Source organism: Rhizobium sp. CF142 (assembly GCF_000281145.1).
Classification (GTDB): domain Bacteria; phylum Pseudomonadota; class Alphaproteobacteria; order Rhizobiales; family Rhizobiaceae; genus Rhizobium.
Window position 1 is genome coordinate 1 of sequence record NZ_AJWE01000008.1, and the last position, 57671, is coordinate 57671.

Consider the following 57671-nt stretch of genomic DNA (forward strand, 5'->3'; position numbering starts at 1 on the left):
ACACCCGCCGTTTCGGCTCGTCTAGTGTCGGGCTGGCCTCGGTCTTCTCACCATCCAAGATAGCCGGTTCGGCATCCACCGTCGTACTCTCGCTCGCCCCGACCGCCTCGACAACGTCTGCCGTTTTCGAAGAGATGGACGGTGGCGGATTTTCCCTGTCACGCTCAAGCGCTTCCGCGATGCGATCCAGCTTATTGTCGATGCTGGTCAAGGGCTTCAATGCATCGTCCACCTTGGCGGACTGCGAGCGTGTTTCCGCGATCCCCTCCTCCATCCGCCGGAGATGGGCATCGGTCATATCCTTGATCGCGTCGATTGTGGGGGTCAGCTCGAACCGGATGACATCCTCGGGCGGCCTGATTTCTCCAAGACGGGTACCGACGCCCTCCACGGCGACACCGAACTTGTCGATGATCGTCGAGAGCTTATCCGTCGTCTCACTCAGTTTCCGGGTCGCTTCCGCTGCCTGATCGGTCACCGACCTATTGTGGTCCTCGATGATCGATGAAAGCTTGGTCGCGGCCTCCTGGATCGGGATGATGGCCTCCTTGGAGATCGCCTCGATGACCTTGCGAATTTCCTCGCCGTTCTTTTCCGCTTGGCGACCGATCTCCTCAAAGCCCTCCGTCAGCATCTGATTGCTGACCCGGCGGTAGTTCGAGAACTCGCGAGCGGACGTGTCGAGCTCGGTTCGGACCCGTCGCGTCATCTCCGCAAGCTCGTGGCGGGCACTGCGTTCGATGTCGATCGGATCGCGGCGCATCTGGTTGAAGAGGATGCGTAGCGTCACGCCCGCGATTGTCGATGTCACCGCGATACCGAAGTTCCGGACGATCGTCTCGATCGAAGTCTCCCCGGCGAACAGGTAGAGGGATACACCAAGGCTCGAAAGCGTAAACAGGAACCCCATGTAATAGAGGTTGTCGCCCGCCTGCTCATTGTGCAGCCGGAAACCAGCCAGCGCTATCGACGCCAGGAAGTAGATCGCCATTAGCACCAGAGGCACTGCCGTCACGACAAATGTCGACCCGGCGGCGAGTTTCGCCGACCAGATGAAGATCATTCCCCCGATCGTCACCGCTGCGAACAGCACGATAGGAGCCCAGTCCCGAAACGCAGTTCTTCCCGTGTCGTTTGATGCCATCACTCCAGTCCCTCCAGACGGGTGAAACCAGCGAACTCGCCGTTATTCTTCTCTACCCAGGATTTCCAGAACGCAGCCAAGTCCTCCATCTTGAACTTCTGGCCCGGCCGCTGGAAAGCGAGGACTTTGACCTGCACCCCATCCAAAGACGTCCGGAATTTCTCTCGTGCAGGACTGCTTTCGAATTTGGCGATCGAAACGCCGTCGCGATAACTGGAAAACGCCGCAGTATGTTCGACCATATCCGAGGCAACATACAAGGTCTTCGGAATGCCTGCAGGCAAGGGCTGGAAGGCTTCGAGGTTTATGCGCTGGATACCCGCCATGATCGGCGAGAATTCACCCGAAGCGCCAGACCCGAGTTTGCCCGCGATTTCAGCCAGGGGCTTCTGGAAACCCTTCTCCCAACGTTGCTGCACCAGCTTCGGATTGCTGGTCCACTCGTTGGCCAGATCGCCGCTGCCCGGATTGCAGCCGTGGAAGGTTCTTTCAAGCTCCCCTTCCTTCTCGGTCAGCGCGTAGACGTCGATCGCTCCGTTGACCGGAACGCCGGAAACCAGCCGCTGAAACTGGTTCTTGAGGTCAAGGGATGTCGTGCCTGAAATCGGGTCGGTGACATCCAAAAGGATGGCCGTCTCGCTGGTCGGACCCGTCGTCGGGCAGAGAGATGCCTTATCGAGCGAAACACTAGACATCGCCTGGTACTTAAGCCAGCCAAAGGCTCCGATCATGGCAAGCGCGACTGCCGAAAGTGCAATCGTCGCCACAACAGCGCCCGTCGAAAAGCCGCCTTTTCTGGAACGACTGCTACGCCGCCTGTTCCGCGCCAACGCCTGCCTCCGGGAATAGATTGTCCAGTCTGTGGTACTGCTCGACGGCCGTCTCGAACGTGGAACCGATTTTTCTGATCTGATCGCTGAGTTCCGCCTGGGCGACCTGGATGCGTTCCGACAGAACGCGATCGTCCCATTCCTCGCTCGTTTTCAGGATGGGCGTTATCCGCTCCAGCTTGTACCCAGTCGTGAAATATTGAGGCTCCGGCTCTGTTCTCGCAGCCCGGTTCGCCTCGCGGTAAGCAGTGAGAACGGCGTTTGCGGTGCGCTCGAGATGGCTCTGGTACTCCGCGAAAAGCCCCGTGGTCCGCGTACGATGAGCGATGATGGCAGCAGATTCCTGGCGGCGCGAGCTCAAATCCCTGACGATCTCTTCGATCTTATCGTTATGGTCGTCGCGGATCTTACGAAGGTTGTCGATCAGGTCCAGCTTCCCAGAAATGTAATTTTGCCGCGCATCGTCCAGACGGCGCTGGACGCCGGCAAAACCGGGATACGGGTCGGTCAACATGCATCCGTCAATGAATGCAAGGATCGAGAAGAAAATCCCGATGGCAAAAAGCATCCATGAGTTCAACTCGACCAAGCCGAGCGGGTTCTCGTGAACTCGTCGAATGACCTCGGTCCCCGCCCCTTCCAGAATGGTGGCCGATACCTCGCGATAGTGGGCCAGAGCAAGGTTCACGGCCAGCGCAACGACAATATAGGCTGCAAGGCCAAGCAATCCCCCGAGCTTCAGTAGCCATGACCGGTGGACGAGATTTCGAACGCAGAAGAAGGCGAACAACAGCGCAGCGCCGATATTGAGCACCGCGAAGACAACCGCTTCGGTGATGCCGCCAATGATGCCCTGTTCGCTGCCCTTGGCCAGGAAGTTACCATTCATGACGATTTCGATGAGGACCAGGACCACTAGCAACGCGATCTTGACGCTCGTTGCCCCGGCGCTCGGTACCTTCGCCGCCCGATCCAGCCGATGCTGCCTCTTGAAAGACGTCATCTCGTCTTCGGCGATCTTGAGATCGCGGCGCAAGCCATGGAGTTCGTCGACGCCGCTGGCGATCTCCGCCTTGAAATCGGAAAGACTGGATGCGTTTGCCTGCCGGATGAGCCCGAACTGCCCCTCGAAATCGAGATTGCGAAGCCGTCCGTCGAACGTCTGGGACTGGTCCTCCAGAACTTGGTAGGCCGACGCCTTCTCCTGTTCGATACGGCCGACGATACGCTGCTCAACCTCGTCGAGGGACTGTGCCGACGGCGCGGGACGGTTAGCCCTTCCGTTGTCGGTACCCTTCTCCCGCACTTCCAGCGTCTGGACCAGTTTGTCCGTATCGAGTGACGGGAAAATCTCCGTGGATGCACGGAAGTCGTGACTGGATTCGCGAACACTGGTCCAGAGCTTGTTTAGTGCTTCAAACGGCAATGCGTCCTCATCGGAAACATGGTTGCGGAAATCCTAACTTGCAATGCGTAGCTCAGAGGTTGTGATCGGTCCAGCAGCTGCGTCAACGGTCGGGGTTTAATCGCTCACCACGGTTAACCTGTGTCGGAAAGAAAGACCCCGTCTTGGGCGGCGGGATAGGCACATCCGATGACACGATCGGCGCTCCACCGCTCCACACAGGCTATTGAGCAGAACGTACCCTCCGATCCCAAGGATCGACAACAAACAATGAAGCGTATCGGAGCTTTCAGCATCGCGGCGCGCGATTAGCGCGCGAAAGCGGGAATTCGCGTCGCACGAAGGCGTGAGGAGGGCAGCCGCAGGAGCGTCGGCGTCAGTCGACGCGGGACCGACTGCCCCGCGCCATCGTGTTCCGCTTTCCGGCCGACGTCGCGACCGGTGGCGCTCATCGTAGTCGACGGTCGGGTTGCATCCTCTCATCTTCCCAGGCACACCAGTGCCGGCGCTCGGAAACAACCCGCCGCGTCAAGCTCGGCACTATTGCCGTCATAGACAACTTACGTGCCCCCAATTGTCGCAGAAGCGCGTCAAACGACCGCTCTCAAAAGCGACTTTCCGTGAGTGTCCCCCGAAGCGCTACATGTTCTAGAGGAAGATGAGGATGATGAACGCCCGTCAGTGCAACCACTACAAAAAGGAATGTCGCAAATACTGACGAGGCGATACCCCGATTTCGTTTTTTGGATTTTCGTCTGAAAAATGACACCGAAGATCCAACCACGAGGGCAAGGAACCAAAAAACCAAGAATTCGCCGAATCCTTGCGTGATGATTTCTGACGGTGAGCGGAACAAGCCAAAGATCGATTCAAATCCTCGAACCGACTCGTACACGTTCATTAAAACAACCGCTAACAGCGAAGTGATTGAGGAAACAAATAGGAGCCGTCGCATCTGATCCTTGATATTGCTCGAATTGGCGATTGACCCTATCAGATCTCCTGTTTCTCTCGGGTTATGACATTGGTTAAAATTGACAGCGACCCTGCGCAGCAAACCAACCGCGGAAGTAAAAGACGATGACGTCCCCTCCGCCATCCATTGCAATCGACTGCAGTGCCTTGAGGACTCATGCCAACCTAAGACTTAGCCGGCGCCAGCACGAAATCGTACTCGACCTGCCAGAATTTTCCCTCGAATCCGAGCTCGTTTGCGCGCGCGGGATCTTCCGTCAGCTTGAAGTCGGCAAGAAGGCTCTCCTTCACACCAAACACTGCGTCCGAATGGATGTAGGGATCGTCGGGATCAAAGATGTGCGTAACAAGTGTTTCGAACCCTTCCGCCTTGATGATGTAATGCAGATGCGCCGGCCTGAAAGGGTGTCGGCCGAGCGCACCCAACATCTGCCCAACCGGCCCGTCATCGGGGATCGGATAATATTTGGGCTTGACCGCGCGGAACCAATAGTGCCCGTCCTTTCCCGTTCGAAATACGCCGCGCAGGTTGAAATCCGGCTGGATGCCTTGCTGCTGCACGTCATAGAAACCTTCGTCATTGGCCTGCCAGACATCGAGGACGGCATTAGCGATCGGCTTGCCATCGGTATCCAGGATGCGGCCACCGATGACCATGTCCTCGCCCTTGTGGTCGAGGCAGATATTGGCACCTATCGGCAGTTCCGGCGCATCGGCGACATGGAACGGTCCGAGTACCGTGCTCTCCGAGGCGCCGGTGGGTTTGCGATTGTTGATCGCATCGACCAGCATCGAAACACCGAGCACATCCGACAGCAGGATGAATTCCTGCCGCCAGTCGGTACAGGTGTGGCCGGTGCGCGTGAGGAAAAGGATCGCATCCATCCACTCCTCCTGCGTCGGTTCCAGTTCCTTCACCGCCTCGTGGAGCTTGCGGGTGACCACTTCCATGATCACCTTCAACCGCTCGCTCTTTGCCCCGCCATTGCGGCTGGTGACGACGTCGACCGAATTAGCCTCGGTGAAATAGCCGTTTTCTTCAGTACCCATGACGACCTCAGCGATCCAGGATTGTTTTCAGGACACGGCGCAGTTCGGCTTCCGGCTCTGAGACCGCCGCATGCGAACGCCAGGCGACATGATGATCGGGACGAACGAGCAAGGCGCCGGAATCGCTGATCGCGCGCGTGCGCGCCCAGTCACCCGTCAGATCCTGCCAGACCTGCCGGGGGCCTATCTTATGGACGGCGATCGGCACTCCGAATTCCTTCGACAGCGCCTTTGCCGCGGAAACCCAGCCGTCGCCACCGATCCCGGTCAGGATCGTGAAGAGGCCATGACCGGTGAGATCGAGGCTGGAAACCTTTTCACCCTGCGCCCCGAAGAGCCAGACATGCGGCAGCCTTGCACCAGGCCATGTCGTCGGCTGGCAATGAAGTTCGGCATCCTTTTCGAAGGCGGGTTCCGCCTGCCCGTCCTTGACGATCGCCTTCGATGCATAGCGATGGTTCATTTCGACGCCATGAGCATCAAATTCATAGACCTTATAGGCAATGGCGTCGCGGATTGCCGCGCGCTGGCGTTCGGCGGCTTCGCCGTCATCGCAACGCGCGTCCATGTTCTGCTGCATCTTCACCGGATCAACGGAATCCAGAAGGCCAAGCGCCTTGAAGATCGGACCGAATTCCTCGATCGATTTGTTGGCGCGGGTGACGATCTGCTTGGCGATCGGCGCGCGCTCGGCCTGATAGCTGTCGAGAAGGCCCATTCCAGCCTGTCCTCTGATCACCATGGCAAGCTTCCAGGCAAGGTTGAACCCATCCTGGATCGAGGTGTTGGAACCGAGGCCGTTCGATGGCGGGTGTCGGTGCACGGCATCGCCCATGCAGAAGACCCGGCGGTTAGACAGGGTCGTCGCATACATGTTGTTCACCGTCCAGGTGGAGACCGACTTGATCTTCGGCTCAAGGTCGGGAACGCCGACCAGTTCACGCACGACCTTGGTGGCAAAAGCGTTGTCGACGGCAGGCGCCGGCTGGTTGATGTCATAACCCCAGACGATCAACCACTCATTCCAGGGCCGCACCATGCGCACGAGGCCCATACCGATACCGCCGACATCGGCGCCTGGCTGCAGCACCCAGTAAAGCACCGAGGGACGATGGGCGACATAGCGCGACAGATCAGCCTCGAAGAGGATATTCATCGAGCCGGCGACCCCCATCCGGCCCTCGAAGGACAGGCCGGCATGTTCGGCGACCTTCGAATTGCCGCCGTCTGCGCCGACGAGGAATTTCGAGCGGATCGTCACTTCCTTGCCCGTCAGGCGATCTAGGCAGGTCGTCGTGACCCCATCAGCATCCTGGACGTGGCTCAAATATTCGGTCGACATGCGCGACTGGGCGCCGCGCGAGCAGGCCGTCTTGAAGAGCAGCGGCTCCATATAGGTCTGCGGCAGGTCGTTCATCCGACCTGGCGAGGACAGGAGATGTTCGGCGCGCGACAGCGGATGATTGCCCCAGCTCTGCATGCGGCCGATTTCCTCGCCGGCCACCGCCGTACAGAAGACGTTCTGGCCCATCAGGTCCTGTTCGGTCGCAAAGAGATAGGCCTCGTCTTCAACATCCCGGCCGAGATCGCGCAGGACCTCCATCGTGCGCTGGTTGGTGATATGCGCTCGTGGCGTATTGGCGAGCCAGCGATAGCGATTGATGATAAGTGGCTCCAGACCGTAGCTCGCAAGCAACGCGGCGGTCGCCGAACCCGCAGGTCCCGTGCCTATGATCAAGACGTCGGTGGTGATATCAGCCATTCGGCCCTCCCTTTTCATTTGGTAGAACAGGTCCGCCCCTAAGCAGGCGGCGAACCGGAAAGAGTTCCCAACCGGTGCGGTCGGATATCAGCCCCCAGAGCCCCCGGGGCGCAAACAGCATGGTGACGATGGCAAGCGCCCCGAGCGCCAGAAGGTACCAGGAGCCGTAGGCCGAAAAGGCGTTCCGCAGGAAAAAGAAGACCAGCACGCCAAGGATTGGTCCTTCGATCGTGCCGATGCCACCGATGACCGTGATGAAGATGACATAGGCCGTCCAGTCGGTCAGCGAGAAGGCGGCATCGGGCGATATCCGCCCCTTCTGGAGATAGATGAGCGCGCCGATGATGCCGGTGATGAAGGCCGTCAGCAGGTAGATCATCGTCTTCAGCCGGCGTGCATCGACGCCGAGTGCACGCGCAGCCGTCTCGTTGTCGCGCACTGCGGCAAGGCCGAGACCCTGGCGGCTGCGCAACAGCTTGTAGACGGTCGCGATCGTTGCGGCCGTAACGATCAGTGCGAGCCAGAAGGACAGGGCATCGGCTGCCGCGGCCGCCCGCATGCCAAACCAGTCTTCAAGCATAGAGATGCCGAGCATGTCGCGGGTCGCATCCCGCGGCAGCGACGTGCCGGTGCCGCCGCCAAGCACCTTCCACTGGGCAAGCAATAGCCGCCCGACTTCGGCAATCACCCAGGTTCCGATCGCAAAATAGGGGCCGTACAGGCGAAAGGCGAAGAAAGCCGTCGGTACGGCAACCAGCATGGCCGAGACGCCGGCAAGTGGAATGGCGAGGATCGGATCGAGCCCGGCAAGGATGACGAGACCGAAGAGAGCATAGGCACCGCAGCCGACGAAGAGCTGCTGGCCGACCGAAATCAGCCCCGCATAGCCGGCAAGCAGGTTCCAGCTCTGCGCCAGGGTCAGCATCGTCAGGATGAAGAACAGATCCTGCACCACCCCGCGTGGCAGGAAAAGCGGTGCTGCCGCAAGGCCGGCGAGCCCAACCAGGCAGACCAGCGAAAAGACCTGGGACAGCCGTGTGCCTGTTTCGATCCTCCAATCCGGGGATGCTTGACTATCGGTCGTCATGATTTCCAAACCCGTGGTCATGGCGGGGCCTCAATCGACAGCGCGCGGAAAGAGGCCGCGCGGCCGTAGGAGCAGAACGATCAGGAAGGCGATATGACCGGCAAGGATCTGCCATTCCGGATTGATGGCGGCGCCGATCGTCTGCGCCAGCCCGAGGATGACGCCGCCGACAAGCGTACCCCAGAGCGATCCGAGACCGCCGATGATCACAGCTTCGAAAGCATAGATCAGCCGCGCCGGCCCGGCCGTCGGATCGAAATTTGCCCGCATGCCGAGATAGAGTGCGGCGATCGTCACAATCATCATTGCCAGTCCCGTAGCGATCGCAAAGATCGAGTTCGGGCGAATGCCCATCAGGCCAGCCGTGACCACATCATCCGACGTGGCGCGGAAGGCGCGCCCGAGGGCCGTGCGATAGATGAGCTGGTTCAAGGCGACAATCACCACGACAGCCGAGCCGGAAGTCAGAAGCGGCATCAGTCCGGCATTGATGCTGCCCAGCTGCAGCGAGGCCGTCTCCAGAGACCCGGCGGAGATCCTTCTGCTGTCGGCAGTGAAGGCCTCAAGAAGCCCGTTCTGGATGACGATGGAGAGGCCGAAGGTCACAAGCAGCGGCGGCAAGACATCCTTGCCGAGCGTGCGGTTGAGAAGGTGGTATTGCAGCAGCCAGCCGATCGCAAACATCAGGGGCGCTGCAATCAGCGCCGCGATGAACGGATCGAGGCCGAGCGACGAAACGAGAAGCAGAATCAAAAACGCTGCCAAAACGATGAGGTCGCCATGGGCAAGATTCACAAGCCGCATGATGCCGAACACCAGGCTGAGGCCGGCCGCAAACAGGGCATAGAGCCCGCCGAGCAACACGCCCTGAAGAAGCGTATCAAGCCAGTTCATCGCTGTCGGCTCCAAAATAGGCTGCATGGATCTGGGTCCGATCGAGGTCCGCCGGGCGCCCGCTCAGGGTGATCCGTCCCTCCATCATGCAATAGACGCGATCGGCGACCTTCAGGGCCTGGGCGATATCCTGCTCGACGACGACGATCGCCATCCCGGATGCGCGAATACGGCTGAAGGCTGCGTAGATATCCTTGATGACGACGGGCGCCAGACCGAGGCTGAGTTCATCGCAGAGCAGGATCTCCGGATTCGACATCAGGGCACGGCCAATTGCCACCATCTGCTGCTGGCCGCCAGAAAGCGCGGTCGCCGGATTGCCTCTTCGCGCTTTCAGGATCGGAAACAGCGTGTAGACGCTTTCCAGCGACCAAGGGCCGGAGCGCTTACAGCCGTAGCTGCCGACCTGCAGATTTTCTTCCACCGTCAGCGAGGCAAAGAGCTTGCGCCCTTCCGGCACGAGAGCGATGCCGCGGCGCACGATATCGAAAGAAGGCATTGCACCGATCGCCTCGCCCCGATGCAAAACCATATCAGCCCGGTTGGCAATCACGCCTGCAATCGAGCGCATCAGCGTCGACTTGCCTGCCCCGTTGGCGCCGATGACGGCAATCGTCTCGCCGGCATCGAGATCAATATCGATGCCGAAAACGGCTTGGAAGTCGCCGTAAAAGGCCGTCAGGCCGCGGGTTTCAAGAAGGCTTGCCATCAGACCTCCATACCGAGATAGATGGCGCGCACCTCGTCCGAAACCATGATCGCCTCCGGTGAACCGATACCGACGACACGCCCGAAATTGAGAACCAGGATGCGCTCGGCAACCGCAGTCAGCGCGTGCAGCACATGCTCGATCCAGATGATGCTCATGCCGCGCTGGTGAATGCGCCTGATCGTCGCCACCAATTGCCGGCATTCGCCCTCTGTCAGGCCACCGGCAATTTCGTCGAGAAGCAGGAGCTTCGGCCGGGTGGCAAGCGCGCGGGCAAGTTCCAGCCGCTTGCGCTCTAGAAGGGTCAGCGATGCCGCCTGTCTGTTGGCTTTGGCGATCAAACCGGTCTCGACCAGGATGTCGGCGCAGAAGCCTGCGACATCGGCTTCGCTCGCCCGCGTGCCGAAAGCGCCTGCGACCAGCAGGTTTTCATAGACAGTCAGACGCTCGAAGGGCTGCGGGATCTGGAAGGTGCGGCCCATGCCGGCAAGGCAGCGCTGCATCGGCGGCGTCTGGGTAACGTCCCGGCCGTCGAAGCGGATTGCCCCGCCCGCAACGGACAGATTGCCGTTGATCAGGTTGAAGAGCGTGGATTTGCCGGCACCATTCGGCCCGATAACGCCGAGCGCTTCGCCCGGCTCCACCGAAAAGCGGATATCCTCGGCAACGACGAGTGCGCCGAAGGATTTCGAGACAGCGTTGAGTTCCAGGATGGGCATCGGCCAATCTCCGCAAAGATCCGCCCGGCTGCTAAGCCAGGCGGATGCGCGCCTTACGCCAGGGCTTCGAGCTTGCCGCCGAGCGGCACGTTCGGGGCAAGGCCGTTTTCGACGACGACGAGATCGTAACCGCCGCCCGATTTCAGCCGCCACTGACCGCCGACCAGCGGCGTCTTGGCGACGTTCTTCTGGGCGAAGGGCGGAAGCTTCTCATTGCCCCAGGCAATCGGTCCGACAAGCGTATCGAGCTTGGTCTCGCTAATCGCTTTTGCTACCGCATCACCGTCGCTGACATCGCCGGCGCGCTTCATCACGTCGACGGCAAGCTCGAACAGCGCGTGGGCAAAACCGATCGGCTGCGTCCAGGGACGGCCGGTCGATTTCGTGAAGGCATCGGCGACGGCAGCCGTCGTCTCGCCCGTCAGCGAGGATTTGAACGGATGGCTCGGTGTCCACCAGACTTCCGTCGACAGATTGTGGCCGGCATTGCCAAGCGCCTCGACGGTCTGCGGGAAGAGCAGCGCCTTGCCGATCGAGGCGATCTTCGGTTTCAGGCCCTGCTGCTTGGCTTGGTTCCAGAAGGTGGTGAGATCGGGCGGGATCATCACGCCGGTCAGGATTTCGGTTTGGGCCTGCTTGAAGGCGTTTATCTGCGCGGAGAAATCATCCGTCAGGTTCTGGTAGCGGCCTGTATCGGTCAGCCCGTAGCCGAGCTTTTCGAGCACCGGCGGGAAGCCGACGACCTTGTCGCCCCAGGCATTGCCATCCCCGTCGTTCGGAAACAGCCCGCCGATCTTCTTGTTGGTTTCGATCTGTCCCCACATGCGGGTGAAGACGGCGATGATATCCTCGAGCCCCCAGAAGAAGTGATAGGCGTAATCGAAGGGCTTCCATGAGGCTGGATCACCGGGATTGCCCTGCTGGCCGATAAACCAGGGCTGCCAGGGCGCGACCGTGGAAATGCAGGGCATGCCCTCGCCTTCGCAGGTCGTCGAGACCGGATTGGTCGTCTCCGGCGTCGAGGATACCAGCATCAGATTGATCTGGTCGTCGACGATCAGTTCCTTGGCGACCTCGGCAGCGCGGTTGGGATTGGACTGGCTGTCCTTGACCACGACCTCATAGTTGAGACCGAGCTTCTTGGTGGTCGCGAGAAAGGCGTCGACAACGAACTTGTCGGCTTCACCAAAGGCGGCAAGCGGACCGGTTTGCGGGCTCACATAGCCAAGCTTGATTGCCGCCGTCTGGGCGATTGCCGGCGCTGGAAGGCTGGATGCGGCAAGTACGGCTCCGCAGGCGGCTGTCGTCTTCAGAAAATCGCGTCTCGTAAACATGTGTCCTCCCATTGTCCTCTCCTCCCAAAGAGTGCGTAGTCAGGCAGACGATCAATCTGCCGGTCGGCGGCCGTCCCAGGCCCCCTGCAAAAGCGCCCGGATCGAATCCCGGTCGATCGGGCGCGGGTTCCAGTATGGATTTTCGACAGCAATCGACGCCGCGTGATCGAGATCGGCCTCGCTCAGCCCGAATTCTTTCAGCGACAAGGGCGCGCCAATCGACTTGGCAAAATCCCAAAGGCCGCCGCCGATCGAGCCTGCGAAGAGATCGGCAGCAGGGGCAAGTTCGGTTGCTGCGGCCTTGGCGTTGAATGCGGCCGTATGCGGCAGCATCACCGCATGGGTCTCGGCATGCGGTGTGTCGAAGGAGCCGCCGAGCGTGTGGCAGATCTTGTGATGCAGCGCCATGCCGACCGTGCCAAGCACTGTGCCGCAAAGCCAGGCGCCATAGAGCGCCTCATTTCGGGCGTCGGTGGCATCGGGTGCCGCAACGATTTTTGGCAGGCTGCTGGCAAAAGCGCGCAGCCCCTCGAGCGCCATCAGGGTCGAAATAGGATTACGATCACGTGCATAAAGGCCCTCGACGGCATGCGCCATGGCGTTGAGGCCGCTCGTCACACTCATCGAAACCGGTAGCCCCAGGGTCAAGGCCGGGTCGTAGATAACGATTTCCGGGAGTATTCGCGCGTCCCGAACAGTCGTTTTCCGACCGCCTTCGGTCTGGCCAAGAATGGGTGTGACCTCCGAGCCGGCATAGGTGGTCGGGACGACGATCTGCAGAAGGTCGGTGCGATAGGCAATCGCCTTGCCTAGGCCGGTCGTCGATCCTCCACCAAGCGAGATCACACAATCCGCCTCGGTTTCGGCCACCATTTTCATCGCAGTCTCGGTCACGTCGACCGGCGTGTGCATGGTAGCGCCAGCAAAAACACCGCAGGCAAGGGAGCCAATTTCGGTTGCCAGCGCCTCCGCATCCGCCCTTTGATGGGGCGTTGCAAGGACGAGCGCCCGCTTGCAGCCGGCTGTTACAATCCATTCGGCGACCTTGCTCCTGCTGCCATCGCCGAAGACAATCCGGGCCGGACTGCCGGCATAGGAAAATGCATCGATCATGCCGTCCTCCCCGGTTTTGCCCGGACCATGACGAAGGTAAGTTTGACCGCCTTTGCGCTGCGACCGTCGACCTCGAGGGGATCGAAAGAGGTGACGAGTTCGGGCCGCACGCCGAACAACGCGTCTTCGTGCAGATGCGGGTCACTCGCGTCGTAGACATGCGTCGTAATCGTCTCGAAGCCCTTTGCACGCACGACGAAATGCAGATGCGCCGGCCGGCGCAAGGGATAACCGGCCGCAGACAGCAGCCGACCGACTGGACCGTCGGCCGGCACGCCGTAGCCGGACGGAACAATAGAGCGATAGGAAAAGCACCCCTCTACATCGGTTCTGAACAGGCCCCGCAGATTATGTTCGGGCTGGAGATCCGGTTGCTGGTTCTCGTAGAAGCCCTCTGCATTGGCCTGCCAGGTCACGACCTCAGCGCCTGCGACGGGCAGGCCGTCGAGATCCTGGACGCGAACCGACACCATAAGCGGTTCGCCGATGCCATCGAGTGAGATCGACGAAGCCGAGGCACGTGCAGGCGCATCGGCACGGAAGAAGGGGCCGCGAATTGTGTTGGGGGTTGCCCCCTTCGGCCGGCGCGAATTGATGTCTTCGATAAGTGCCGAAGCGCCGATCAGGTCGGACAGAAGCACCCATTCCTGTCGGCGCTCGTCTGAAGCGTGACCGACCTCCGTCAGGAAAGCGATGAACCTTCGCCACTCGTCCTGGGTCGGCCGAAATTGCTTGATGAGGTCGTGCGCATGGGTCACGGCGGCTGCGAGCAATTCGACCAGCCTGGCGTCCCTGTCGGGAGAAAAGCGCTCAGCGAAGGCTTCAGACGATGTCGCCTCGCTGAATGTGAGCGGTTGAGAGCGCCCCGCCATGCCAATCCTCCCCGACTTGCTCTGCGACGTGTGGGAAGAATAGCAGGCAGAGCCACATCGATTGATGATTTTGTTGAGAGATAATATAACCGATCGTTATGAAGATTGATGAGCGTCACCTGATCCAGCTCGCCGCTGTCGTCAAGACCGGCGGCGTTACCGAAGGCGCGGCTTTGCTGGGGCTTGCACAACCTGCCGTCTCGCGCACCTTGTCCATGTTGGAAAAGCGCCTGGGCGAGCCGCTTTTCGTCAGGGGCCGGCGGCCCCTGCAGCCGACAGGCTTTGGCCTGGCGCTCGCCGAGCATGGTTTCGTCATGTTGGCGGCCTCCCGCAAGGCCTCCGATCTCGTCGAGAGTTTCAGGGTCGGCAAGAGTGGCGTCGTGCGCGTCGGCGGCACGCCTTTTTTCATGGATGGACTGATCGCTGGGATCTGTGCGGAGTTTCAGTCGAGCCATCCCGACGTGCGCATCGATCAAAGCTACGGCTATTTCCCGGATCTCAGGGCCGCGCTGAAAGCCGACCAGATCGATCTCGCTATCTGCCCGATCGATATTCTCGATGAAGGCTCGGGGCTCGAGTTTCAGCAGATTCTTCCCGGCCGCAACGTTGTCGCCTGCCGGGTCACGCATCCCCTGCTCTTGAAACGGCGGCCGCAGCCGAGCCATCTTCTCGAATATCCCTGGGTCGCACCGCCGCCGGGTAGCCCTTTGCTTGCGGATTTGCGCGCGCTTCTTCTCTCATTCGGAGCAACCGAGCTCAAGATCCGCTATTCGGGCGGTTCGCTGATGGCGGTGATCAACTATCTGAAGACCGCCGATGCGCTGACGATCATGCCCCATAGCGTCGTCTTTGCGCAACGCAAGGACAAATCGATCACGGCATTACCCATCACCATTCCGCATCCCGAACGGGCACTGGCGATCCTCAGCCGTGTTGATGCGCACCGTTCGCCCGCCGTCGACCAGTTTGCCACATTTGTCCGCTCCGGTTTCGAAAGCTTGCGCCACCTGATCAAACGCCACGAAGAGGCGGTCGTCTGGGGTCTTTGATGTGCCGGTCGTTCCGACTGGTGAGGATTGTTGTCGGCACTTCCGGGACGAGACATGGTAGGGCCGGCTGAACGAGATGAAAGTGCCGCTTCTCTTCGTTCACGGCACGGCCGACCCGTTGTGCAACATCAGGCACAAACCTGTTCATCAGATACCAAATTAGAAAGCCTTCGGGGGATCCGATGCGCAGCCGAGAAGACGAGGCTACCGGACACCTTTGCATCCGGTAGCCTTGCGTTCATTCGACTTTGGTGTTCTCGATGCTGAGACCCGACTGGAATGTCAGGAAGCCGGGCATGTTCGTAAAACCGGTTACACCCTTCCTGACGGCGTAGTTCTGTTCGCGCCACATGAAGTAAACGAGCGGCGACAATTCGAGCGCTCTATCGACGAAGGCGTCATAGACTTTCGCTCTCTCGCCCTTGTCGGTGGTTGCCCTGCCCTTGTCGAGCAACTCGTTGATCTGCTGATCGTTGAAGTACGGGGAATTGTTGGTTCGGACGAGCTTGTCGCCGCCGTAATAGTAATTGCTCAGCCAGTCGGCGTCGGTAATCTCGCCGAGGCTGCCGAGTACGGTAAAATCGTAGTCTGCAGCGGTTGCCTTTGCCATGCGACTTGCCCAGTCCGGGAGGTCGAGCTTCACCTTGATGCCGATTTTTGCAAGCTCCGACTGAATGGCGATCGCCGTATTCTGATGGAAGCTATATTGCGATGACGCGAGCAGTCGCGCCTCAAAGCCATTCGGATACCCTGCCTTGGCGAGCAGTGCCTTGGCCTTCTCAATGTCATGCGAGAAATAGTTCGCCTTGGCTTCGGAATAGCCCATATAGCCCTTCGGAATGGCAATGCCGTAAATCGGGCTGCCCAGGCCATTGAAGGCGGTATTGATGATCACGCTGCGATCAACCGCGTAGGCGATTGCCTGGCGAACTTCCGGCTTCGAAAACGGCTCGAATTTTGTATTGAACTGCAGTCCCATGAACGGGCCAGTGTTCCGCAAGAGCTCGGTATCGGGTCCCTTTTCAAGATCGGCAGCGTCCTTGGCCGGAACATAATCGATGATATCGACGTCGCCCGATTTCAGCGCGTTCACGCGCGTATTCTCGTCGCTGTAGAAGACGTAGTGGACCTCGTCCAAATCCGGTTTGCCGGGCTTGTAGTAGCCGTCATATTTTTTGACGACGATCTCCCGCCCGCGCGTCCAGCCGGCGAATTTGAAGGGACCGGCACCGATCGGCGAGGCGGTCGGATTATCGGCATTCTTTGCGAGCCACGCCGCCGGCACGATGACGGATTCCGGCAGCGCAAGATAGTCGACGAGCGCGACCGACGGGCTCGAAAGGATCAGCTTCACGGTCTTTTCGTCCGGCGTTTCGATCTTGGATATGATCGAAAGCTCGTTGCGGAAAGCGGCTTTTCCCTTAGGGTCGAGAATTCTCTCCAGAGAGGCTTTCACATCGGCAGCGGTTACGGGAGAACCATCATGGAAGGTGGCCTTTCGCAGATGGAAAGTGAATTCCTTTGCGTCGGGGCTGATGTCGTAGCTTTCGGCAAGTTCAGGCGTGATCTTGCCGTCGACACCATAATTTACAAGCCCGCGATGGATCGCCAGCTTGACTGTGCGGCCGGACGTACCGGGCTGGATGACAGTGTCGAGGGTCGATGGCTCTCCCGAAAGGCCGAAGTAAAGGGTGCCGCCTGCGAGCGCACTCGTCGCGGTCAGACCCAGAAGGCTCACAGCGAGAGCCATTTGGAGAATTCTCTTCATGATGTTCCCTTTCTTTGTTGAAGATTGTCAGTTTTCGCGAAGTCTCGGATCGAGATGGTCGCGAAGCGCATCGCCGAGTACGTTGATGGCGAGAACGGTGAGCGCGAGGCACACGGAGGGCCAGACAACATACATGGGATTCTGGCTGAGATAGCCGCGCGCCGTCCCGATCATCTGCCCCCATGATGGCTCGGGCGGCACGATGCCAAGACCGAGAAAACTCAGGCCGGATTCGAGCAAGATCGCTGCTGCGATCGTCAATGTCGCCTGAACGACCAATGGCGACAGAATGTTGGGCAGGATCGCCCGCAAGACGACGCGAAGATAACGCGCGCCCATGGCGTGCTCGGCTTCGACGAATTCCTGCCTGATCACCTGCAGGGTCGCCGATTGCGCGACGCGTGCAAATTGCGGGATGAAGATGATGCCGATGACCACACTGAGGCTGACGACGCCGCTGCGCCAGAAACCGACGGCGAGCAAGGCAAGCAGGATTGCCGGGAAACTCAGCATGATATCGACGCCACGCATGACGAAGAAGGCCAGGACCGGCCGACTGTAGGCGCCGACGATGCCGCAGGCCGTGCCGCCTATGGCGGCGATGATAGTGGAGATGACCGCCACCAGGATCGTCGGGCGGATGCCGACTAGGAGACGCGATAAGATATCGCGACCGAACTCGTCGGTGCCGAGCAGGTATTGCGTCGAACTCGCCTGATTGACCGCGTTTTGGTTGATGGCGAGCGGATCGTGCGGGGCGAGAAGAGGCCCCGCCAGTGCAATCGCGAGAACCACCGTCACGACAAGCAGACTGGAGGCAACGAGCGGTCGGCGAAAAAGAAAGGTCGTCTTCATGCGCGTTTCCGGCGGATGCGTGGATCGAGCAGGCTGTAGAGGATGTCGACGCACAGATTGATCAGGATGAACAACGCCGCGATGGTCAGGATGCTTCCCTGGACCAGGGGATAGTTGCGGTTCGAAACGGCCGTGACGAGAAGAGTGCTCAATCCCGGCCAGTTGAAGAGGGCCTCGACCAGGACCGTGCCACCCATCAGGTTGCCAAGTTGCAGACCGATGATCGTCACGATCGGGATCGCCGCATTGCGAAGGACGTGAATCCATATCACGCGGCGTTCGCGCATTCCCCTCGCCCGCAGAGACCGCACAAAATCGCGACCCAGGATCTCCAACATCGAAGAACGCGTCATGCGGGCGATCGAAGCGGCGAGCCCGAGGCCGAGAGTAACTGCCGGCAAGGTCAGCTTCTGAAAATGCAGGAAGGCGTTTCGGGAAATGTCGGTGTAGCCGCTCGAAGGCAGCCATCCGAGCTGGAGGCTCAGCAGCAGAACAAGAAGCGACCCGAGAATATAGACAGGCACTGAAATGCCGAGTGTCGAGAGCGACGTCAAAAGACCGTCGAGAAAACGTCCGCGTCGCAGGGCGGCCGCAATGCCGACCGGCACACCGATGATGGCGGCAAGGACGATCGCAGCACTGGCAAGCTCGATGGTCTTGGGAAGGCTGGAGGTCACGTACTCGACGACGGGAACACCGTCGAGAGAGTTGCCGAGATCGCCGGTGGCGGCATTGCCGAGCCATTTGAGATATTGGGACAGGACTGGCTGGTCGAGACCCAGTTGCTGACGCATCGCGGCAACTGTTTCCGGAGAGGGATTGCTCTCTGGCCCCAGCAGCAACAGCACCGGATCGCCCGGCATGATGTACATGATGGAAAATACGAGGGTCGCGATGACCCATAGCTGGACGAGTGCCGTAATGAGCCTTGATCCCAGCGTGATGACAAATGTCGATAGGGTCTCCATCAACGCGCCTCCAGAGCGGTTAGCTGCACGGTGCCGATCTTCGGCACGGCGCTGAGAAGCGTACGGGTATATTCAGCCTTGGGATTGTCGAAGACGTCTGCGGCAGGGCCAGTTTCGACGATCTTGCCCTTCTGCATCACCGCGATCGTATCGCTGACGTGGCGGACTACGGACATGTCATGCGAGACGAACAGGTAAGTCAGGTCAAATTCGTCCTGCAGATCCTGCAGCAGATTGAGGACTTGCGCCTGAACCGACACATCGAGCGCCGAGACGGCCTCGTCGCAAATCAAAAGCTTCGGGTTGAGGGCAAGAGCGCGGGCGATGACGATGCGCTGACGTTGGCCACCCGAGAACTCGTGAGGATAACGGCGCATGGCGTTGCGGGGCAAACCGACGGCGTCGAGAAGCTTCGCGACCGTTGCCTCACGATCGCGTCCCTTCTGGTGGATGTCGATCGGCGCGGCGACAAGGTCGGTCACCGTCTGTCGCGGATTGAGGGAGCCATAAGGGTTCTGGAACACCAGGGCGAAGTCGCGACGCGCTGCACGCAATCGGTCGCGGTCAAGCGAGACCAGATCGCGCCCCTCAAATTCGATGGAGCCGCTGTCCGGTTCCATCAAACGCATGACGAGCCGAGACAAGGTCGATTTTCCGCAGCCCGATTCACCGACAAGACCGAGCGTGGAGCGGGCCGGGATCGCAAGGCTGACGTCGTCGACAGCGCGAAAGGCCTGCGGCGCTGAAAGGGCGCTCTCACGAGTCCAGAAGGTCTTTGTCAGGTTCCGGATGTTGAGTAACGTTGCGCCCTCCGGCTCCGACGCAGGTCGCACCTTAGGCGCCGATCGGGCCTCGACGATACTTGAGATCGCACCGCGGTCATCCCTGCCAATCACAGGGAGACGGCTCTTCGGTGCGGAGACAGACGGCATCGAGGCGATCAGCGCTTTGGTGTACGCGCTGCGCGGCGACACAAAGAGATCGCCTGTGGTGGCCTCCTCCATGAGATCACCACGATAGATGACGGCAACGCGGTCGGCGACCTCGTAGATGACCCCTAGATCATGCGTGATGAGCAGAATGGCGGCGCCGATTTCCTGGTTGAGGCTGCGCAGGAGACCAAGCACCTGCTTCTGTACCGTGACGTCAAGGGCTGTCGTCGGCTCATCGGCGATGATCACATCCGGCTTGCAGGCGACCGCCATGGCGATCATGACACGCTGGCACTGTCCGCCCGAGAGTTCGTGAGGATAGGAGCGCATGCAGCGCGTCGGATCGGCGATCCCGACTCGGGCCAGCAGATCGTAGGCACGTTCGCCTGCCTGCCGGCGGTTCACCCGCTCATGCAGCAGGATCGCCTCGATGATCTGGCTTCCACAGGAAAACACCGGGTCGAGTGATGCCATCGGATCCTGAAAGATCATCGCGATGCGCTTGCCGCGCAGCTTTCGTAGAACGTCGGGCCGCGCCGTCAGCAAATTCGCGCCGGCAAAGTCGACACGTCCGCTCGTCACGACCGCATTGCGCGGCAGAAGGCCCATCGCAGCCAGCGAGAGGATGGTTTTCCCGCTGCCGCTTTCGCCGACGAGACCCAGAATTTCACCTGACGTCAGCGAAAGTGACACGCCGTTGACAGCGGCGCGCAGCCCCTCGCCCGTCTTGAAGGCGACGGAAAGATTGTCGATTCTCAGAATTTCCCTACCCGGCATACCGCGATCCGATCTGCGATTTCTGCCCTCCATTGCCGGAGAGCCTGTTCCCGTAGTTTTTGAGCGCTTATGCGCATATTTTGAATTATTAAGGCACAAAGCGCCAAACTCCGTCAAGCATACGTTTGTATTTTGGGAGAAACTTTTCTTGAATGGAAGTTTTTGAAGCTTTTTTTGAGATTTCTACCAAATTCTGGCTTGTCAGAAATGAAAAGCCCGCTTACCGTCAATGCAAACGAATGCACAACCGGGCGGTCACGCCAGGGGGAATGGACAATGACACCAGAACATCACCCACGCGTGGCGCTGATTTCAGGGGCGAGCCGCGGCATTGGGCTCGCAATCGCCCGCGAACTCGTCGAACATGGTTATCGCCTCAGCCTCGGCGCCCGCGACGTGAAGGCGCTGGAGGCGCAGCTCGGCCCGGAAAACGATCGGCTGCATTATGCGCATTTCGATGCCTACGATCCGGCAACGGCGGAGCAATGGGTGGCTGCTGCTGCCGCGAAGTTTCAAAGGATTGACGCACTCGTCAACAATGCCGGCCTCGGCGAGCGCGTGTCGCTCATGGACGACAACGACGAGGCGCTCGACCGGCTCTGGGCCGTCAATGTAAAGGCGCCACTGCGCCTCACCCGTCTTTGCATGCCCTATCTTGAAGCGACGGGCACCGGACGTATCATCAACGTAGCCTCGCTGTCCGGAAAGAGGGTCAGAAACGCCTTCGTCGGCTACAACATGACCAAGTTCGCGCTGATGGGGCTGACCCATACGACGCGTCATGTCGCCTGGGAAAAGGGCGTGCGCGCAACGGCCATATGTCCGAGCTTCGTGCGCACCGAAATGAGCTCTTATACGAACAAGGTCACCCCTGATGAGATGATCCAGCCGGAAACCCTGGCCTCGCTCGTGCGCACTGCGATCGAGCTTCCCAACAATGCAGCAATGGCTGAGATGCTGGTGAACTGCCGGCTCGAAGACATGCTCTGATCAGTGCCGGCGAGATAGAACCATGTCACGTATTATTCCCGACGCCGTCCCCTCCACGCAGGCCCTGCCGGCAAAGGTGGATGTCGTCGTCATCGGCGGCGGGATCGTCGGCGTCTCGACTGCGTTGGAGCTGGCCGAACGCGGTGTATCCGTCGCGGTTTGCGAAAAAGGTCTTGTCGCGGGCGAGCAGTCGGGTCGCAACTGGGGCTGGGTGCGGCAGATGGGTCGTGACCCCTCCGAACTGCCCCTCGCCATCGAGAGCCTTTCTCTGTGGAAGGGTATGAACGCTCGCACCGGCGAGGAAACCGGATTCCGGCAAACCGGCATCGCTTATCTTTGCCGCAACGCGCGCCAAGAAGCAGAATACGAGGCCTGGCTGGTGCATGCTCGCGATTTCGGCCTCGATTCCAGACTGCTGCGAAGCGAGGAATTGGGCCAGCACCTGCCCGGCATGACCGGAGGGTTCACCGCTGCCCTGCATACCTCCACCGACGGCCGTGCCGAACCGTTCAAGGCAGCGCCGGCGATTGCCCGTGGCGCCATCCGCGCCGGCGCCCACGTGATGACGGGCTGCGCGGTCCGGTCCATCGAGCGCTCGGGAGGTGCTGTCAGCGGTGTGATCACCGAACGCGGACGTATCGCCTGCTCCTCGGTCGTCCTGGCCGGCGGCGCCTGGTCGCGGCTCTTCAGCGGAAACATGGGGATTGATTTTCCGCAGCTGAAGATCCTCGGTTCCGTGGCACGGGCCACCTCGGTAGAGGGCGTGCCCGAGCTGCCGGTCGGCGCGGACAATTTCTCTTTCCGGCGACGATTAGACGGCAGTTTTTCGATTGCCATGCGCAACGCCAATATTGCGCCCATCGTGCCCGACAGCTTCCGCCTGTTTGCCGACTTCGTGCCAACCCTAATCAAGAGCTGGCGCGAGCTGAAACTTCGCGTGGGCAATCGGTTCATCGAAGAGTGGCGGACCCCCAGCAGCTGGGCTCCAGACGAGATCACGCCCTTCGAACAGGTGCGTATTCTCGATCCCGTGCCTTTCGAGCGCTTCAACCGGGAGGGCCTTGCACATCTGGTCAAGGCATTTCCGGCCTTTGCCGAGAGCCGGATCACGCAGAGCTGGGCCGGCTTGATCGACGTGACGCCGGATGCGGTTCCGGTCATCTCTCCGGTCGGCGGCATTCCCGGCTTCTTCATTTCCAGCGGCTTCTCCGGGCATGGGTTCGGCATCGGTCCGGGTGCTGGAAAGCTGATGGCCGACATCGTCACCGGCGCGCGACCCTGCGTTGATCCCGCGCCATTCCGTTTCGATCGTTTCAAGAAGACCAAGGCAGCCTGATCCGCTCGCTAAAACCTTGGCCACAGAGGGTGAAGACATGGCATTGAGAATTGGCGTAGATTCCGGAGGCACGTTCACCGACGTCTGCCTGTTCGACGACGAAACCGGCAAGCTCGACATCTGGAAGGTACCGTCGACACCGGACGATCCTTCACGCGGAATTGCAGACGGCGTCTCGGAAGGGCTCGCGACCGTCGGCAGCACGGCGGCACATGTGGCCTTTCTCGGTCACGGAACCACCGTCGCCACGAACGCGCTGATCGAGCTGAAAGGCGTCGCAACCGGGCTGATCACCACCGATGGCTTCCGCGACCTGTTGGAAATCGGCCGCCAGAAGCGCCCCAGCCTCTACGACATGAACGCCGAAAAGCCGGAAACCCTCGTCAGCCGCAACCGTCGGCAGGAAGTTCCCGAACGTCTCAAATGCGATGGCTCGACGGATCGTTCGCTCGACGAGGAAAAGCTGCGCGCCGCCGTGCGCAAGCTCGCCGAGGAGGACGTCAAGGCAATCGCGGTTTGTTTCCTATATGGCTTCTTAAACAGCGCCCACGAGCAGCGCGTGGTCGACATCCTTCGCGAAGAAATGCCTGATGTCTTCGTCAGTGCCTCGCATCTGGTGGCACCGGAGTTTCGCGAATACGAGCGCATGTCGACGACGGTCGTGAATGCCTATCTCGGTCCCGTGATGCAGCGCTACATCGATCGGCTGAAACTACGCCTGAACGAACTCGGCGTGCCGGTCGCCCCACAGCTGACCCAGTCGAACGGCGGCGTCATCGGTTTTGACATGGCCGCGCAACTTCCGGTCCGCACTGTCCTTTCCGGTCCGAGCACCGGCGTCGTGGCGGCCCAGGCGGTCGGACGGCTGGCCGGCTTCGACAATATCATCACCTTCGACGTCGGCGGGACCTCCAGCGACGTGGCGCTACTGCAGGGCGGCATCTGCAAGCTCACCGGAGAGGCCAATGTGCATGGCTATCCGATCAAGGCGCCGATGCTGGACATCCATACCGTCGGGGCCGGCGGCGGCTCGATCGCCTTTGTCGACAGCGGCGGCCTCTTGAAGGTCGGTCCGCGCTCGGCAGGAGCAGATCCCGGGCCGGTCTGCTATGGACGCGGCAATACGGAGGCGACCGTCACCGATGCGAACATCGTCCTGCAAACCCTCAATCCGGTCGAAATCCTCGGCGGACGCATGAAGGTCCGACGCGATCTCGCGATCGAGGCCGTGCAGCGCCTAGCCGATCAGCTCGGACTCGGCCTGATGGAGACGGCGCAGGGTATCATTTCCGTCGTCACGGCAAACATGGCAAAGGCGATCCGTCTGATCAGCGTGCAACGCGGCCATGATCCGCGCGACTACGCACTGATGGCATTCGGCGGCGCGGGGCCTCTTCACGCTGCCCGGCTTGCCAAGGAACTCGACATGAGCCGCATCATCGTGCCGCTCACGCCCGGCACGCTCTGCGCCCTTGGCCTGCTTTTGACCGACCTGCGGTCCGACTTCGCCATCTCTCGTCTGATGAAGGTCGATGAGAACGCGGTCGAACCCATGATCAGCGGTTTCCAAGCGCTCGAAGCCCAGGCCGGAGCCTGGTTTGATCAGGAAGACATCGAGGCCGGGCGGCGTGTCATCAATCGGACCGCCGATATGCGTTATGTTGGCCAGAACTATGAACTGCAGGTCTCTGTACCCGCGAGCACGGTGGGACCGGATACTCTTGCCGCGCTGGTCAAGGGCTTCGAGCAGGCTCATCTGCAACGCTTCGGCTTCATCGCCGAGGGCGAGGCAATCCAGATCGTGACGTTGCGGCTCGAAGCGGCCGGTGTCGTCAACAAGGCTGAGCTCGCCTCATTGCCGGATGCTGGCCCATCCTGTGACGGCGCCGTCATCGGCTCGCGGCAGGTCTATATGGATGAGGCCAAAGATTTCCTGCCTTGCCCTGTCTATGCCCGTGAAAAACTGAAACCAGGCAACCGCATTGCCGGTCCGGCAATCGTCGAGCAGATGGACACCACCACCGTCATCCTCCCGGACATGCAGGCAACAGTCGACCCCTATCTCAACCTCATTCTGGAGACACGGGCATGAGCAAGATCGACCCGATCACCGTGGAAGTCATCGGCAGTGCGCTGACATCGATCGTCGAGGAGATGGGAGAGGCGCTGGTGCGTGCCAGCTACTCGACCAACATCAAGGAGCGGCGCGATTGCTCGACCGCCCTCTTCGACCGGCACGGAAACACCCTGTGCCAGGCCGAGCACATTCCGATGCATCTCGGCAGCTTCATCGGCATCATTCCACATATCAACAAGCGCTTCGCCGCCGACGATATCAAGCCGGGCGACGTGTTCATGGGCAATGACGCCTACGAGGGTGGCGCAACGCACTTGCCGGATATCGTACTCGCAGAACCCATCTTTCATGGCGAGACGATGGTTGGATGGGCCGTCAACACCGCTCACCACGCCGACTTCGCCGACCGCGGCCACGCCCATATCTATCAGGAAGGTCTGCGTATCCCGCCCGTTCGGCTTTATCGCCAAGGCCAGTTGCAGAAGGATCTGCAGGACATGTTCCTGCTGAACTGCCAGGTCCCGCACGAGCGGTTGTCGGACCTGCGCGCCCAGATGTCAGCCAACCGGCTCTGTGTCCAGCGCATGCAGGATCTCTGCACGAAATACGGCGCGGATCTCGTTCTGGCGGCCGGCGACGCCCTCCAGGACTATGCTGAGCGCAAGATGCGCGCCGGCATCGCCGCCATTCCCGACGGGGTCTACAGCTTCACGGACTACTTCGACAGCAACCAGTTCTCCGATATCATGGAGCTCAAGGTGGACATCGCCATCAGTGGCGATGCGATGCACATCGCCTTCGACGCGCCGCCGCAGGTCCCTGCCGGCCTGAACGTCATCTACACGGCCCTGCTGGCGACCTGCTATTATGCCGTCAAGGCGGTCATCGACCCGACCATCCTGCCGAACGCCGGTCTGTCGCGGCCGATCAGCGTGGAGGCGCCACATGGATCGCTGCTCAACTGCAAGCACCCTGCCGCTGTCGACGGACGTATCGCCGCTTGCCAACGCGTTGCCGACCTTGTCCAGGGCGCGCTCGCGAAAGCTCTGCCCGGCAGGGTGACCGCCGCAGGCAATGGTGCCTGCACCGGCGCTCTCTTCACTGGCACACGTGAAGATGGTTCGCTCTGGGTCTATCTCGAGACCATTGGCGGTGGCGGTGGTGCGCGTCCAACAGCAGACGGGCTGAGCGGCGTCCATGTCCACATGACGAATACCTCCAACCTTCCGGTCGAAGCCCTTGAGCTCGAATATCCTCTGACGCTCCTGCGCTATGAACTCGTCAACGGCTCGGCCGGGGCCGGCACCTGGCGTGGCGGCATGGGGCTGCGGCGCGTCTATCGCATCGAGGCCGATTGCCGGTTCAGCGTCGAAGGTGGACGGCTGTCAGTCTATCCCTGGGGACTTGAAGGCGGTCTGCAGGCCACCGGTTCGCATTTTGATTTCGGAAACGGCCAGCAGAACCTGCCGGGAACCGTGCAGTTGAAGGCGGGACAGGTGGTCGAGCTGGTGACCCCCGGCGGCGGCGGTTACGGCTCGCCCTCCGGCCGGTCACCGGAGGCCATTCGCCGCGACATCAAGGAAGAGCGCATCACGGCCGAATTTGCCGAACGGGTCTACCACCTCGGCGCCGAGCAAAAACCCCATCGGGCGGCAACCGCCTGATCGCTTAATCCCACATCAAAGGAAGGATCTTACCCGTGGTAAAGGTGACCAAAGTCAAATCCGGCAGCCTCTATGAGGAAAAGGAAAGCTATTCGCGCGTCGTTGCGGTCGACAACTGGGTGTTTGTGTCCAACACCGCCGGACGCAATTACAGGACCCGCGAGATGTCGACCGACCCGGTCGAACAGGCCAAGCAGTGCTTCCATAATATCGAAGGCGCCCTTGCAGCGGTTGGCGCAACTCTTGCCGACGTCGTGCGTTCGCGCGTCGTCATTCCGAACGTTGCCGATGCTCCCGCCGTTATGGCCTATGTGGGCGAAAAGTTCCGAGGCATCGACCCTTGCAGCACGGTCACCTGCCCGCCGCTTGGCGGTCCGGATTTCCGCGTTGAAATCGAGGTGACCGCCTACAAGGGCGTGGGTGCCGCCGGCTCGGAATATATCAACGTCACTCTGTAACGACGATCATCATCGGCCGCCCGGCGCGCTCGGGCGGTCGACCATTAGAGGCGGCGATCGATCGCCCCTGCTTTCAGTTTCCCTGCTGTTTCTGTAAGGTCGCGCTCCATTGAGAAAGAAAGAGGGTCTGCTCTTGGCTGAGACGGAAACACCGCAATCGGAAGACTTTTTGCCCGCCGAGCGGCGCGAGAAAATCATGGAATGGTTTTCGTCAAACCAGGTCGCTTCGAGCCAGGATCTCGCCAAGCGCCTTAACACCTCGATCTCGACGATCCGCCGCGATCTCGATTTCCTCGCATCTCAGGGCGTGGTGAGAAGGACCCACGGGGGAGCTGTCCGTGTTCGCCGCAACACGACCTTCGAGCAGCTCGTCGATGAAGCCCGCCAGACGGCGGTCGAAGAAAAGCGCGCCATCGCGGTGGCGGCCGCAAAGCTCCTCCAGCCAGAGCAAAGCATCTTCATCGATTCCCGCTCAACCCTGCATCAATTCGCCTATGTCATCGCTGAACTGACAACGCCGCTGACGGTCGTAACGAACGACGTGCATGTCGCAGATGTCCTGGTGAACAAAGACCATATCAAGCTCGTGGTGCCTGGCGGGATCTGTCGTCCGGGGGCCTATTCCCTGCTTGGGGAAACGGCGATCAATTTCGTTCGCGAGCTGCGTTGCGATCACCTGTTCCTATCTTCTCAAGCAGTCGATACGGAGTGCGCAAGCGACACGTCACTGGAACTGGTCCAGCTGCAACGCGCCATGATCGACGCGTCGGTCGAAACGACGCTTTTGATCGACAGCAGTCGCTTCGGTAGCAGGGCGATTTATCGCACTACGCCCATCGAAAGGATCAACCGCATCATTACGGACGAGGGTCTCAATTCCGAGGAGCGGGCAAGATATGCTTCCGTCGTCGCGGACCTCGTCATCGCGCCCTACGTCGACGAGGTTGAGGAGCCTGAATGAGTTTGCAAGATGACCAGGGAAGCGTTCATTCCCTTTCAAACGGTAGCGCTGACCGCCCGTGACCCTACCAAAAACCAAAGGACTGGCGGCAAGAGCCAAGGCGAGCATTACGATCGTTGATATCGCCCGGCTCGCAGGCGTCAATCCATCCACTGTCAGTCGGGCCCTCTCGGGATCGCCCGCCGTGACCCCGCAAACACGTGCGCGAATTGCAGAGATCGCCAGGGAAAGCGGTTACGTTGCGAACCATAATGCTCGCATGCTCCGCTCCAGAAAAGCTAACCAGATCCTCGTCATTGTTCCAAACATTGCCGCTTTCTCCCATCCGGACGTCATACTGGGGATCGAGGAGGCTCTCGAAGAACACAATATCGGCGTCATCGTCGGGAGCACGAAAGGAAGCGAAGAAAGGGAAGTTGCACTCGCCCGGCAGCTGATTACCGGGACCGCCGATGGCCTCATCCTTCTCAACGGCCGCCTGCCATCCGAGCTGGGAGAGCTTCCGCAATACACTCGCAGGATCGTCGCGATCTCCAGGCCCGTCGCAAACCCGGCGATTGCCTTCGTCGGAATCGATAATGAAAAGGCGGCAATTGAGGCGACGCAGTATCTGCTTTCTCTCGGCCGCAATCGCATCCTGCACATGGGGGGGCCGGAACAGAGCCCGATTTTCACCGCCCGTGCGCAAGGCTATCGAAACGCGATGCGGCAAGCCGGCCTCCATGAACACAGCGAGGTGCAACATCTCTGCTCGTTCGATATTTCCGCCGGGCGAGAGGCCATGCGGACCATCCTCAGCAGACGACATCTGCCGGATGCCATCCTATGCGCCAGCGACGAACTCGCCTTCGGCGCAATCCAGGTAGCCAAGGAGGGCCGGATAAAGGTACCGGAACAAATCGCCTTCATCGGTTTCGACAATCATCCGGTCGGCGAAGCCTTCAGTCCAGCATTGACCACGATTTCCGTGCCGCGCAGGCGGCTTGGATTTTTGGGAGCGCAGACCCTCCTGCGCCTGATTGAAGAAGACCGCGAAATTTCCGAGCCCCAGCTGTTGTCCTACGAGCTGCTCGTAAGAGCAAGCTGTGGCAGGGGGACCGGTCCGAGTGCTGATCCGCGCTAATCGGCACGGTGAAACGCAAACACTGCTGCCCGCCACGCGATCATTCGCCTGCTCAGCTCTTCACCGACCCGGCTGCCATGCCCGCCAGGAAGTAGCGTTGGGCAATCAGATACAGGACCAAAAGCGGAAGCGATCCCAGCACGCTCATCGCCATCATCTCGTTCCATTCGAACGCATGTTGGCCCATAAGCAATTCGATTCCGATGGGAACAGTCCGCATGTCCATCGACTTCGTCAAAGTCAGGGCAAAGAGGAATTCGTTCCATGCCAGCAGAAACGTATAGACCGCCGTCGCGACAATGCCAGGCACCGACAGCGGGATGATCACACGCCATAGCGCCGTCCAGCTCGACCCGCCGTCGACAAGCACTGCCTCATCGAGTTCCTTTGGCAGGGTATTGAGATAGCCGGTCATGAGAAGGATCGCATAAGGCAGGGTGAAGACCATGTAGGTCAAAATCAGCGCAAAATAGGTGTTGAAAATACCGAAGGCGACGACCATGCCGAAATAGGGGATCAAAAGCGTGATCGGCGGCACGGTCTGCGTGCTGATGATGAACACGTTCAGCGTTTTCTTGAGCCGGAATGAATACCGGCTGAAAGCATAGGCCGTCAGGATGGCGATCAGCACCGTCAGAACCGTTACCACTCCCGCGACGAGATAGCTGTTGAGAAAGAAGCGAACCTTCGTTGGGTCGTTGAAGATCGAAAGATAGGCGACACTGGTGAATTGGTCGGGCAGCAGCCGCGGCGGCAGCGCAAAGATCTCGGTGTTTGACTTCAAGGACGTGAAGAACATCCACAGGATCGGAAAGCCCGCGAAGACCAGCCCGACCGCCAGCCCGAGATATGTCAGGAGGGTCGGTACTATGGTGCGACTGAGAGAGCGTTTTGCCATTGCCGGTCACCTGGCCTTCTGGTGTTTGATGTAGAAATATGTGGCGCCCATCGAGATGATCAGAATGAAGATTGCGCTCGCCGACGCGCGCGAAAATTCATAACTCGAAAACGCAAGTTTGTAGGTGTAGGTGCTGAGCACCTCGGTCGCGTAGATCGGACCGCCTCCCGTCGTCATCCACACGAGGGGAAAGACCTGCATCGTCCAGATGAAATCAAGCAAGGCGATGCTGATGATGATCGGCATCAATTGCGGGATCGTGATGTAGCGGAATTTCTGGAACTCGTTGGCGCCGTCAATACCGGCAGCCTCGTAGAGATCCTTGGGAATGCCCTGAAGACCAGCGAGAAGGCTGACCATATAGAGCGGGTATCCCGCCCAGATATTCGCAAAGGTCAGCGCGTGCAGCGCGGTTCTCGTCGAAGAGAACCACTCGACCTTGAAGTCAATGATATGGAGCGTCATCAGGATGCTGTTGACGACGCCATTGGGATCCAGGAGCAGCCGCCAGATGATGGCGATGATCACCGCCGTGAAGAGCCAGGGCAAAATGTAGAGAACCCGCAGGATGCTTCTGATCAACGGATCGACACGCTGGCTGTTGAGCAAAAGGGCGAAGGCCAGACCGATCAGAAGATGGAAGATGACGCTCATTATCGTGAAGTAGAGTGTCTGCCCGACCGACTGCCAGAAAATCGAATCTTTGAAGATCGTCACATAGTTCTGCAAACCGACGAAAGACGCGTCCTTCTTCGTGATTGCACCGTCCATCAGCGAATAGCGCAGGACGGTGAGCATGGGAAACAGCATCAGCAAGCAAAACAAAAACGTGGCCGGGGCAACATAGAAGTACGGAACCAGCCTCTTTCTTATTCTGTAAGACAGTATGCCACGCTTGCGCATTCTCGCTTGCGTCCGGATCATAGTTTCTGTGGCGAGGCTCATGAGAGGTAGTTTCTCCCTGGTCGTAACGCATTGCTTCGTCGCGGTGCGGCGGCAGCGTGATCGAAGTCTATCACGCTACCGCCACCGTCTTGGGAGACTACTTGGCGAATTCGGCCAACCATTGCTTCTGCGTATTGGCCGCCGCCTCCTTTGCGCCTTGCTGACCGTCGAACATCTTTTGAACTTCGACGTTCATCTGGCGCATGAGATCTTCGGCCACCGGCAGTCCGACGAATTCGTTGGCCAGCTTCCCGCTTTGGAATATCTTGAAGGCTTCTTCAAACAGCGGGTCCGACTTGGAGAAATCGGGTTTGGCGTGGATATTGCCCGGGAAGGCATTGGCGATCGACACGAGGCGGCTGTTCACGTCCGGGCTCATCAGATATTCGACGAGCTTCCAGGCTTCGGCCTTGTGCTCGCTTTTGTCGCTGATGCCGATGCCCCAGGAAGCGTAGGGCAGCCCGCGCTTGCCAGTGTAGCCGTCGACGGCCGGAAGAGCTGATATGCCGAACTTGAGGTTGGGGTTGCGCTGGCGGATGAGATTGATGTGCGCCAACGAGTCGATCATCATGCCGACACGCCCGTTGACGAATTCTTCGACCTTGTCCTGTTCCTTCTTGGCAAAGATGCCGGGCGAGATGACGCCGGCGTCCTGCAGCGACTTGATATATTCAAGCGTGCCGACGACGGAGGCGTTTTCCAGATCGGGCTTGCCATCCTTCAGCATGGATGCTCCGGATGCCCAGACCCAGGACATCACGTCATTCTGGATGCCGCCGGGATTTTGCAGTGAAAGCGGCAGCACCCAACCGTATTGATTCTTGTCCGCATTGGTCATCTTCTTCGCGGCAGCGGCGAATTCGGTACGGTTTGTCGGCATCTTTTCGACGCCGGCCGCCTTTGCCAGATCGAGGTTGACAAAGACCGGGTAGACGAACGAGGCAAGCGGGAACATGACGCTTTGCCCGTTGACCTTGATAATATCGGCGATCTGGCTCTGATCATATTTGGCATCAGCCATGAGGCTGTCCATCGAGGCGATTGCGCCCTGCTTTGCCAGGCCGTTGACCCATGCGCCGTCGAGGCCCACGACATCGCTGAGTGTCCCCGACGCTGCGCCCACAACGATCTGATCATGGGTGGCGGAATAGGGACCGCTGACGAGCGTCACCTTGATGCCGGGGTTTTTGGCTTCAAAGTCGTCCATGATGCTGCGCAGAGCGCCGGCGGGCATTTCTGGTTCCCACCATTGGATGAACTCGAGATTGGTCTGAGCAAAGGCGCAGGTGGCGCATAGTGCCCAGGCGGCCACAGCCGACTGAGCCGCCATGATATATCTTCTGACGTTCATGTTTCCCTCCCTAGGAATGATATTTTGCTCGATCCTCCCGATCGAGACCAAAGTAGGTTCCTTTAGGCATCTGGCTGTCAATGAAGAACTGCAATCGGGAAAAGCAAGAAGGCTTCAGGAGCGATGAAAATGATACTAATCTATTGATTTATATATGTTTTAGCTTTGGCTTTCGCGACGCTTTTTTCTTTCCGTGATATTGCTCGTGTCGCATTTTTTCTTTACTTTCGTAAACAAATGAAAGCCGCGCCGCCCAAAGGAAAACAAATGAAAGGGCGACCGCTCGGTAGGGTCGCGCCGCAATATGCGTCGATGCGTGGCAAGCGCGCCAATTGCCAGACGCTGGTGCGGCACGTGGGATCATTGTCTCGCAACAGACCGTGCGCCTGTGGGCAGAGAAATTCGATCGGCACTTTGCCGGCGAAATCCGCAGGCGGTCCGCCGGTCGGCCTGGCGACAAATGGTACCTCGATGAAGTTGTGACCACGATCGGCGGAAAGAAAAACTGGCTTTGGTGGGCTGTCGATCAGGATGGTTTCGTTCTCGACGTGCCGGTGCAGATAGCCAGCATAGGTCTGCGCTACACGAACTTCCATACGACATCGCTGTGTTCCCGCACACGCGCCGCTCTGATCACGGGCCGTAATCATCATTCGGTTGGCTTCGGTGTGATCAGCGAGGCGTCGACCGGTTATCCGGGCTACGATAGTGTCATTACCGTGGACAAGGATACGCAAACGATCTTCCCCGACGGCAACTCGGCATATTTGCACTCGTCCTTGATTTGCCTCAATGCATCAATCGAATTGAAGATCATCCTAACAGTCTTCGATGAACGCATCTCTCTTCAGGAGCGATACTATGCTGAGAGCAAAGCGCGATAGTATCGGTGGCCCGCAAGGCAGCGCGATACCGTCTTTAGGGGATTTTGAAGGCCGTGCCTTCGTTCTGCGGGTGATGGCGACTGTTGCCCTGTCGAGGCTCTTAAGGCGTCGAGAGGCCGACGGCCAGACCGAGCTCATAAAGGCACTTCAGCGCGCTATCGAACGAAAATGCGCAGGGGCCAAATTGCCTGGCGCTGATATCGCGGCTGCTTCAAAATACGCAAAAGAGGTGTTTGACGAAGCTCTGGATCGCGCAGGTAGATCTGCAGCTTCAAGACAGTGAAGCCCTGAGTAGGTAAGGGCAATCAGGCAGTTGTCGCCGACTGGAGGATCCGACGTCATCACGTCAATCAGTTTTGATTACCGCGTCACCGATATCGCTTCGAACGGACACTCGAACGGCCGAAATCCATGGAGCGGCGGGCCTGTCGTTATCCGATCGAAGAACCTTATACCAAGGTACGGCAATTATGAACATTCGGGAAATGCCATACAAGGAGTGTATTGCCGTCGTGAAAAGACAACGGCTCGCAAGGTTGGCATGCGCTCACGCCGACATCCCCTATGTTGTCCCTGTTCAATATGCATGTGCCGATGACAGGCTGTATATCTTCACTTTGCCTGGCAAGAAGCTGGATATCATGAGACAGAACCCAAATGTTTGCGTCCAAATTGACCAGCTCAAAAGCAAGCGTTCCTGGAAAAGTGTGGTTATCGACGCGAGATATATCGATCTTGAAGTCAACGAATGTCTCGAAGAGAAGCATCAGGCTTGGTCTCTACTCGCGCGACATCTCGATTGGTGGGAGCCAGGTGCTTTGAAGCCCCCGTCCCGATGGACAGACGCACCATCAAAGACGCACATTTTTTTTGCACTCGATATAGTCGATGTGAGCGGGCGTGCTACGGCGAGCTAACAGACGGAGATGTCGCTAAGTGAAGAAAGCAAGAAACCGCTTTCTCGTCACACCAAAGGATTTCTGCCATGCAAAAAATTGAAGGCCAAAATTCTGATGACAAAACCAGTGCAACTGCGCCAACGATTGGAGAGATTGAAGGCCGCTTTCTTGTTCTCGAACTCGTCGCTTTGAGTTGCTCGACAAGGTTGCTTAGTCTCCACGACGGACAGGAAACGGCAGACCTAACGGCAGAGATACTGCGCGGCATTGAGACTGCCGGCCGAAATCTGGGGCTGCATTTCCGCGACATAGTCGATGCGCAAAGCTACGCGGAAGATTTGTTGAGAGATGCTCAAGCCCAAGCGGATGGTCTTGAGGACATAAAACATGCATGCCTTAAATTGAAAGAGGAAAAGTAAGTTTAAATGTTGGGCAATTAAACCCTGCGTTTGACAAGAGAGCTTTCAGCAGTTCGCCGCCCGATCTCAGTTCTTTTATTGATAAAGGCGCTTCTGGATAGTCGATTTTCATCCCGTTAAGCCGGCGATCCCTTATGAAGGCGTTGACACCGGAGAGATTGAGAAGGTGTCCTCCGTTCGCCGATCAGCGCCGACATATCGTAGCCAACCAAGGTCTCGCATTTGACACACACCTGCCAGCCGCCGAGTTTCCGCTCCGTGGCTCGAGTTCGGCGAATGCTAAAGGCATGTCTTGACTGTAGAGAGGCCTCGTCAATGGATGGCAAAGTGATGCGGTGGACCGAGCGACAGGCCGCAGAACATGCCATTTGGTCCCCCTGCTGGATTGGAGGCCGCCGAGGATCAACTTCGGAACTGCGGATTGAAGGCGAGCGAAGGCTTCGTGGGTGGATACCGGATTATCACGTAATTCTGCGGTCTTCCTTCCCGACGCGAAGGACGAGTTGAGTTCGTCCTCTTCCTGTTTCCGCTCGTTTCGCGTCCGCCTACCAAATCACCGGCCTCATCGAACCCGAAAATGTTTGCCGTTCTTGACGCGCGTCAAAGCGGCCGGTTCGAAGTGGTAGTTTGATGGCGAGGCTCAATGTTGAGAGCAAGCAACTTTGCTGGGATCCGGATTTTCGGACCCTGCTCGGCAAACAGGAGATGGTCATGCCTGAGACAGTTCCCGTAAAGACAGAACACAAGACGATGCCGGCCGGCGGCAACATCTGGTCGCCGTTCGAAACCTTGCGCACCGAAATTGACCGTCTGTTCGAGGATTTCGGACCGTCGTCGTTTCGGCCTCTCGCACGGCCGTTTTTTGCGCGTACTGCGGCATCTTCGAATGATTGGATTGTGTCGCCTGCCGTCGACGTCGTTGAAAAGGACGATGCTTTCGAAGTGACGGCCGAAGTGCCCGGTTTGGACGAAAAGAACCTGGAGGTGAAACTTGCGGACGGTGTTCTGACCATCCGCGGCGAAAAGAGTGAAGAAAAGGAAGACAAGCAGAAGGCCTATCATGTTTCGGAACGGCACTACGGTTCGTTCCAACGCTCCTTCCGGCTTCCCGACGGCGTCGAGGCTGACCAGGTCAGCGCGGCTTTCGCGAAGGGCGTTCTCAAAGTGACGCTTCCCAAGAGCCTCACTGCGAAACAGAACGATCGCAAGATCGAGATTAAGGCCGGCTAATCTGGGACAGGCGGGTGCGTCTGAGCACCCACCGCCATCAGCATCGCCGGAAGACAGCAGCAGACGAAATCGGCGACGGACACAACGGCCGGCAAACTCCTTGTGACGCCTCGTTGTTTTGCGAAGGAAGACTTGATCGAGCTGGTTCTCGGCCGTTGGCTAATGGTTTGGCTGTGGGCCATTCCATTTGGCGACGCAGCCTTTCTCACGTGGTGCGCAGTCATCATGCTGGCGTAGTCGTCGTCGCCTTATCCACGTTTTCGGGATCCGGCACCAGCCTAGGAGAAGGACGATGGGCATCGACATATCGCGCACTGCAGAAGCGTTGCTTTCGGGAGCGGGATCCTGCGGGGAACAGGGGACAATAGGAGATAGAAAGATGGGATCGAAAGTTCTCGCAAAGGCCGAGTGGGCGGCTTACTTCTCGCACCTCCACGAAGCCGTGCAAGGCAAGGAGATCAAAATCGAAATCGTGGGCGCGACTGTTGGCGACCAGATCCTTGTGAAATCCACCCCTCTGCTTGGGGCAACGTACGAAGTCAAGCAGGACATGCTCGAGCTATTGGTCGAGGGCATGACACATGTGATCGAAAGACCACGGAAAATCACCGTCCAGGATGAGGAAGGCGAGGTCGTCGCGATCGAAGTGATTGATCTGGCCGACCGACATCAGATCCTGACGTTCGCCTAGTGAAGATGGGGCTCGGCGAGGTGGTGAAGGTCGACGCACGCCAACCGAGCCTTGTCCTGCACGCCACCAAGGACCGGAGCGGCGCTATCGACGATCTCACAGAGATCAGCCTGTGTTCGCAGAACGACGCCTGCGAGGTGCTCGCCTCCAGCCCGTCGGGGATTGCCGCCGACGAAGCACGACTGCGGCGTCATCGGTATGGCCCCAACGTCATTAGCCGCGAGCAACGTGCCCCGCTGCTCAAAGAAATCTGGGTTCGCGCCAAAAGCCCACTGAACGCCCTCCTGCTTATGCTTGCCATCATTTCGTACGCGCTCGGCGATCTGCGAGCTGCGGTCGTCATATCGGCCATTGTCATCCTCTCGGTGGGGATGGCCTTTGTTCAGGAGCGTCGTTCCAGCCAGGCGGCCGCCAAACTTCGCGCGATGGTAAGGACGACTGTCAGCGTCCTTCGTCCGGGCAGGAGCCAGCCTGAGGTAGCAGAAGAACCCGTCGAAGATCTCGTGCCTGGGGACATCGTGCGGTTATCTGCAGGCGACCTCATTCCCGCTGATTTGCGCCTCATCGACGCCACAGACCTCTTTGTAAACCAGTCGACTCTGACTGGGGAGGCAATGCCTGTCGAGAAGGAGTCAGGTCCCGCCTCGGCACCCATCGGATCGGCATTCGATCGTCCAAACCTCTGCCTGATGGGATCCAACGTGGTTAGTGGATACGGAAGCGGTCTGGTGGTCAGGACTGGTCCGCAAACCTTCTTCGGCGCGCTGGCCGAAAAGGTGGTGGCCCGGCAGGAGGAGACGGCCTTCGATCTCGGCGTCAAGCGCTTCACCTGGCTGATGATCGCTGTGACCGTTGTTCTCGGCCCCCTTGTCTTTGTCATCAACGGAATCACCAAGGGAGATTGGCTTCAGGCCTTGTTGTTTGCCGTGGCGGTAGCCGTCGGGCTCACTCCCGAAATGCTTCCGATGGCGGTAACCGTCAACCTTGCAAAGGGCGCGCTCGCAATGGCCCGATCGAAGGTGATCGTGAAGCGCCTGAACGCGATCCAAAACCTCGGAGCGATGGACATTCTGTGTACTGACAAGACCGGTACGCTGACGCAGGACAGGATCATTCTCAAGCAGCATGTTGACATCCATGGCGGCGACTCGCCACGAGTGCTGCACTTCGCCTACCTCAACAGCTACTTCCAGTCGGGGCTGAAGAACCTGCTCGACGTCGCAGTCCTCCAGCATGGGGATGTCCATGAAGAACTAGGGATCGACCAGCGCTTTCGAAAGATAGGGGAAATACCCTTCGACTTTGCCCGCCGACGTTTGTCCGTCGTCGTTTCTGACAATCAGGGCAAGCACATTCTCATCTGCAAGGGCGCGGTCGAGGAGATGTTCACGGTGTCCACCCGCTACGAGGATGGCGGGGGGACCGGAATGTTGGATGCGAGCCACTTGGCGACGGCCAAGGAAGAGACTGTCGCACTCAACGAGAGTGGATTCCGCGTGGTCGCCGTTGCATACAAGGAGATCACCGAAACGAAGTCGAGCTATAGCGTGGAAGACGAAAGCAATCTTACTCTGCTCGGCTACATCTCGTTTCTGGATCCTCCCAAGGAGAGCGCCGCCAACGCCATCGCTGCGCTGGAGGCGAAAGGGGTGCGCGTGAAGATACTCACCGGAGACAACGAAATCATCACGCGCAAGATATGCGGCGATGTCGGGATACCGGCTGGCGACATTCTGCTTGGGTCGCAGCTCGAGGGAATGACGGATATCGAGCTCGCAGAGAAAGCTTTGGCTGCAACCGTGCTTGCGAAACTGACGCCAGTGCAAAAAGAGCGCGTCGTCAGTATCCTTCGTTCGAGCGGTCATGTGGTCGGTTTTCTCGGCGATGGCATCAATGACAGCCCGGCGCTCAAGGCCGCCGACGTTGGCGTATCAGTCGACAGCGCCGTCGATATCGCGAAGGAAAGCGCGGACATCATCCTGCTGGAAAAGAACCTTCTCGTACTGCGAGACGGCGTTGTCGAAGGGCGTAAGGTGTTTGCGAACATCACGAAATACATAAGGATGGGCGCGAGTTCGAACTTCGGCAACATGTTCAGTGTCATAGGGGCCAGTCTGTTCCTGCCATTCCTCCCGATGACGGCAATACAGGTACTGACCAACAACCTGCTCTACGACGTCTCGCAGACAGCCATCCCGACCGACACTGTCGACGAGGAATTTATCGCCACGCCGCGCCGATGGGATATTGGTGGTATCTTCAGGTTCATGCTGCTTCTTGGGCCGGTTAGTTCGATCTTCGACTATGTGACGTTCGCATTGATGCTATTCGTTTTCAAGGCATGGAGCAATCCGGCCCTGTTTCAGACGGGATGGTTCGTGGAATCACTGCTCACCCAGACATTGATCATCCACATCATACGCACCGCTCGCGTTCCTTTCATTGAGAGCAACGCCAGTGCAGCACTTGTTGCCACGAGCATCGTTATCGGGATCATTGGCATCATTCTGCCCTCCACCGAACTGGGAACCGCCCTGGGATTTGTCGCCCTGCCCTGGCCATACTGGCCGTTGTTGGCAACAATTCTATTGTCGTACGCAACGTTGACGCATCTTGTAAAACGCTGGTTTGTGCACACATGGGGAATGTAAGAAGCGGAAGCAAGATGCAAGGACGTCAGGTCATCTCGACTGCTTCCGAAGCGCGGTATGTGTTCAGACTTTGAGAGCAACATTAATCCTATCTGGCAGTTTGTCGCCCAACCGATCCTCAATTGGCACTAGCATTACAGTTGCATTTTTGTGCATTGCCTGAATCTAGCCGACCTCGATGGCGATGATTTCGACGCGGCATTCCCCGGCACCTGGACACGGGGGGCTGCTGATCCGCCGCAAGATCGCCGATGGCAATCTCGCTTTCTTCTCCACATGGTGCCCGGTTGGTACATCCATGGAAAAGCTGGTGACCGTGGAGGGCCACCGCTGGGCCATCGAAGACCGTTTCGAAACCGCCAAGAACGAGCTCGGCCTTGACCACAATGAGACCCGCTCCTGGCACGGCTGGCATCGCCATGTCTCGCTGGTCATGCTCGCATTCGCCATGATGGCTGTCATTCGTCATCGCGCCAACACTATGCCACCCCCAAAAACGAGGCAGCGCTTGGGACCCGGCATCGGCAATTGATCCGCTGCTCGATCCAGGAAATTCGCCGGATCGCTACCCGCCTCGCACGACAGCGAATCGAACCTTCATGCGTCATCACATGGTCGCTTTGGCGACGGGCACACCAAGCCGCAGCAAGGCAAGCGCACCTCAATTCAAAAATGCAACTGTAATGCTAGGAACAGCAGGGTTCGGCAGGGTCGTGCGCGGCCGGCATCACACTTTAGAGCAGCTCTCAGATGCCAACGAGCACCAAAAGAACCTGACCTGTGGCTGCAAAGTCACTGGGTTACGAGACGGCGTGGGATCCTGCGCTCTCGATGCGGAACGCGCAAAGCCGGCCGGCGGGGAGCGGCGAAGACTTGTCAACGATGAAGCAGGCAGGCGCTCTTGCGACCGCCCACCAACCAGCTTCGCCACCGCGGATCCTGCTAGATTGCCAGATGCGTCTGGGGATCGAAGAAGTGCAGTTTGGCCACATCGATCGCCAGGTTCATCATTGCGCCCGGCTGGACTGTGCTGACGGCTTCGAACTTCGCCACGGCGTTTGCCGCACCGCTCAAGTCCTCGACGGCATCGGGGTCACCGGAGTCGATCCGCACCGCTTCGATCTTCAGATGAACGATCAGCTCTGAGCCCAGTTCCTCGATCGATTTCACAAGGGCCGGGATCGTCGCGTAGCGTGATCCCGATTCCAGACCGCTGTCATAAAGGTCTTCCGGGCGAATGCCGAAGATGATTGTCTTGCCTTCGAACGCCGCCAGACCGGGAGAGTGCTCGAATGTACTCGTCGACAGCGGTATGGAAAAGGTCGGCAGATCGATCCTGCCGTTCTGCAAGCGGCCTTCGAACAGATTCATGGACGGCGAGCCGATGAAACCCGCGACGAAGGCATTGACCGGCCGGCTATACAATGTTTTTGGCGTGTCGACCTGCTGAAGGACGCCGCCCTTCAGGACGGCAACCCGGTCGCCCATGGTCAAGGCTTCGGTCTGATCGTGCGTCACATAGATCGTCGTCACGCCAAGCTGCCTTTGCAGGCTGACGATTTCAGCGCGCATTTGCACGCGCAGCTTGGCATCGAGATTTGACAGGGGTTCGTCCATGAGAAAAGCTGCCGGTTCCCGCACCATTGCGCGTCCCATGGCGACCCGCTGGCGTTGGCCGCCGGAGAGCGCGGCCGGTTTGCTGTCGAGCAGCGTATGCAACTGAAGTGTCTTGGCTATTTCATTGACCCGCTTCGTGCGCTCTTCCTTGCTCTTGCCCGCAAGTTTCATAGAAAAGGCAATGTTGTCGAACACCGTCATATGCGGATAGAGCGCATAATTCTGAAAGACCATTGCTATGTCCCGGTCCTTCGGCGCGAGATCCTCGACATTCTCTCCGCCGATGCTCAGGGTCCCGCTGCTGATCTCCTCCAGCCCGGCGATCATGCGCAATGCCGTCGATTTTCCGCACCCCGAAGGGCCGACGAGGATGAGGAATTCGCCATCATTTATCGTCAGGCTAAGATCCTTGATCGCATGGAACTTGGTTCCAAAGGTCTTGCAAATTTTATCCAGTACAACAACAGCCACGGCACTTCCTCCTTAGTATCGTCGCCATCCAATCCTCAGGACAGCCCCTCCCCGGCGCTGTTTCGGATCGAACCGAAACCGTCATCTGCGCAGCGCTGCAGCGCTAATCCTATCGTCCGGAGCACCGGTGTGATGAACTCTCAGTCAGGCGGCGCAATCGGTCTGGGCACGGACGCATTTTCCTTCGCCATCCACGCGAGACAGGCGCTTTGATCCGGCAGAGCCATACGACCACCCGGGCCGGTCACCGAGATCGCTGCTGCGGCAGTTGCGTAAACAGCGCAGGCGACAGGCTGTTTTCCCTGTGTCAGCGCAAAAGCATAAGCGCCGTGAAAGCAATCTCCGGCGCCTGTCGTGTCGACCGCTTTGACCTCGTAGGCCGGAACATGCCACAAAACGGCGTCCCCCGTCTGCCTGACATAAGATCCTCGCTCACCGTCGGTCAGAACGACTGCGGTGCGGTCGTCAGACCAAAGCTTATGCAGGATCAACGTCGGATCGGTTTCGCAAGAATAAGTCTGCGCAAATTTCAATGGCAATACGAGATGGTTCGATAGGCTCATCAATCGTTCGGTCGCAGGGCCGATCGTCCATTCGATGTCTGCCACCACGGCTAGGCCTAGCTTACGGGCGCGGGCAACAACCATATCGGCGTGGGTGGCATAGCCGTCGATCAACAGCACCTGCGCTTGTGCAAGAGTGCTATCGGTCAGCGCCTCGGAGGTTCCGTGCGGCACATCATCGTCATAGGCGATAAACCTGTCGCCTTCGGGTCCGACCGTGATCACCGACCGTATTGGCCGGGCATCGGCGCGGCGCGGCGCAAAGGATACATCGACCCCGTGCCGTTCAAGCTCGCGGGCACTGATATCGGTGAGAGGCTGATCACTCAGCCAACCGATGAAACCGGCCCGTCCCCCCAGCTTTGCGACCGCAACAAGGGCCGTCGCGACATTGCCGCCGTGGTCCTGGGTGCGACTTGTCACCTTTCCCTTGCCGGCGCTCAGCGGCCGGTCGACATAGATGATATCGTCGATCGCCAAGGCCCCGAAGCCCAGAACCTGAAGGTTGTGTGTCACCTGTCAACCGCCCGCGGCAGCGAGCGCCTCTTGCGGCGCCATACCGCTGTGAATGACAAGCTTGAAGGCGCGCGCCGCCATCGTCGTATCGCCGTGTCCCCAAAGGTTTCGCCCCACCACGGCGCCCTTCGCCCCCGCACGCAAGGCATCGGCGGTCTGCGTCAGAGCACCGAGCAGATTTTCCGTCTTCGGACCGCCCGCGATAACGATGGGAACCGGGCAGGTGGCGACTGTTTCCTGGAATGAGTCGAAATCCCCGGTATATCCAACCTTGATCACGTCGACGCCGGTCTCAAACCCGATCCGCACGGCATAGGCGATTTCGTCGGGGGTGAAGACGATCTTGCCGCCGTTCGAATAGTCGCGGGGATAGACATGGGCAACGACCGGCATTTCAAAGCGAGCGGCGGCGTTGACGGTGTCGGTGAGCCAGCGAATATATTCGCCTTCCGTATTGCCGCGCACCGGAATGGCAACTGCCAGAGCATCGGCACCGTAGCGCACCGCGTCCTCTGGGGTCGCGATCAACTGACGGATTCGATCGTCAGGCGTAAAACATCCGGCTTGAATGACCAGCGCCGCCTTGCCGGCATAGGCAGGCCACAAATGGCGCGCAGCCCCAGGCTGAATGCTGATATAGTCCGGCTCTCCGGCCATCACTCGCTTCAGCGCGCCCGGCAGATCTGCCAGGCCGCCCTCACGGACATTGCCATAGCCCACGAAGTGGTCGACCGCACCACCGAACAAATGCCCCGACGGATGTGAAAACAGCCGTGACAGGCGAATTTTGGTTCCAAGGCCCATATCAATGCTGTCCCTTTACAAGTTTGATTTCGCGTTAAAGACCCTAACTCGAAAATAAACGAATGTTCAATATTTCGATTCCTTTCGTTTTGATTTAAGATAACAGCGGCGCGGACTGGACAGCGGACTGGACAAATGCCAATACCAGCTTTCCCCGCGCTTTTGGACCGCAGTGGTTGCCGTGTATTTTCGATTTTCGAAAGCTCGGTGCCGTCACTTATTTGAAAGGAATTCGAGGTCACACATGCTTGCGGAACAACGGCGACATCAGATCATGCTGGAACTTCAGCGGACCGGCCAAGCGCGCACCACGCAGCTGGCGGAAAACTTCGGCGTCTCCGAGGTGACAATCAGATCCGACCTGGAAATTCTGGACGCCAAGAAGCAGCTCATCAAAACGCATGGCGGCGCAATCGCATTGCCGGCCAGCTCACCCGCGGCAGCCTTCGAAGAACGGATGAACCGTAATTTCGATGCCAAACGGCGCATCGCGCAGATGGCGGCACGCCAGATCATCGACAACCAGTCCATTGTGTTCGACAGCGGCTCGACACTGCTGCAGGTCGCCATGCAAATGCCCCCGGTCAATAACGTCGTGGTGGCCACAACCGCCATGAATATCGCGCAGCATCTGATGTATCGGCCGGGGCTGGACGTGCATATGATAGGCGGCCGGGTCTTTCCCAGCACCGTCAGCACGATCGTCTCGGATTCCGACAAGGCGGTGGGCGGTCTTGTCGCCCACCAGGCGTTTCTCAGCGCTCATGCCATCGATCACGCATTCGATGTCGTCGATGTCTCGGAAGACATTGCGCGCACAAAACGTAATCTGGTCCGCATGGCGAGGCGCGTCATCCTCGTGGCGGATTCCAGCAAGTGGGATATTGGCGCTTCGTCCAAGGCATTTTCGCTTTCCCGGGTCGATCTGATCATCACCGACACCGGCATGCCGCAGGGGATTCGCAGTCGGCTGGACAAGCTGGGAGTCGAAGTGCGCTATGTGTAGGGGCGATTACGCTGCCAATTGTGCTTCATGTAACAAAAAATTTTGCGCATGCGACATTCTCAGGCTACAAACGCAATTCGAAAGCCCTCACACTGACCGCCTTTGCGATATCGGCTGACGCAGACGAGCCTTGGCGCAGTGCAACCAGAATTGCCAATGAACAAGATGACGATTAAAACCATGGACGATTTCGCCCGGTCCTGTGGCGTTTCTCGTCCAACGCTTTCGAGGTATTTCGATAACCCGAGCAGCGTAAAGCCGGGGACGCGCAAACGCATCGAGGACGCGCTATCGGCATCAGACTACCGTCCTAATCTCTATGCGCGCAATCTCAATCGCAAGAGGACGCGGAACATTGGCATTCTCGTGCCCGTCATCACAGATCCATTCTATGCCGAAATGGTCAACCGTCTGGAATTGCTCGTCCGTGGTGAAGGTTACTGGCCAATCGTCATCTCGTCCCACGGCTTGCCGGATCTCGAAGCCGAGGCTGTGAACACACTTCTGTCCTTGAAGGCTGCCGGTGCCATCATCGCGCCTCTTGGTCTCTCATCCGAGCCTGGCATCTTCGAAAAACTCCGGGAAAGCATTCCCATTGTCTACTTCGATACGTTCATCGAAGGCGACACACCCTTCATTGGCAACAACAACGCCCAAAGCGTTGCGACGATTGTCGACTATCTCTGCCGATCCGGCGAGCCGCCTGCATATTTCGACATTCCGCATGTCAATCACAATTCCGGGGAACGGCTGGCAAGCTATATCGCCACGATCGAGTCGCTCGGTTTCGAACCGGTCGTGTTTGGTGCCACCGAGAGTTACGGCTGGGATTTCGAACGTATGGGGTATGAACAAACCGACGCAATGATCGCGGCCGGAACGCTCCCGGGCAGGACGATTCTCTGCGCAAACGATCGCCTCGCCTTCGGCGCAATGGCAGCCGCCCATTCGCGCGGCCTTCGCGTCGGTCGCCGGAGCGATAGCGATCTTCGCATCGCCGCCCATGACGACCACCCTCTCAGCCGCTATACCTGCCCGCCATTGACGACGATGGCGCAAGACTTCACTGCCATGGCGCGCGGCAGCGTCGACACACTGCTTTCGATGCTGGACGAAGACAATGACACCACCCAGGTCGTTGCACGAAAAATCATCCTCGACGGTACATTGGTGATGCGTCAGTCGGCGTGATCGACGAGGCTGCGCCATCCGGCAACCGCCTCTTCCACCGCCCGCCGCGCCGCCGGAATGTGCCGTCCCATGGAAACGAAGCCATGGATCTGGTCCTGCCAACGCCGAGGGACTACAGGGACACCCGCCTCGGCAAGCCGGCTGGCATAGGCCTCGCCTTCGTCTGCAAGGATATCATGGCCCGCAATCGCGACGAAGGCCGGTGGCGCACCCGCGACATTTCCGACGCGCAGGGGGGAGACGCGCCAGTCACCGATATCAGCCGCATTGCGGACGTAGTGATCCCGGAACCAGCGCATCGTCGAGGTCGTCAAACCGTATCCTTCTGAAAACCTGACATAGCTGTCGGCCGTCTGTCCGGCGTCGGTGTTGGGATAGAGCAGAAGTTGCGCCGAGATTTTCTGGGCAACGCCATCCCGCGCGAGAAGTGACAGGACAGCGGCCAGATTGCCGCCGGCACTATCGCCGGCAACCGCGATCAGATCTGGATCGATACCCAGCGCGCTTGCCTGCTCCGCCACATAGGTAAAAGCTGATACGCAGTCTTCCAGACCGGCCGGGAATTTGTGCTCGGGCGCCAGCCGATAGTCCGGGCAAAATACGACGCAGGCGCCGATATTTGCAAACCACCGGCAGATCTCGTCATGGGATTCAAGCGTGCCGACGACCCAGCCGCCACCGTGAAGGTAGAGAAGTGCCGGCGCATCCGCGTCCGGAGCGCCCACGCCCCGATAGATCCTGACCGAGATCGGGCCGCCCGTCCCTGCAATTGTTCTGTCCTCGATGCTCGCGACCGGCTCGCGGTCGCCCTGCAATGTCGGGCAACCCGCGTCATAGGCGGCGCGCGCCTCGTTTACTGTCCCGCGCTCAAATGGTGGCTGGTTTGCGGCGCGGCCGAGCGCCAGGACATGCGCGGCGCCGGGATCCAATCGATCTTTCATCGCTTCACCTCAAGCAAGCAGGCTGCGGGCTTCATCTTCGCCGAGCAGCGGCGGTTGTGCGACTGCGCCTGCAATCGCAACCGCGCTCGTGGCCTCGCTGGATGCCAGGGTCGCTTCCATGATCTCGAGAACATGAAGGGCCAAATCGCCGGAGGCGCGCGGCGCCCTGCCCTCGCCAAGCGCGCGGACGAGATCGGCAACGCCCAGCATGCGATAATTGGCGCGGTCGGGAGCGCTATACGGCCAGTTCAGGGCACCATACAGCTCGCCTTCGCTTTTGAAATTCTTCCATTCGGCGCCGCGCTCGGAGAGCGAGACCGTTCCGCCGAACGTATCGGGATCGGGCAGGCGCAACGAACCTTCCGTACCGTGCAGTTCGATTGGATGATTGGAGTGCCGGAAGACATCCCACGACGCACCGAAATTCACCGTCGCGCCCGATTGAAACTCAAGAAGCGAGAGCACGTTGGTCGGCGTACCCACTTTGAACGTCGTGTTCTTGAAGGGGCCATCAGCGGTGATCAGCCGTTCTTCCTGGCCTTTCGTCGCCATCGCCATGACGCTTTTCACCGGGCCGAGCAGATTGACCAGCATCGTCAGGTAATAGGGACCCATGTCGAACATCGGCCCACCACCGGGCTGATAATAGAATTGCGGATTAGGATGCCAATGTTCCATGCCGCGGCCGAACATGAAGGCGGTGCCGCTGACCGGGCGGCCGATCGCACCTGCATCCATCAGGCCTCGTGCACGCCGGCCGGCGGCGCCGAGGAATGTATCGGGAGCCGAACCCAACAGAAGACCGCGACCTCCGGCTTCCGCCACCAGCTTGCGGCCCTCGGCGGCCGACGTCGCGAGCGGCTTTTCAGTGAAGACGTGCTTGCCCGCGGAAAGCGCCGACATCGTCACGTCGAAATGGACGGCCGGGATGGTGAGGTTCAGGACAAGGTCGACTTCGGGGTCGGCCAAGAGCGCATCGACCTCCATCGCCCGGATGCCATATTCCTTCGCCCTCAGCGCCGACATGTCGGATGAGATGTCGGCACAGGCCCTCAATTCGACTCCGGCAAACAGGGCGGCGTTACGCAGGTAGGTCATCGAGATATTGCCGCAGCCGATAACGCCGATACCCAGCCTGGTTCCCGGATATGCTTTCATGAATTGGCCTCCCCACCAATTTCAGATGTTTTGCCCATCATCGATGGGCATCGCTGTCGCGACAATCGCTATAGAACATTTTATTTCTTGACGCGCGATAAATTTTTATAAACCATGCGCAAATAGCAATCCAGCGGCATGTCATCGAAGGCCTGAGCGAAATCAAGGAATGAGCATGAGCATCAAAGACCTGAAAGTCGGCTGCCAGACATTCACCTGGGAAATGCTCGGGAAAAACTGGAATGGCGGCCCGGACGATCTGCTGGAAGCCATTGCGGAGGGCGGCTACGCGGGTATCGAGATTACCGACACGATGATCGGTCGCTACGCGGATTGTCCCGATGATTTCGCCGCCAGCCTGAAGAAACATGGCCTGACGCTCGTGTCTTTTGCGATCGGCTCCAAAAGCGGCTTCACCGTCAGGCAAGAGATCGACAACGACCTCAGGACCACGCAGCGCTGGATCGATTTCGCGGCCGCCTTTTCCGGCGCCCTCGTTTCGATCGGCTCGGCTACGGTTGTCTCCGAAGGACCACGGGAGGCGAAATTCGAAATCGCCGCGGAATTCTACAATCGGGCCGGCGAACTCGGCAGGGCTTCGGGCGTGGATATCGCCGTGCATCCCAGCTCGCACCACAACACGCTGCTGTTCGACCGTGCCGATTATGACAGGATCTTCTCGCTTATCGACAAGAACCTCGTCGGCTGGGTGCCGGACACCGGCCATATCCTGCGCGGCCATGGGGATATTCTCGATACTCTGCGGACCTATCAGGATCGCATCCGCTATCTGCATCTCAAGGACGTCGATGCAGGCGGCAAATGGGCCATGCTTGGCAAAGGGGTCTGCGATACACCTGCCGTGATCGACATCGTCGCTGCCGCGCCGCGCTTCAATGGCTGGTTGGTCCTGGAAGAGGAATCAGACACGGCCGCTGCCAACCCTGCGACTGCCGTAAAGACGAACCGCGAAACGATGCGCCGGTACGGCGCCTGAGGAAGAAACATGATCCGTAAGGAAGACCGGCGGCTGCGTGTGGGCGTGCTCGGCTGCGGGCCGATCGCACAGTTCGCCCATCTCGAATCCTGCGTGAAGGCCGGGAATGCCGACCTCTATGCCATCTGCGACGCAGCAGCCGACCTGCTCGCGCGCATGGGCGCGACATACGAACCTCAGAAGATGTATGCCGATTATGACGCGATGCTCGCCGATCCCGAGCTCGAAGCCGTCATCATCGCCACATCGGACGCCTATCACGTGCCGATGTCGGTCAAGGCGCTCGATGCGGGAAAGCACGTGCTCTGCGAGAAGCCGACCGGTGTGACGATCGAGGAGGGCCGGGTGCTTGCCGACGCCGTCAGGCGCTCCGGCAAGGTGCTGCAGGTCGGCCACATGAAGCGGTTTGACCCGGCGCTGGAGGCTGCCCGGGATTTCATCCGTGACGACATCGGCGAGATCTTCGCGCTGAAAGCCTGGTACTGCGACTCCACCCACCGCTACACCAATACCGACGCGGTCCAGCCGCTGCCGATCACCAGCAAGTTCGCCAGAAAACCCTCCGGAAATCCCAAGGCTGACCTGCGCCAGTATTTCATGCTGGCGCATGGCTCGCATCTCGTCGATACCGCCCGTTTCCTGTGTGGCGAGATCGTCGCGGTGCGAGCCCGCCTTCTCGAGCGTGCCGGCGCCTATTGCTGGTTCGTCGAAACCGAGTTCGCCAATGGCGCGCTCGGTCATCTCGATCTGACGGTCGCGGTCCGCATGGATTGGCATGAGGGCTTCCAGCTCTATGGCGAAAACGGTTCGGTGACCGCCAAGATATTCAATCCCTGGTATCTCAGGGCGAGTGAGGTCGAGATCTTCCATGAAAAGGACGCGACGACCCGCAAGCCACTAGGCGCCGACGGGCACTTCTTCCGCCGGCAACTGGAAGGGCTTGCCGATACCGTACTGAACGGCGCGCCGATGCGCGGTGCCGATATAGAGGACGGCATCGCCTCCATCCGCGCCATGGTCGCCATCGCCCGCTCGGTCGAAACGGGCGAACGTGTCGAACTCGCAACCGTCACGGGATCGGTCTGATGCAGCTTGGCATCTTCGCAAAGACCTTCCCCGGCACCGATCCAGAGCGTGTGCTCTCGGCCGTGCGTAACAGCGGATTTGCGACGACGCAGTTCAATCTCGCCTGCGTCGGCCTGCCATCGATGCCGGATGCAGTGGCACCGGAAACGATTACCGCGATCCGGGCGGCATCTGAAGAGACCGGCGTTTCGCTCGTGGCACTTTCAGGCACCTATAACATGGCCCATCCGGACAAATCCGTGCGGGAAAGGGGGCTCAAACAGCTTGGGGTGGTGATCGAAACGGCAGCGGCCTTGCAGATCCCGCTGGTGACGCTCTGCACCGGCAGTCGCCATGCCCAAGACCAATGGATGCATCATCCGGACAATGCGCTTCCGTCCGCCTGGGCCGATATGGCGGCCGAAATGGAAAAGGCGCTGGAACTTGCCGAGCGGCACGAGATCGATCTCGGCATCGAGCCGGAACAAGCAAACATCGTCACCTCTGCCGCCGATGCGGTGCGACTAATCCGAGAGATGGGTTCGAAGCGCCTGCGCATCGTGCTCGATCCGGCAAACCTCTTCGAACAGGCGACAACAGCCGAAGTGTCCGAGATTGTCACCAGGGCGATCGAACTCTCGGCCGGGCATGTGACGATGGCACATGCGAAGGACCGCCATGCCGACGGCCGCTTCGCGACGGCAGGTAAGGGTATCGTCGATTTCCCTGCCTTCATCGACGGCCTGCGCGCGGCTGGTTTTAACGGTGCGCTCGTCACACACGGTCTTGCGGCGGAGGAAGCACCGGCCGTCGCGAGATTCCTTACGGATCTGATCCGATGAAGGTGCAGAGAACCCTCCGGCGAGACGATGCCGACCTTTCCATCCACGACTTCGGGACAGGCAAAGCCTTGCTCTTTCAACATGGGCTCGGAGGCAATGAGGCGCAGGTCGCACAGGTTCTCCCCAAGGGGCTCGACTGGCGTCGGATTACAACCGAGTGCCGCGGACACGGAAGCTCGACGCTCGGAACGCAGCGCCCCTTCTCGATTGCGATGTTTGCAGCCGACGTCATCGCCGCGGCGGACGAAAAGGGAATAGATCGGTTCATCGCCGGCGGTATCTCCATGGGCGCAGCCATCGCGCTGCATCTGGCAAAAACGCACCCCGAGCGCGTCATCGGCCTCATGCTGGTCCGCCCGGCCTGGTCCTTTGCCCGCGCGCCCGACAATCTCGCGCCGATCCGCCAGATCGCGGCCTTGCTGCGATCTCATCCACTTGCCGAAGGCCAGGCGCTTTTTGCCATGTCGGCGACAGCGGAACGTCTGCGGGTGGAAGCGCCAGACAATCTCGCTTCCCTGCTCGGTTATTTCGAGCGCCCGGATGCGTTGGCCTTTGCCGACGTGCTTGATGACATCGCCTCGGATGGCACCGGCGTTTCGCGAGAAGACGCGGCAAAGCTTGCTATTCCGGCCCTCGTCCTCGGCAATCAGCAGGATGCCATTCACCCTCTCGCCGTTGCACGGTTGACGGCTGACGCGCTTCCAAATGCGCATTTCCTCGAAGTGCCGGCAAAGGCAGCGGGTGCGGAAGCTCATTTCGCCGCGGTCCGAACGGTGATCCGGCAATTCCTCACCACAGAATTCAAACATCGGAGCGTCGCTCAGCCATGACATCGAAATCTCTCTCGGGCGGCGCCATCGCCGCATTGCCGCGGCATAGGCTGCTCGGCGAGTTTTCACTCTGGTCCGCAGATCTTGCCAATATGGAACGCGACCTTCGCCGCATCGAACCCTATGTCGATCTCCACCATATCGACGTCGCCGACGCGCGCTTCACACCCGGCTTCCTGTTCTTTCCCGATTTCGTCGCCCGCATCGCCAAGCTGACGGCAAAACCGATCCATGTGCACCTGATGGTCGAGGCCGAGATCGTCGAGGAGCAGACACGCCAGTTCATCGAAGCGGGCGCCGATCTCGTCAGCGTTCATGCCGAGAACGGTGAAGCAGGCTTGCGTGCGGTGGCACTCGCAAAAGAGCTTGGGGCCGAAGCCGGCGTCGTTCTGCGGCTGGAAACCCCGGTCGCCGAGGCAGAACCGTTCCTCACCGAGGTCGCTTTCTTCACGCTGCTCGGGACCTCGATCGGCGTCAAGGGACAAAGCCTTTCGGACAAAGCCTGCGATCGGTTGCACGAAGCGCGGTCGCTGATGAAGCGTGCCGGACGTGAAAAGGACATTGTTCTTGCGGCGGACGGCGGCATCCGCGAACAGACCGTTCCACTGTTGCGTGCAGCAGGTGCGGAGACGGTCGTGCTCGGATCGCTGGCATTCGGTGACACGGATCTGCCCGGGCGCATCGCCTGGCTGCATGCCCTGGAGACCGGGCCCTGATGAGCAGGATTGCGCTTGCATTCGATCTGGGTGGCACGGAGTTGCGCGCCGCACTGGTTGACGACGGCGGCAAATTGCTGGCTTTCGCATCCGTGCCGACACGCGCCAGGGATGGACCGGATGCAGTCATCGAGCAGATCACGATGCTTGCTGAGAAAACCTGCTCGGAACTCCCCGACGCCAGGCCGCTCGGTATCGGCATCGGAGCGCCCGGCCCGCTCGATCCGGTCGCGGGCATCCTTACAGCACCGCCGACGCTCTCGGGTTGGCGTGAAGTCCCCCTCGCGCGCCTTCTTCAGGACCGCTTGAACCTGCCTGTACGGCTGGAGAACGATGCAAATGCCGCCGCTCTCGGCGAATGGCGTTTCGGCGCCGGCCGCGGCGTGGCCTCGCTGGTGTTCGTCACCGTATCCACCGGCATCGGCGGCGGGGTGATCTCCGATGGCCGGATCGTGCACGGGCGCCGCGGGCTCGCAGGCGAAATCGGCCATATGACCATCACAAGCGAGAGCGAACGATGCCTTTGCGGGGCGGTGGGCTGCTTCGAGGCGGTGGCGTCGGGGACGGCACTCGGCCGGTATGCGACGGCACTGACAAAACCGGGTGACGGCTCGGTGCTACGAACGCTGTCCCACGACGGCGAGGTGACGGGCCGACACGTTGTCGAGGCTGCGCGCGGCGGAGACGAGGCAGCCCTTGCGCTGATTGACGGGGAAGCCCGCTGGTTGGGCATCGGCTTTACTAATCTGCTCCATCTCTACTCGCCGGACATGATCGTCATGGGCGGTGGAATTTCCCACGGCTACGATCTCCTTCGTAAACCGATCGAGGCCACCATTCGGGAGCGGGCCATGCCCGCTTATCGCGATGTGCCGGTGGTGCCGGCACAACTCGGAAGGCATGCCGGCTTGATCGGCGCCGCAAGCCTGATCTTTCTCAATTGAGAGGTTCCGAAATCTACTGTTTCCGCCACGCTGCAGGACGATAGCCGAGAGTTCACTTGATTGTCTGAGCGATTCGATCAGTGTGCGCCAGACGAAGGTCGCCGGTTATTCAAAGAGAATGAGGCTTGCCGGAGTTGGCGGCATCGGTTTGACCATGACGCCGGCAAGGCCGGCCAGTCTTGCCATCTCAGTCAGCTCACTTTGCGTATATGCCTGACCTGCCGGCGTGCCGGCGAGCATCTCCCAGGAGAAGGCCGCGGGAAAAGGCGGCGACACGCCATCTTCGTTCGGCACGAAATCGACAGCGACGATCCGACCATCCTCCGCAAGGCTCGCGATGATCCTTCGTAACAGTTGGGCGCATGTCGGCAAATCGAAGTGGTGCAGAAAATTCGGAAGCAGCACGAGATCATAGCCCGTACCCCACTCCACATCGAAGGCACTGCCGGCGATTGTCCGGTACCTGTCAGCCACGCCGGCTTGTTCCGCGTTCTGCCGCGACAGTTGCAATACGGCGGCCCAATCGACGGCGACGATCTCCGCCGATGGAATGGCCTTCGCAATTTCGATCCCGAAAACGCCTGGACCTGCAGCGATGTCCAAAACCTTTTTGGGAGGCCTCGGCCAGCCAGAGATTTCACCAGCCAGTATTTTGGCGCTGAGCCCCGTAAAGGAGCCCATGCCGCGCGCAAACTTCACCCAGACCGGGTTGTCCGTCGACATGTTCGCAAGCCCGGTCGAACCGCCGTTTCGCACGACAGCGGCCGGATCACGCAGAAAATTATCCAGTACTTCGGGAGCGGCGACGAACTCAACGGCGGAGCCCATATAGGCCGGCGAATTGCGATCGAGGAACATTCTGGTCGAGGGCGTCATACGGTACTGTCCGCTCTCCTTCGTCAGGAAACCATGCACCACGAGGTAGTCGCACAGGATGCGCACCCCACGCTCCGAGGCGCTTGCCGCCGACGCCAGCAATGCTGCCGTTTTGCCCTCGCCGATATGAGTAAAGAGATCGAGCTCGATGGCCGCCCTGATCGCTGCTGTCTTTCGGCATGCAAACAGCGCATCGATCACGAGTTCGGGCGACACTGCGCCAGCATGGGCGTCGTCAACAATTGTTTCCATGGGATCCCCAAAAGCCCTCGACCGATCTTGCCTAGCAGCGCCAGCTGCAGAAATTATGCGTATATCCGTATATTCTACAATACGCACCCGCTAACCCTATCGGGTGATCGCGCCGAGCTGTCCTGCCGGCAGCCGTCGACGCCATTCGAGATGCTCGCCCTCGCCGAACTGCCGCCATGCTTGCTTCGGGCGAAATAGCCTTGTGGAATGCCGCAAAAATCGGTCCCGTTCTGTGCCGGGCGCAAGTGAAGGGTGACGCTATCTTGTCGTCAGATTGTCACAAATCACCCGGTGAACGGCTGCCGTTTCATTAGCAAATGCCGAACAATACACCCTAAATTAAGCCTCTTCGCATACTCCTTATTTCGCAAACGATTTTCGTAACGTTGAGGAGCGTCCCGAAATCAGTTCTCGGTCAGAGGAGCCGAGACGGAATAGACCGGGGTGCGATCTCACATGCCTGCTCGAGGAGGTAAGCGCATGCAGTTCAAATCGGCTACCGGACGCAATATTTTTTCCGTGGCAGCATGCGGCGTCATCGCCACCATCGCAGCATCAGGCGTTCTTTCTTATATCGCCTACAACGATATGCGCAAATCGAACCTCGATCAGATGCTTCAGATCGCTGCCACTAACGCGCTCAACGTTGAGAAATCCATGAGCGTAGCACTCAACATCGTCAACGGGCTGGAAACGTCGCTATCGACGATGAAGGAAGGTGGAAACTCGGACCGCGCGTCCGCCGACGCCCTGCTCAGGAACACGCTGCAGGACAATCCGATGGCGCTTGGCGTTTGGACCGGCTGGGAACCGAATGCCTTCGACGGCAAGGACAAGGATTTCGTCGACAAGGAAGGCCACGACGCTACGGGACGCTATGTGCCCTACTGGGTACGCAGTGGCGACAAGATTCAGCACACGCCGCTGGTCGATTATACCGTGTCGGGCGCCGGCGACTACTACCAGCTTCCCTTTGTTCAGAAAAAGACCGTCGTCATCGAACCCTATGTTTACGCCGTCGACGGTAAGGACGTGCTGATGACCTCGGTCGCCAAGCCGATCATGGTCGGAGGCAAGGCGCTCGGCGTGGCCGGTATGGACATTTCGCTCGACGATGCGAACAAGGCGATCTCTGCAGTCCACCCGATGGAGACCGGCTATCTCAGTCTCGTGACGGGCGCCGGCAGCATCATCAGCCATCCCTCCGCCAAACTCGCAGGCACGAATATCAAGGATGGCGGCGATCTGACCGCCGGTTGGGATCAGTTGATCGCAAAGCCCGGTGTCGAACAGGAGATCGCAGGCCCCGACGGCCAGACCTATTTCTCGGTTGCCTATCCGGTAAAGCTCACGAATGACCTGAACTGGTATGCGGTCGTCTCGGTGCCCAAATCCACAGTCTTCGCCCAACTCAATAACATGGTCTGGAGTGCAGTTGCGATCACGGCCGTCGCCGCTTTCCTGCTCGGTCTCGCAGGCTGGCTCATTGCCCGCAGATTCATCCGCCGCATAGAGGGCGTGATCGCCGAGACCGATCGTATCGCCCATGGCCAACTCGACGTGCAACTGAGCGACAAGAATGCGAAGGACGAGATCGGCGACCTCTCGCGCTCCCTCGGCATCCTGCTGGAAAGCAATCGTCAGAAGATCAGGCTCGAAGTCGACGCGGAAACGTCACGAGCTCGCGAGGAAGTCGAACGGCAGGAACGTTCCGTCCTCCATGCCGCCCGTGAGGATTCGATCAAGTTCGCGGTGAGCGAACTCGGGAACGGACTAGCCAGCCTTTCGAATGGAGACATGACCGTCCGGCTTGAAAAGCCGTTCACTGACTCCCTCGACGAGATCCGCATCGATTTCAACGCATCTGTGGAAAAGCTCCAGGCAGCCCTGATTTCCTTCTCCGAAAACGCTGCCGTCATCCAGGCCGGTTCCGAGGAAATCCGCTCGGGCGCCGATGATCTCGCGCGCCGCACAGAGCAGCAGGCGGCTTCCGTCGAGGAGACCGCCGCCGCGCTCGAGCAGATCACGACTTCTGTCAAGGACTCCACCCTCCGCGCCGAGGAGGCGGGGGCTCTCGTTGGTCGGACTAAGGAAGGTGCGGAAAAATCCGGGGAGGTCGTGCGCAGTGCAGTTGAAGCCATGAGAGGCATCGAGCAATCCTCGCAGTCGATCTCCAACATTATCGGCGTGATCGACGACATCGCCTTCCAGACGAACCTGCTGGCCCTCAATGCCGGCGTTGAAGCGGCGCGTGCTGGGGAAGCAGGCAAGGGTTTCGCCGTCGTCGCACAGGAAGTGCGTGAACTCGCGCAGCGCTCGGCGGCGGCCGCCAAGGAGATCGAGACGTTGATCACCACGTCCGGCGACCAGGTCAAGCGTGGCGTCAGCCTGGTCGGCCAGACCGGCAAAGCACTGCAGGCGATTGTCGCCGAAGTGCAGCAGATCGACATCAATGTCCAGGCAGTTGTCCAGGCCGCCCGAGAGCAGTCGACGGGTCTCATGGAGATCAACACGGCAGTCAACCAGATGGACCAGTCGACCCAGAAGAATGCCGCAATGGTCGAGGAATCAAACGCAGCCTCGCATACGCTGGTGACGGAGGTATCTGCTCTCTCAGAGCGTCTGGCCCAGTTCAATCTCGGCCAGCAGGCAAAGGCGGCTTCTGCCGCTCGTGCGACTATCAGGCCGTCGGCGCGCCCGGTCGCGACGCTTGTTGCGCATAGAACAGTTCCCGCCCCGATCACCGACTATAAGCCCGCGGCTTCGCCGGCCCGCACACTCGGTGGGAAGCTCGCAGTCGCGTTTGGCACGTCGCCCGCACAGGTGACGACCGAGGGCAACTGGGAAGAGTTCTAGACGCAGTGCGTCATGTCTGGACGGCGCCAATTTGGCAATGTGATGTTGGCCGCGTTTGAGCGGCCATTCAAGCCTTCATCGCATCACCGTGGATCAAGCTCTGGCGGAGCCGGAATACATCATCTGATGCAGTCTTCGCAGACGCTGTTGTTCCGGACCCTATATCGAAGGCTCTTTACAGAGCCTCCCGCTTGGGTTCCGCTATCTTTGCCCAATCGGGAATAACAATAGCATCATTGCGATCAAGCCCAGTCCCGCACCGACCATCTGTGAGGGAGCGAGCCGCTCGTCAAAGACAAAATATGCAATCACGTTGATAAGCAGCAGCTGAGTAACGGCGGAAACCGATATGGCGAGCCCCATTCCACCCTCTCTCATCAGCCGCACCATGATCAGATTACCCACACAATAGAGCGCGAGTGACAGTACCAGCACAAGAATGCTGTTGGTCGCGATATAGGTGCGTGAAGCGGTCGCCGCGCCGAGGAATGTTGCCATTGCGCCGGCGAACCAAAGCAGAAATTCTATTCTCATAGGTGACCTTCGTTCCTCTTTCCGCAAGCTGCATACAGCTGTCGGCCGAGGATCGCCAGCATTGGATTCCACTTGCGGATCGGCTGTTCGGGCCTAGTCGGACGCTTCTCTCGAGCCTCGCATCGAAAGCGTGAATGACGTTCTCGATGCGCAGCAGCAGGCTCTTGCCGACATCGTCTTTCAACATCCATCGGCTGATTGCGGGTCGTTCTGAGACCGCCGGCGGTAGAATTTATCAAGGAGCGCCTCGATTTGAGTGCCTTATACTTCGCATCAGCAACGACCTTCGGTCATCATCTCGACAGTCGGCGATCTTCGGCGGTTCATTCCTCCCGACCCGCTACGTCGGCTGTTCCCCCTCTGGAGGTTCTTGACCTTCACACCTCGAGGCCCGGCTTTACGCCCGTGGCCTCTTTTTTTGTCCATCCGGCACACATCCCATTGCTATACAGCCGTTGTTTGCGCGCTCTTGCGACGCGTTTTCTCAGCACAATTTCGAATTCTGTCTCTGGATCGTGGGATTTGATCGAGCTTTCAGCCCCTTGCGGGCGCTCGGACGTGGCCCGGTGGTGTGTCGTGAACTCGTCTCCAGGCCCGCCGAAACTGGCGAGCTGACGAAAAGCCGATGCGTTCGGCGACGTTTTCCATATCGAGTCTTGAACCGGTGATGAG

50 protein-coding genes and 2 pseudogenes (1 of these 52 running past the window's edge) are annotated in these 57671 nt (G+C 59.4%); 25 read left to right on the plus strand and 27 right to left on the minus strand.

Features of this window, described 5'->3' with window-relative positions; genetic code table 11:
- The 12 genes from PMI11_RS01230 to PMI11_RS01285 form a co-directional block, all read right to left on the minus strand.
- Window positions 1–1144: hypothetical protein (locus PMI11_RS01230; RefSeq protein ID WP_007812469.1), on the minus strand; the 1144-nt coding region annotated here is incomplete at its 3' end.
- The gene (locus tag PMI11_RS01235) at window positions 1144–1974 is read right to left on the minus strand and encodes a hypothetical protein (RefSeq protein ID WP_007812470.1); all 831 of its coding nucleotides are present in this window, start codon (window positions 1972–1974) and stop codon (window positions 1144–1146) included. The genes PMI11_RS01230 and PMI11_RS01235, both read right to left, overlap by 1 nt.
- The gene (locus PMI11_RS01240) at window positions 1952–3400 is read right to left on the minus strand and encodes a hypothetical protein (protein WP_007812472.1); all 1449 of its coding nucleotides are present in this window, start codon (window positions 3398–3400) and stop codon (window positions 1952–1954) included. Before PMI11_RS01240 ends, PMI11_RS01235 begins: the two co-directional genes overlap by 23 nt.
- Before the next feature lie 1119 nt (window positions 3401–4519).
- A complete protein-coding gene (locus PMI11_RS01245) occupies window positions 4520–5404 on the minus strand; it encodes an intradiol ring-cleavage dioxygenase (RefSeq protein ID WP_007812473.1) in 885 nt (294 codons plus the stop codon).
- Between the two features lie 7 nt (window positions 5405–5411).
- Entirely contained in the window at window positions 5412–7166 is a 1755-nt protein-coding gene (locus PMI11_RS01250) for an FAD-dependent oxidoreductase (protein ID WP_007812474.1), read from the minus strand.
- Window positions 7159–8274: a branched-chain amino acid ABC transporter permease gene (locus PMI11_RS01255; RefSeq protein WP_007812475.1), complete on the minus strand. Its 1116-nt coding sequence runs from the start codon at window positions 8272–8274 to the stop codon at window positions 7159–7161. Before PMI11_RS01255 ends, PMI11_RS01250 begins: the two co-directional genes overlap by 8 nt.
- 9 nt (window positions 8275–8283) lie before the next feature.
- Entirely contained in the window at window positions 8284–9147 is an 864-nt protein-coding gene (locus PMI11_RS01260) for a branched-chain amino acid ABC transporter permease (protein ID WP_007812476.1), read from the minus strand.
- Entirely contained in the window at window positions 9134–9856 is a 723-nt protein-coding gene (locus PMI11_RS01265; RefSeq protein WP_007812477.1) for an ABC transporter ATP-binding protein, read from the minus strand. Before PMI11_RS01265 ends, PMI11_RS01260 begins: the two co-directional genes overlap by 14 nt.
- Complete coding sequence (locus PMI11_RS01270; protein ID WP_007812478.1) at window positions 9856–10575, minus strand: ABC transporter ATP-binding protein; 720 nt, start codon at window positions 10573–10575, stop codon at window positions 9856–9858. Before PMI11_RS01270 ends, PMI11_RS01265 begins: the two co-directional genes overlap by 1 nt.
- Window positions 10576–10628: 53 nt before the next feature.
- On the minus strand, window positions 10629–11909 hold the full coding sequence (locus PMI11_RS01275) for an ABC transporter substrate-binding protein (protein WP_037070530.1): 1281 nt from the start codon (window positions 11907–11909) through the stop codon (window positions 10629–10631).
- Window positions 11910–11960: 51 nt separating this feature from the next.
- Entirely contained in the window at window positions 11961–13022 is a 1062-nt protein-coding gene (locus tag PMI11_RS01280) for a maleylacetate reductase (RefSeq protein WP_007812480.1), read from the minus strand.
- Window positions 13019–13894, minus strand: coding sequence for a dioxygenase family protein (locus PMI11_RS01285; protein WP_007812481.1), 876 nt, complete (start codon window positions 13892–13894; stop codon window positions 13019–13021). The genes PMI11_RS01280 and PMI11_RS01285 overlap by 4 nt, the downstream gene beginning before the upstream one ends.
- 98 nt (window positions 13895–13992) lie before the next feature.
- Between PMI11_RS01285 and PMI11_RS01290 the strand changes: the two genes are divergently transcribed.
- Entirely contained in the window at window positions 13993–14943 is a 951-nt protein-coding gene (locus PMI11_RS01290; RefSeq protein WP_007812482.1) for a LysR family transcriptional regulator, read from the plus strand.
- Between the two features lie 238 nt (window positions 14944–15181).
- On the opposite strand, the gene PMI11_RS01295 is transcribed toward PMI11_RS01290, so the two are convergent.
- Genes PMI11_RS01295 through PMI11_RS01310 form a run of 4 tightly spaced genes read right to left on the minus strand, consistent with a single transcriptional unit; the run spans window position 15182 to window position 20243 of the window.
- Window positions 15182–16711 carry an ABC transporter substrate-binding protein gene (locus tag PMI11_RS01295; RefSeq protein ID WP_007812483.1) on the minus strand — a complete coding sequence of 510 codons (1530 nt, stop codon included), beginning with the start codon at window positions 16709–16711 and terminating at the stop codon, window positions 15182–15184.
- A gap of 27 nt (window positions 16712–16738) precedes the next feature.
- Complete coding sequence (locus PMI11_RS01300) at window positions 16739–17566, minus strand: ABC transporter permease (RefSeq protein ID WP_007812484.1); 828 nt, start codon at window positions 17564–17566, stop codon at window positions 16739–16741.
- On the minus strand, window positions 17563–18534 hold the full coding sequence (locus PMI11_RS01305) for an ABC transporter permease (RefSeq protein WP_007812485.1): 972 nt from the start codon (window positions 18532–18534) through the stop codon (window positions 17563–17565). Before PMI11_RS01305 ends, PMI11_RS01300 begins: the two co-directional genes overlap by 4 nt.
- Window positions 18534–20243, minus strand: coding sequence for an ABC transporter ATP-binding protein (locus PMI11_RS01310; RefSeq protein WP_037070550.1), 1710 nt, complete (start codon window positions 20241–20243; stop codon window positions 18534–18536). Before PMI11_RS01310 ends, PMI11_RS01305 begins: the two co-directional genes overlap by 1 nt.
- Window positions 20244–20519: 276 nt before the next feature.
- On the opposite strand from PMI11_RS01310, the gene PMI11_RS01315 reads away from it, so the two are divergent.
- From PMI11_RS01315 to PMI11_RS01345, 7 genes are all read left to right on the plus strand, one after another.
- The gene (locus PMI11_RS01315; protein ID WP_007812487.1) at window positions 20520–21233 is read left to right on the plus strand and encodes an SDR family NAD(P)-dependent oxidoreductase; all 714 of its coding nucleotides are present in this window, start codon (window positions 20520–20522) and stop codon (window positions 21231–21233) included.
- Between the two features lie 22 nt (window positions 21234–21255).
- Entirely contained in the window at window positions 21256–22569 is a 1314-nt protein-coding gene (locus PMI11_RS01320) for an NAD(P)/FAD-dependent oxidoreductase (RefSeq protein WP_007812488.1), read from the plus strand.
- 37 nt (window positions 22570–22606) lie between these two features.
- Window positions 22607–24661, plus strand: coding sequence for a hydantoinase/oxoprolinase family protein (locus PMI11_RS01325; protein ID WP_007812489.1), 2055 nt, complete (start codon window positions 22607–22609; stop codon window positions 24659–24661).
- Window positions 24658–26310: a hydantoinase B/oxoprolinase family protein gene (locus PMI11_RS01330; RefSeq protein WP_007812490.1), complete on the plus strand. Its 1653-nt coding sequence runs from the start codon at window positions 24658–24660 to the stop codon at window positions 26308–26310. The genes PMI11_RS01325 and PMI11_RS01330 overlap by 4 nt, the downstream gene beginning before the upstream one ends.
- A 35-nt stretch (window positions 26311–26345) precedes the next feature.
- Complete coding sequence (locus PMI11_RS01335; protein ID WP_007812491.1) at window positions 26346–26768, plus strand: RidA family protein; 423 nt, start codon at window positions 26346–26348, stop codon at window positions 26766–26768.
- 133 nt (window positions 26769–26901) lie between these two features.
- On the plus strand, window positions 26902–27729 hold the full coding sequence (locus tag PMI11_RS01340) for a DeoR/GlpR family DNA-binding transcription regulator (protein ID WP_007812492.1): 828 nt from the start codon (window positions 26902–26904) through the stop codon (window positions 27727–27729).
- A 58-nt stretch (window positions 27730–27787) separates the two neighbouring features.
- A complete protein-coding gene (locus PMI11_RS01345) occupies window positions 27788–28852 on the plus strand; it encodes a LacI family DNA-binding transcriptional regulator (RefSeq protein WP_007812493.1) in 1065 nt (354 codons plus the stop codon).
- 52 nt (window positions 28853–28904) lie between these two features.
- On the opposite strand, the gene PMI11_RS01350 is transcribed toward PMI11_RS01345, so the two are convergent.
- From PMI11_RS01350 to PMI11_RS01360, 3 genes are all read right to left on the minus strand, one after another.
- Complete coding sequence (locus PMI11_RS01350) at window positions 28905–29750, minus strand: carbohydrate ABC transporter permease (RefSeq protein ID WP_007812494.1); 846 nt, start codon at window positions 29748–29750, stop codon at window positions 28905–28907.
- A gap of 6 nt (window positions 29751–29756) precedes the next feature.
- Window positions 29757–30695, minus strand: a complete 939-nt coding sequence (locus PMI11_RS01355; protein WP_007812495.1) for a carbohydrate ABC transporter permease — start codon at window positions 30693–30695, stop codon at window positions 29757–29759.
- A gap of 97 nt (window positions 30696–30792) precedes the next feature.
- On the minus strand, window positions 30793–32046 hold the full coding sequence (locus PMI11_RS01360; RefSeq protein WP_007812496.1) for an ABC transporter substrate-binding protein: 1254 nt from the start codon (window positions 32044–32046) through the stop codon (window positions 30793–30795).
- Window positions 32047–32393: 347 nt separating this feature from the next.
- On the opposite strand from PMI11_RS01360, the pseudogene PMI11_RS36230 reads away from it, so the two are divergent.
- The 8 genes and pseudogenes from PMI11_RS36230 to PMI11_RS01400 all read left to right on the plus strand — a co-directional run.
- A pseudogene (locus PMI11_RS36230) lies at window positions 32394–32606 on the plus strand (DDE-type integrase/transposase/recombinase); the annotation flags it as partial.
- A gap of 301 nt (window positions 32607–32907) precedes the next feature.
- Complete coding sequence (locus PMI11_RS01370) at window positions 32908–33213, plus strand: hypothetical protein (protein WP_037070532.1); 306 nt, start codon at window positions 32908–32910, stop codon at window positions 33211–33213.
- Window positions 33214–33415: 202 nt separating this feature from the next.
- Window positions 33416–33847 (plus strand): pyridoxamine 5'-phosphate oxidase family protein, encoded by a 432-nt coding sequence (locus PMI11_RS01375; protein ID WP_244430522.1) that lies wholly within the window; start codon window positions 33416–33418, stop codon window positions 33845–33847.
- A 68-nt stretch (window positions 33848–33915) separates the two neighbouring features.
- Window positions 33916–34248 carry a hypothetical protein gene (locus PMI11_RS01380; protein ID WP_037070534.1) on the plus strand — a complete coding sequence of 111 codons (333 nt, stop codon included), beginning with the start codon at window positions 33916–33918 and terminating at the stop codon, window positions 34246–34248.
- 711 nt (window positions 34249–34959) lie between these two features.
- Window positions 34960–35478, plus strand: a complete 519-nt coding sequence (locus PMI11_RS01385; RefSeq protein ID WP_007812499.1) for an Hsp20/alpha crystallin family protein — start codon at window positions 34960–34962, stop codon at window positions 35476–35478.
- Window positions 35479–35770: 292 nt separating this feature from the next.
- The gene (locus PMI11_RS01390) at window positions 35771–36169 is read left to right on the plus strand and encodes a DUF5335 family protein (RefSeq protein WP_244430521.1); all 399 of its coding nucleotides are present in this window, start codon (window positions 35771–35773) and stop codon (window positions 36167–36169) included.
- A 5-nt stretch (window positions 36170–36174) separates the two neighbouring features.
- Complete coding sequence (gene mgtA, locus PMI11_RS01395; RefSeq protein ID WP_007812501.1) at window positions 36175–38820, plus strand: magnesium-translocating P-type ATPase; 2646 nt, start codon at window positions 36175–36177, stop codon at window positions 38818–38820.
- Between the two features lie 153 nt (window positions 38821–38973).
- Window positions 38974–39352, plus strand: a pseudogene (locus tag PMI11_RS01400) (transposase); the annotation flags it as partial.
- 410 nt (window positions 39353–39762) lie between these two features.
- On the opposite strand, the gene ugpC reads toward PMI11_RS01400, so the two are convergent.
- From ugpC to PMI11_RS01415, 3 genes are all read right to left on the minus strand, one after another.
- Complete coding sequence (gene ugpC / locus PMI11_RS01405) at window positions 39763–40908, minus strand: ABC transporter ATP-binding protein (protein WP_007812503.1); 1146 nt, start codon at window positions 40906–40908, stop codon at window positions 39763–39765.
- A 140-nt stretch (window positions 40909–41048) separates the two neighbouring features.
- Complete coding sequence (locus tag PMI11_RS01410) at window positions 41049–41987, minus strand: PfkB family carbohydrate kinase (protein WP_007812504.1); 939 nt, start codon at window positions 41985–41987, stop codon at window positions 41049–41051.
- Between the two features lie 3 nt (window positions 41988–41990).
- Complete coding sequence (locus PMI11_RS01415; RefSeq protein ID WP_007812505.1) at window positions 41991–42791, minus strand: class I fructose-bisphosphate aldolase; 801 nt, start codon at window positions 42789–42791, stop codon at window positions 41991–41993.
- Between the two features lie 244 nt (window positions 42792–43035).
- Between PMI11_RS01415 and PMI11_RS01420 the strand changes: the two genes are divergently transcribed.
- Together PMI11_RS01420 and PMI11_RS01425 are read left to right on the plus strand one after the other, a co-directional pair.
- Complete coding sequence (locus tag PMI11_RS01420; protein WP_007812507.1) at window positions 43036–43797, plus strand: DeoR/GlpR family DNA-binding transcription regulator; 762 nt, start codon at window positions 43036–43038, stop codon at window positions 43795–43797.
- Window positions 43798–43953: 156 nt separating this feature from the next.
- Entirely contained in the window at window positions 43954–44988 is a 1035-nt protein-coding gene (locus tag PMI11_RS01425) for a LacI family DNA-binding transcriptional regulator (protein WP_007812509.1), read from the plus strand.
- On the opposite strand, the gene PMI11_RS01430 is transcribed toward PMI11_RS01425, so the two are convergent.
- Both PMI11_RS01430 and PMI11_RS01435 read right to left on the minus strand, forming a co-directional pair.
- Window positions 44976–45929 (minus strand): alpha/beta hydrolase, encoded by a 954-nt coding sequence (locus tag PMI11_RS01430; protein ID WP_007812511.1) that lies wholly within the window; start codon window positions 45927–45929, stop codon window positions 44976–44978. The two genes, PMI11_RS01425 and PMI11_RS01430, sit on opposite strands and share 13 nt — an antisense overlap.
- Before the next feature lie 9 nt (window positions 45930–45938).
- Window positions 45939–47087, minus strand: coding sequence for a Gfo/Idh/MocA family protein (locus tag PMI11_RS01435; RefSeq protein ID WP_007812513.1), 1149 nt, complete (start codon window positions 47085–47087; stop codon window positions 45939–45941).
- 175 nt (window positions 47088–47262) lie between these two features.
- On the opposite strand from PMI11_RS01435, the gene PMI11_RS01440 reads away from it, so the two are divergent.
- The 6 genes from PMI11_RS01440 to PMI11_RS01465 are packed head-to-tail and all read left to right on the plus strand — an operon-like array spanning window position 47263 to window position 52481.
- Window positions 47263–48084 carry a sugar phosphate isomerase/epimerase family protein gene (locus PMI11_RS01440; RefSeq protein WP_007812516.1) on the plus strand — a complete coding sequence of 274 codons (822 nt, stop codon included), beginning with the start codon at window positions 47263–47265 and terminating at the stop codon, window positions 48082–48084.
- A 9-nt stretch (window positions 48085–48093) separates the two neighbouring features.
- Window positions 48094–49170, plus strand: coding sequence for a Gfo/Idh/MocA family protein (locus PMI11_RS01445; protein WP_007812517.1), 1077 nt, complete (start codon window positions 48094–48096; stop codon window positions 49168–49170).
- The gene (locus PMI11_RS01450) at window positions 49170–49991 is read left to right on the plus strand and encodes a sugar phosphate isomerase/epimerase family protein (protein ID WP_007812519.1); all 822 of its coding nucleotides are present in this window, start codon (window positions 49170–49172) and stop codon (window positions 49989–49991) included. The genes PMI11_RS01445 and PMI11_RS01450 overlap by 1 nt, the downstream gene beginning before the upstream one ends.
- Window positions 49988–50821: an alpha/beta fold hydrolase gene (locus PMI11_RS01455; protein ID WP_007812520.1), complete on the plus strand. Its 834-nt coding sequence runs from the start codon at window positions 49988–49990 to the stop codon at window positions 50819–50821. Before PMI11_RS01450 ends, PMI11_RS01455 begins: the two co-directional genes overlap by 4 nt.
- A complete protein-coding gene (locus PMI11_RS01460; RefSeq protein WP_007812522.1) occupies window positions 50818–51537 on the plus strand; it encodes a ribulose-phosphate 3-epimerase in 720 nt (239 codons plus the stop codon). The genes PMI11_RS01455 and PMI11_RS01460 overlap by 4 nt, the downstream gene beginning before the upstream one ends.
- Complete coding sequence (locus PMI11_RS01465) at window positions 51537–52481, plus strand: ROK family protein (protein WP_007812524.1); 945 nt, start codon at window positions 51537–51539, stop codon at window positions 52479–52481. The genes PMI11_RS01460 and PMI11_RS01465 overlap by 1 nt, the downstream gene beginning before the upstream one ends.
- A gap of 105 nt (window positions 52482–52586) precedes the next feature.
- Here the strand turns inward: PMI11_RS01465 and PMI11_RS01470 are convergent, their stop codons facing one another.
- Window positions 52587–53609 (minus strand): class I SAM-dependent methyltransferase, encoded by a 1023-nt coding sequence (locus PMI11_RS01470; RefSeq protein ID WP_007812526.1) that lies wholly within the window; start codon window positions 53607–53609, stop codon window positions 52587–52589.
- A 480-nt stretch (window positions 53610–54089) separates the two neighbouring features.
- On the opposite strand from PMI11_RS01470, the gene PMI11_RS01475 reads away from it, so the two are divergent.
- Window positions 54090–56465, plus strand: coding sequence for a methyl-accepting chemotaxis protein (locus PMI11_RS01475; RefSeq protein WP_007812528.1), 2376 nt, complete (start codon window positions 54090–54092; stop codon window positions 56463–56465).
- 201 nt (window positions 56466–56666) lie between these two features.
- Here the strand turns inward: PMI11_RS01475 and PMI11_RS01480 are convergent, their stop codons facing one another.
- Both PMI11_RS01480 and PMI11_RS01485 read right to left on the minus strand, forming a co-directional pair.
- Window positions 56667–56999, minus strand: a complete 333-nt coding sequence (locus PMI11_RS01480; RefSeq protein WP_007812530.1) for a hypothetical protein — start codon at window positions 56997–56999, stop codon at window positions 56667–56669.
- 534 nt (window positions 57000–57533) lie between these two features.
- A protein-coding gene (locus tag PMI11_RS01485; protein WP_007812532.1) for a GlxA family transcriptional regulator crosses the window boundary here: on the minus strand, window positions 57534–57671 show its final stretch. The gene runs 864 nt beyond the window's last position; only the last 138 of its 1002 coding nucleotides appear in the window; its start codon lies off the right edge, out of view — the gene reads right to left on this strand; it ends in the stop codon at window positions 57534–57536.

Excerpts from the sequence above, each read along its gene's own strand:
- PMI11_RS01245 (WP_007812473.1), bottom strand. The coding sequence starts at position 5,404 with ATGGGTACTGAAGAAAACGGCTATTTCACCGAGGCTAATTCGGTCGAC.
- PMI11_RS01250 (WP_007812474.1), bottom strand. The coding sequence starts at position 7,166 with ATGGCTGATATCACCACCGACGTCTTGATCATAGGCACGGGACCTGCG.
- PMI11_RS01255 (WP_007812475.1), bottom strand. The coding sequence starts at position 8,274 with ATGACCACGGGTTTGGAAATCATGACGACCGATAGTCAAGCATCCCCG.
- PMI11_RS01260 (WP_007812476.1), bottom strand. The coding sequence starts at position 9,147 with ATGAACTGGCTTGATACGCTTCTTCAGGGCGTGTTGCTCGGCGGGCTC.
- PMI11_RS01265 (WP_007812477.1), bottom strand. The coding sequence starts at position 9,856 with ATGGCAAGCCTTCTTGAAACCCGCGGCCTGACGGCCTTTTACGGCGAC.
- PMI11_RS01270 (WP_007812478.1), bottom strand. The coding sequence starts at position 10,575 with ATGCCCATCCTGGAACTCAACGCTGTCTCGAAATCCTTCGGCGCACTC.
- PMI11_RS01275 (WP_037070530.1), bottom strand. The coding sequence starts at position 11,909 with ATGTTTACGAGACGCGATTTTCTGAAGACGACAGCCGCCTGCGGAGCC.
- PMI11_RS01280 (WP_007812480.1), bottom strand. The coding sequence starts at position 13,022 with ATGATCGATGCATTTTCCTATGCCGGCAGTCCGGCCCGGATTGTCTTC.
- PMI11_RS01285 (WP_007812481.1), bottom strand. The coding sequence starts at position 13,894 with ATGGCGGGGCGCTCTCAACCGCTCACATTCAGCGAGGCGACATCGTCT.
- PMI11_RS01290 (WP_007812482.1), top strand. The coding sequence starts at position 13,993 with ATGAAGATTGATGAGCGTCACCTGATCCAGCTCGCCGCTGTCGTCAAG.
- PMI11_RS01295 (WP_007812483.1), bottom strand. The coding sequence starts at position 16,711 with ATGAAGAGAATTCTCCAAATGGCTCTCGCTGTGAGCCTTCTGGGTCTG.
- PMI11_RS01300 (WP_007812484.1), bottom strand. The coding sequence starts at position 17,566 with ATGAAGACGACCTTTCTTTTTCGCCGACCGCTCGTTGCCTCCAGTCTG.
- PMI11_RS01305 (WP_007812485.1), bottom strand. The coding sequence starts at position 18,534 with ATGGAGACCCTATCGACATTTGTCATCACGCTGGGATCAAGGCTCATT.
- PMI11_RS01310 (WP_037070550.1), bottom strand. The coding sequence starts at position 20,243 with ATGCCGGGTAGGGAAATTCTGAGAATCGACAATCTTTCCGTCGCCTTC.
- PMI11_RS01315 (WP_007812487.1), top strand. The coding sequence starts at position 20,520 with ATGACACCAGAACATCACCCACGCGTGGCGCTGATTTCAGGGGCGAGC.
- PMI11_RS01320 (WP_007812488.1), top strand. The coding sequence starts at position 21,256 with ATGTCACGTATTATTCCCGACGCCGTCCCCTCCACGCAGGCCCTGCCG.
- PMI11_RS01325 (WP_007812489.1), top strand. The coding sequence starts at position 22,607 with ATGGCATTGAGAATTGGCGTAGATTCCGGAGGCACGTTCACCGACGTC.
- PMI11_RS01330 (WP_007812490.1), top strand. The coding sequence starts at position 24,658 with ATGAGCAAGATCGACCCGATCACCGTGGAAGTCATCGGCAGTGCGCTG.
- PMI11_RS01350 (WP_007812494.1), bottom strand. The coding sequence starts at position 29,750 with ATGGCAAAACGCTCTCTCAGTCGCACCATAGTACCGACCCTCCTGACA.
- PMI11_RS01355 (WP_007812495.1), bottom strand. The coding sequence starts at position 30,695 with ATGAGCCTCGCCACAGAAACTATGATCCGGACGCAAGCGAGAATGCGC.
- PMI11_RS01360 (WP_007812496.1), bottom strand. The coding sequence starts at position 32,046 with ATGAACGTCAGAAGATATATCATGGCGGCTCAGTCGGCTGTGGCCGCC.
- PMI11_RS01370 (WP_037070532.1), top strand. The coding sequence starts at position 32,908 with ATGCTGAGAGCAAAGCGCGATAGTATCGGTGGCCCGCAAGGCAGCGCG.
- PMI11_RS01375 (WP_244430522.1), top strand. The coding sequence starts at position 33,416 with ATGCCATACAAGGAGTGTATTGCCGTCGTGAAAAGACAACGGCTCGCA.
- PMI11_RS01380 (WP_037070534.1), top strand. The coding sequence starts at position 33,916 with ATGCAAAAAATTGAAGGCCAAAATTCTGATGACAAAACCAGTGCAACT.
- PMI11_RS01385 (WP_007812499.1), top strand. The coding sequence starts at position 34,960 with ATGCCTGAGACAGTTCCCGTAAAGACAGAACACAAGACGATGCCGGCC.
- PMI11_RS01390 (WP_244430521.1), top strand. The coding sequence starts at position 35,771 with ATGGGCATCGACATATCGCGCACTGCAGAAGCGTTGCTTTCGGGAGCG.
- mgtA (WP_007812501.1), top strand. The coding sequence starts at position 36,175 with ATGGGGCTCGGCGAGGTGGTGAAGGTCGACGCACGCCAACCGAGCCTT.
- PMI11_RS01415 (WP_007812505.1), bottom strand. The coding sequence starts at position 42,791 with ATGGGCCTTGGAACCAAAATTCGCCTGTCACGGCTGTTTTCACATCCG.
- PMI11_RS01420 (WP_007812507.1), top strand. The coding sequence starts at position 43,036 with ATGCTTGCGGAACAACGGCGACATCAGATCATGCTGGAACTTCAGCGG.
- PMI11_RS01425 (WP_007812509.1), top strand. The coding sequence starts at position 43,954 with ATGAACAAGATGACGATTAAAACCATGGACGATTTCGCCCGGTCCTGT.
- PMI11_RS01430 (WP_007812511.1), bottom strand. The coding sequence starts at position 45,929 with ATGAAAGATCGATTGGATCCCGGCGCCGCGCATGTCCTGGCGCTCGGC.
- PMI11_RS01435 (WP_007812513.1), bottom strand. The coding sequence starts at position 47,087 with ATGAAAGCATATCCGGGAACCAGGCTGGGTATCGGCGTTATCGGCTGC.
- PMI11_RS01440 (WP_007812516.1), top strand. The coding sequence starts at position 47,263 with ATGAGCATCAAAGACCTGAAAGTCGGCTGCCAGACATTCACCTGGGAA.
- PMI11_RS01445 (WP_007812517.1), top strand. The coding sequence starts at position 48,094 with ATGATCCGTAAGGAAGACCGGCGGCTGCGTGTGGGCGTGCTCGGCTGC.
- PMI11_RS01450 (WP_007812519.1), top strand. The coding sequence starts at position 49,170 with ATGCAGCTTGGCATCTTCGCAAAGACCTTCCCCGGCACCGATCCAGAG.
- PMI11_RS01455 (WP_007812520.1), top strand. The coding sequence starts at position 49,988 with ATGAAGGTGCAGAGAACCCTCCGGCGAGACGATGCCGACCTTTCCATC.
- PMI11_RS01460 (WP_007812522.1), top strand. The coding sequence starts at position 50,818 with ATGACATCGAAATCTCTCTCGGGCGGCGCCATCGCCGCATTGCCGCGG.
- PMI11_RS01465 (WP_007812524.1), top strand. The coding sequence starts at position 51,537 with ATGAGCAGGATTGCGCTTGCATTCGATCTGGGTGGCACGGAGTTGCGC.
- PMI11_RS01470 (WP_007812526.1), bottom strand. The coding sequence starts at position 53,609 with ATGGAAACAATTGTTGACGACGCCCATGCTGGCGCAGTGTCGCCCGAA.
- PMI11_RS01475 (WP_007812528.1), top strand. The coding sequence starts at position 54,090 with ATGCAGTTCAAATCGGCTACCGGACGCAATATTTTTTCCGTGGCAGCA.
- PMI11_RS01480 (WP_007812530.1), bottom strand. The coding sequence starts at position 56,999 with ATGAGAATAGAATTTCTGCTTTGGTTCGCCGGCGCAATGGCAACATTC.